Origin of the sequence: Shouchella tritolerans, assembly GCF_025770735.1 — a bacterium.
GTDB classification, from domain to species: Bacteria; Bacillota; Bacilli; order Bacillales; family Bacillaceae_D; genus Shouchella; species Shouchella tritolerans.
The window spans coordinates 403,700-461,370 of record NZ_JAODPB010000003.1 but is presented as its reverse complement, the minus strand read 5'-3'; the positions used below and the strand labels follow the sequence as shown (position 1 = coordinate 461,370).

Genomic DNA, 57,671 nt, shown 5'->3' with positions numbered 1-57,671 from the left:
GAACTCTTCCCTACTACAGAAATGCACACTTTTTCAGTTCGGTGCCCTTGCCCTTCTTCAGGAAGCCAGCAAGTATCTCTTGCTCTTGTTTTCTCTTGAATAGGCATACTGCCACTCCCTTTTCTTTTTATTCCAGGTGCTACAACTGCAACAATAGCCGGATCGCCTACTTGCATGACAATGATCGTCCTTATTTACACAATGCTTTAAAGTGCCTTAATAGGCGCCGGCGCTCGTTCATCTCAAATGGCGTGTTGCATAAAGGCAGGCATTACGGGCCGATTTGAATCTAAACGAAAAAGGCGATCGATTGTACAAACTTTCTTATCCCTTTCGATATAAAATGGCTTTAACTTTGCCAAGCACTCGTATGTCGTCGCCTAGTCAGTCACCCACGAACCACACTTTTTCCAGCGCTTGTGCCTCCTTCTGCTTGAACGAGACCGTTGCTCTCTAACTCGTGATAAGAAAACGAGTGAAAATCAGCATGTTTGCGTACACCTGATGTGTCTTGGCAATGCATGCCAACAAAAGCCCCTGTAAAAAATCCGCCATGGGCGATATAGTCGTCGGAAAGTTTATAGGTGTCAAAAACAATGCCACTATCCTGAAAATGGCTGCCATCAAAAGAATAGGCAAACAAGAATGTATCGTAACGGACGCTCACCTTGAGATGCACAGAGGCCGCCTGTTCTGGCACAACGATTTCGCTGCCTTGCAATGGTTGTGAGACATGAAAATGGTCGCATTGGACAAGATCTAAAATCCGTCCTTTCCGTTCATGCCAAGTTACTTGGAACGAAACCCAATTTTCAGTATCGTAATAGCAAATTAACCCGGCTGCTTGTTGAAAGGTTTCTGGGTAAAATGACACTTCCGTCGCAGCGTCAAAGTAAAAATTTTGCCAGCGGCGGGCGACAAGTGCTTGTGTATGTTTGGAGTGGAGCGACTCCCGCCCAAACAAGCGCAGGATGCCCGCTTCATGGTCAAGCACACCAATTTCCTGGTTAAATGGAATCCGCAATGTTTGGTAGTGATGGTTCAAAACAGGGTGATCGAATTGATCGCACTTGGGATAGTCTTGTGGCCATTGAACTTCTGGCAATTTTGGCCCAGCCACTTCTACTGAGGGCAAAGGGCCATTGACAACATAAGGCCAGTCATCCTTCCACTCCATTTTTTGGATCGCCGTTTCACGGCCAAGTGGGCAAAAACCTCGCTCTTCTAAGAGCTTCTTCCCTTGCCTTCTAATGGGCCGCCCTAATAAGTGGGCCATATACCAGTCGCCATGTTGCGTTTCTACAAGAGAGGCATGGCCAGCTTTTTGTAACGGATGGCGCGGATGTGCCCAGCTCGACAATATCGGGTTTTGTGGATGAACTTCGTAAGGACCGTGTATGTCTTTCGCGCGGGCAATCGTGGCCGCATGCTCATATTTCGTTCCTCCTTCTGCTGTCAGCAAATAATAATAGCCGTTCGCTTGGTAAAGGTGTGGTGCTTCTGTTAAGCCTAATTCCGTGCCCTTAAAAATGAGTTGCGGTTTACCAACCAACCGTTTTTCCAATACACTGTATTCCTGTATGCAAATTCCATAAAAACGATGATTGTACACGCGTTGGTCCCACACCATATTCAGCACATACTTACGCCCGTCTTCATCATGAAATAAGGAAGGATCAAAGCCAGAGCTGTTCAAGTAAATGGGCTCGCTCCACTCTCCATCAATCGTTTCACATGTCACAAGATAGTTATGGCCGTCTTTCCACGTATTGCCTTCTACTACTTTTACATCAGAGTAAACAAGCCAAAATTGCCCATCACAGTAGCTCAAGCATGGGGCCCACACACCCCCGGAATCGGGGTTGCCAATCATGTTTAACTGGCTGACGCGATTAAGGGGCCTACTAATGAGGCGCCAGTTGACTAAATCGCGCGAATGGTGGATTTGTACACCAGGGAACCATTCAAATGTAGAAACTGCCATATAGTAATCATCGCCAACACGGCAAATACTCGGGTCTGGATTAAAGCCTTTTAAAACAGGGTTTCGTATCATCCGTCCGCTCCTTATCCATATTTGTTACCGCTTTCATTTTATCAATCAAAAAGAGCGAAAAACATGTACGTTCCTGCGCATTATTTACCCATACCTGCACAAAAAGGCGGCAAACATCAGCCTGATAGATACCTGATCTCAGAGGAAATTTCGAATTGAAACGGGGTTTACTAGCCAGAAAGCGAGGCAATGGTGGCGCTCTCCGCCTACGATTAAGAGCAGGCATTGTTGTATGCCTGCTCTGATGGTAATCTTGTAACCATCTTCAATAAAAGGACTCATGTTTAGCGCGAAACTGGCTCGGTGCCAAGCCAGTCCAGCGTTTGAATTGGCGGCTAAAGTGGGAGATATCGTAATAACCAAGTTGATCAGCAACCATTTCAATCGTTACGTCTTTTTGCAACAACAATGCTTTTGCTTTATTTAACTGTTTAAAGGACCAATACTTGCGTGGAGACATTTGGTATACTTTTTTAAACAATTGATTACAATATGAAACGCTGATGTTCAGTTTTTTGGCAATTTGTTCAATATTGCTTTTTTCTAACTGTCCGCCCCCTACCAAGTTGCGCTCAATTTGCTCGGCGATTTGATAGGCGAGCGCAACGGTCCGTTCTGAGAGGCGCTTGCCTTCTAACTCTTCGAGTCCAATCGCCAGCATGCCGAGCATTTCAAACATCACTGCTTGCATATTCATTTTTTCGACTAGGCCAAAGTTATCGTGCTCCAGCAATTTAGCAATCCGTTCGAGAAATGGCGCCATTTTTTTGGCAAGGCTGCCGCTAGCCTTAAAAAACAATGGATCGATATGCGTTAAATAAGGTAAGAACAGCTTGTCATCAATATTAAAGTGAATGCATAAGTACGTGAAAGGCTCTGAATTGCCACCTTCGCTGGCATGAAACTCCCCTGGCCTTACAAGCACCAAGTCACCAGCGTGTTGTTCATGGCGCCTCCCATTCGTTGTAAAAATTTGTTGTCCTTTTATGACCCAATTGATTTCATAAATAGCATGCTGATGTTCTGGGTAGACCCATGACCCCTTTACTGTGCGAACATGCACGCCAAACAGTTCAAGTTCCGTTTTCGTATTTGGGTAAACTGATTCGCTAATTAAAAATCGCTTGATTATGTCTTCACTTGTCTGCCCATCACCTTTAAAAATGAGGTCCAAAGCGCTCTCCTCCATTTTTCTCCATTATAGCGACAAACTTGTTTAGGCAAAAGGCGTGGCAATTTTGTTGCGGTAAAGTGTAAAAATTTTCTCTTGCCAAGATAAGTTGCTTTTGCTACACTTAATTTCAACAACTTCAACCGTATATGAATTCTTATTAAGAGGAGCAGAGGGACTGGCCCGATGATGCTTCAGCAACCCCGCCATGAGCGGAAGGTGCTAATTCCAGCAGGACGATGTCCTGGGAAATAAGAGATTGAATTAAACATTCTCCCCTCTTTCTTTCCAGGAAGAGGGGTTTTCTTTTTTCTTTTAAAAAGGCCAAATCCGTTGTTGAACAAGACTCCAAAACCTAGTAGGCATAGCCGTTTACTTAATTTAAGAGGAAGTGAATTTTTGTGATTGAATTTAAACAAGTGACAAAAACATTCCATTCAAGCAACCAGACAGTCACTGCCCTCGACAATGTTAATTTACATGTCGCCAGAGGAGAAATTTATGGTGTGATTGGTTTTAGCGGGGCCGGGAAGAGTACGCTCATTCGAAGCGCCAATTTGCTTGAGCGACCGACATCTGGCGAGGTGCTCATTAATGGCGTTAATTTGGCCACATTAAAAAGCCGAGAACTGCAAAAAGCAAAACGGAATATCGGCATGATCTTTCAACATTTTAACTTGCTCCAGTCCAAAACGGTGTTCGACAATGTTGCCACGCCATTAAAATTGACAAGAACGCCAAAAGCGGAGATTCGCCAAAGAGTCAACGAACTGCTTTCTTTTGTTGGTTTATCTGACAAAGCAGACAACTATCCAGAACAATTGTCTGGAGGGCAAAAACAGCGAATCGGCATCGCCAGGGCACTTGCGACAAACCCAGAAGTGTTGCTATGCGATGAAGCCACTTCTGCTCTTGATCCAGACACGACAAGCTCGATTTTACAACTATTAAAGAAAATAAACATTGAATACAACATTACGATTTTAATGATTACACATGAAATGTCGGTCATTCGTGAGATTTGTGATAAAGTCGCCGTTATGGAAAAAGGGCGCATCATTGAGGAAGGATCGGTGTTATCCATTTTTTCAAACCCACAACATCCAACAACGGAAAAATTCGTGCGCTCCATCATCCCAACTGGCTTGCCTGCCCGTGTCAAAGAAGCGTTGCAGCGGAAAGAGCCGAACCGTCGCATTTATGAGGTGTCTGTCACAGGCGATCATTCCCACTCAGATTTGCTGCGTTCGCTGATCCAGACATTTGGCATTGAAGTTGACATTTTGCATGCAACAATGAACGACATTCAAGGCACATCATTTGGTCGGATTTACTTCGACTTACGTGCCGAACCAGAGACACTTGCAGAAGCGTCCAATTACTTAAAATCGCATCCGCTTCAACCGAAGGAGGTGACAGGCGATGCTCGAGTGGCTGCCTGAGGCAATTCGTCCTAATATTACAAGCGAGCTATTGCTCGAATCTTTATATGAAACCGTCTATATGGTCGGCTGGTCCTTGTTGTTTTCTGGGGTGATCGGCATTTTGCTTGGTGTTACCCTTGTTGTTACTCGGCCAGGGCACATACTCGAAAACAGTTTTGTGTTCCATACGCTCAACCCCATCATTAATGTGCTCCGGTCTGTGCCTTTTATCATTTTGTTGGTGGCGTTGATTCCCCTTACCCGTTTTTTGATAGGCTCTGCAATTGGGACAACAGCTGCGATTGTGCCGCTCGTGTTTTACGCCGGCCCTTACATCGCCCGGTTAATTGAAAACTCGCTGCTTGAAGTGGAACCTGGCATTATTGAAGCCGCTGATGCAATGGGCGCGTCAAAAGCGCAAATTATTTTTCGCTTCATCTTACCCGAAGCGCTGTCTTCTTTGCTTCTCAGCTTAACAACAGCGACGATTGGTCTTGTCGGCGCGACAGCGATGGCAGGTGCGATTGGCGCAGGCGGAATTGGCGACGTAGCGATCACATATGGCTACCAGCGTTTTGACAACGGCACGATGCTAATCACCGTATTGTTGTTAATTGTCATTGTCCAAGGCTTGCAATCTTTAGGAAACATTTCATCGAAACGCGTCCGTAGACGATAAATAGACATACAGATATGGAAGAGGAGAGAAACCACTTATGAAAAAGACAGTTACAACCGCATCGCTTTCCATTTTAGCCGCATTTGCCCTCACTGCTTGCAATGCTGGCGCAGACAGCTTAGACGAAAAGACGGACTACAGCCCCGACAATCCTGTTAGCGTCAAAATTGGCGTTACCGGCACAGACACGCCGCAATGGGACTTCATTGCTGACATTGCTGCTGAAGAAGGCATTGAGATTGAAATTGTTCGTTTTAATGACTACGTCCAGCCAAACCAGGCGCTAGCCGACGGCGAAATCGATGCCAATGCATTCCAAACGATTTCCTATTTTGACCACTTTATCGAAGAACATGACCTTGACTTAACAGCGATCGGTTCCACAGTGCTTGCGCCAATGGGGCTTTATTCGACTAAGTACGACTCGGTTGACGAGATTCCTGATGGTGCTGAGATTACCATCGATAAAGAAGCAACGAACCAAGCGCGCAACTTAATGCTCCTACAAGAAGCAGGCCTGCTCGAACTAGAAGACGACTTTGGCGTTACAAGCGGCGTCGACCAAATTAAAAACAATCCAAAAAACATTAAATTAACGGAAATTGTCGCTGGCAACGCCCCCCGTCTCATGGAAGATGTGGATGCATCCTTAATCAATAATGGCATTGCCGTTGATGCCGGGCTCGTTCCGCCTGAAGATGCGATTGCCTTGGAAAGCGAAACAGCTACGCCATACATTAACATCATAGCGGCACGAAGCGAAGACGCAGACAACCCTGTCCTACAACGCATTGTCGACATTTACCAAAGTGATGAAGTCAAGACGTTTATTGAAGAAGAATACGCAGGCGCCACTATCCCAACCTACATTTCACTGGATGAGTTAAACAGCTATCCACGTTAAGGAGCGAAACCGATGCCGACCTATACTCTTGCAAAGCAAGCGATTGAATCAGTGATTGACAGCCAAGCAGAAATCTTTATTCGCACAAGTCAGCAAATCCATGAAAACCCTGAAATCGGCAATGAGGAAGTGTTTGCCTCTTCCCAATTGACGGAGCTTCTTACATCCGCTGGCTTTAGTGTCAAACTCGATGTGGCTGGCCACAAAACCGGCTTTTTTGCAGAAAAAGGCGACCCAGCTGGACCAACGATTGCTTTTCTGGCCGAATACGATGCCTTGCCTGGCATTGGTCATGCCTGCGGCCATAACATTATCGGCACTACAAGCGTCGCTGCGGCCATTGCCTTAGGAGAACAACTCCATGAAACAGGTGGGCGTGTCGTCGTTCTCGGTACACCGGCTGAAGAAGGGGGCGACAACGGCAGCGCGAAAGGCAGCTTTGTCCGCGAAGGGCTCTTAGCTGGCATCGACGCTGCCCTGATGATCCACCCTAGCGGGGAGACACGGGTATCAGGCCGTTCTCTCGCTGTCGATCCTGTCGATTATGTGTTCCACGGCAAGCCAGCTCATGCTGCCGGTGCACCTGAAAAAGGCATTAACGCCCTTGATGGGGTCATTCAGCTTTTTAATGGCATTAATGCATTGCGTCAGCACGTGACTGATGATGTGCGCATTCACGGCATCATTCCTGACGGAGGCGATGCTGCTAATATTGTCCCTGACTACGCACGGGCACGCTTTTATATTCGCGCCAATACGCGTCCAAAAACAGACATCATCCGCCAAAAAGTCGATGCCATTGCCCAAGGGGCTGCCCTTGCTACAGGGGCAACTCTTGAAATTGTTGAGTTCCAAAACAAAGTCGACGACCTGCTGCCAAACGATGTCTTAAATGAACGATTTGTTTCCATTTTCAAAGAGCTAGGCGAAGACGTCCAGACAGACGAACGTGACGGCCTAGGCTCCACGGATACAGGCAATATTAGCCAAGTCGTGCCTACGATACACCCTTACATTAAAATTGGCCCAGATCATTTAGTCGGCCATACCGTTGCTTTTCGGGAAGCAGCCGCTTCGGCTCAAGGCAATCAAGCGCTCCTTACTGGAGCAAAAGGCCTGGCCCTTATCGGCTTTCAGCTATTAACCGAGCCAGAATTGCTGGCAAAAGCCAAGCAAGAACATGCAGCCCGCAAAAAAGCAGCGGAACTTGCAGTTGTATAACCCCCAAGGGAGTGCCCTAGTTATTGGCACTCCCTTAAGGTTGTCGGCAAAGTCGATAACCGCACTCAGACTGATAGAAAACGCTTGTCAGACGAGGAGTGCTGGCGAGGGAAGATGCGAATAGAACGGGGGTTCATGAGCATATGACCGAGGCAAACGACGACGTATGCGAGCGTTTGTCTACAGTCTGAAGGGAGTGCCCTAGTTATCGGCACTCCCTTTTTTATCGATCTCCAACACGATGACGACTCATTCGTTAGCCCCCCTACCGCCTTTGCCATAGCAGCATTGGAACCGAAAGGAATCTGGTAATCATTAGCAGTTGGTCATTGTTCTAATTCTTCTACAACTTCTTTTAATGTTTCGGATCGGCCAACATTGCCAGGGAAAATAATGTACGTCCCATTTGCAAATTTGCTTTCTTGCCCTGTTTTCCATACAGGAATTCCTGGTTGTATTTGTCCTAGCACTTCAGCGCGCTTAACAGCCAACCCTTTTGTGCCGATGCTACTCGATGTGATGCCGCCTTTTGCGACAATGTATTTAGGCCGTACTTGTAAGTCACGGACAATACTCGTAACGGCATCAGAAATATTTACAGCTAATTTCAATTCTTCCTCCGCCTGATTGTCACCTAAATCAAGGCGTTCTCGCCGCGTATAACAGACGACCGATCGGCCACTGGCAATAGCCACCTCGCATTCACGACGGACTCTAGCAACTTCCCGTTCAAATTGATCGGGATAATGAACAAGATGGACATCGAATTCAATCCCTTCTACAAGTCCACTATCAAGAAGTTGTTGCAACTGTTCTGTCGTTTTTTTCACGTGAGAACCAACAATAACTAGGCCTCCGTTCGTGGCTGCCTCGTCAATAAGGTCGCCTTTCTTTAATAGTGGTTTATCGGATACACCACCAAGCACTTTTGTCAGCGAAGCAGCGCTGCGAACGAGAAAATGCTTTCCTGCTTTTAAGGCTTTGATAAAGGCGGTTACAAAAATTTCAACATCGCCATAATCCACAGCATTAACAACGATTTTTTGGAACCCTTGCGCCTTCATAAGCTGCTCTTTGACATAGTCAGCTTGTTTTTCACGCAAATCTTGTATGCTAATATAGATCGTTTGTTCTTTTGTATGCTCTCCTTCTGTTTTCTCTTCAACCCACTCGCCAAGGTGAGAAGAAAAAAACGGAAATGTCCGGTCTTTTGCAAACTCAGTTTCACCGGCCGGAACGAGCGACTCCCCATCTCGGACATAGTGAACATCGCCGATTGTCAATCGGCCCCCTTCTTTAAAAAACGGCATCAGCACTTCACCGTCAAAACGAATTGCCGACATGCCTTCGATCGTTTGTTTTAACACGTTCGTTTCCAGCGGATAATGGCCACGAAGCGTTGAATCACCACGACTTATGAGCACATACGGAATGCCCTCATCCTCAGAGATGCGTTGCACCCGTTCCGCAATTTCTTCATGGCATGCGGCCGTCTCGCTTTGGGTAAAACTACGCGAGTTCGTCAGCAAAAAGAAGAGTCGGTTGCTTTCACGAAAGGCTGTGCGAATAGATGTTTCACTCCAATCAGTGTATACAGAAACGCCGTGAACGGTTTGGATGCCTGTCGGGTCATCATCAAGAACGATCATTTTATAAGGAGCGTTTTTTAATTCTTGCTGTAATGAATGCTGTACAAGTGTACGATCAATAGAAGGAAGCGTGTTGAAAACCGTTTGTGCATGTAAATGGTTCATTGTTTTCATGCCTCCCTCTCCACTGTCACATTGGCCAATTTTTCATAATGTTGGACAATGCTTGCATGATCGAGCGCCTCTTTCCCATCGGCTTTTAATGCATGGAAAATCTCCAACAGTTGGCTTGACAACGGCAATGGTACAGACAATGCATGGGCCGTATCCATCACATTGGTCAAGTCTTTCAAGTTAATATCAACGCGCCCGCCTGCTTTAAAGTCACGGTTGAGGATCATTGGTACTTTAGCATCAAGCACCGTACTTCCAGCCAGCCCACCACGGATTGCTTCGTACATTTTTTCAATGTCAATGCCCGCCTTGGCTGCCAGTGCCAATGCTTCTGAAACTGCAGCAATGTTCAAATTCACAATAATTTGGTTGGCTAGTTTCGCTGTTGTCCCGCAGCCTGATTTGCCTACAAGAACAACGTCTGTCCCCATCGCAGCTAGAACCGGTTTGGTTGATTCAAATACCGCCTCGTCGCCACCAACCATAATCGCCAGCGTTCCATCAATTGCTTTTGGCTCGCCACCGCTGACAGGTGCATCTAGGAAGAAAACGCCTCTTTCAGAAACTTGTCGTGCCATTTGGCGCGAGTCGACTGGTGAAATAGAGCTCATGTCAACAATCACCATGCCTTCCTTGGCACCTTCCATAACGCCATTTGCTCCAAATATAGCTGAATGGACATGTTCGCCTTTTGGCAACATCGTAATAACGACATCGCTGTTTAGCGCTGTTTCTTTACCAGAACTTGCAGGAAAAGCCCCTTCTTTTGCAAGTATGTCGATTCGCTCTTCCTGGAGGTCATACACTGTCACTTTATAGCCTTTTTTTAGTAGATTGCGCACCATTGGCGCACCCATGATTCCTAAACCAATAAAACCAACGTGTGTTTTCATTTCTACCACACCTTTATCTCTCTTTATTTATAATCCTGGCACGTATGCCGATACAACACTTAACAAATAAATGAAACCAAGCGCTGTCAGTCCCGCTGCAAAACCGCCCATACTCCAAGCAAGTTCCCTAGTCGGTAATGCGGATACTAAGCTAAGGTCAAAGACGACAACAAGCAAGGCAATATAGGCAGCTTTTCGGCTATCGCCCAACCAATATTCCTTCACACGCTTGAAGAGGGAGACTTCTTTCAGAAATATGTTAAATTGTACCCCTCTAACATAAACACACCTCAATTTTTGAAAGCTTCTCTATTTCGATCCACAGGCATTATTTCTTCATCCGCGTCACGGCTAGGCGCGACTTATTTACATTTTCCTTCCCTGATGGTCCACCCAGTGCCGCCACTCGTAAATAAAGGGTATCGATTAATGCCAGTTGAATGACACGGGAAACCATTGCATCGGGCTGCCTATTTGTTTCAGCCGCTTGCGTCAATAGCAAATAATCAGCCATCGAGGCAAGTGTCGTATTTTTGTTCGAGGTAATGACAATGAGGCAAGCACCATTGCTTTTCGCCATATCACAAACATTGATAATATCGATTGTTTCTCCAGAATGGGATATAGCAACAACGACATCCCCTCCATCCATATGACTCGCATAAATCGCTTGATAATGGGGGTCCTTCACTGATAACGCCATCCCCCCTAGCCGCATAAATTTATGGGCGCCGTCCTCTGCAATTGTCCCTGATAAGCCTTGGCCAAAGAAATACAAGCGCTTTGCTGTATGGAGTTTGCCAATTGCTTCCTCCATTTTCTCGAACTCTATTGCATGTTTGGTCATCGTCAAAGCTGCTGTAATTTGTTCACTCATTTTGCCAAATACCGTATCAGCCAGATCCTCGGCCTCAATGTCAGCGCTTTCCTTTAATGCCGGTTTGATTTCAGCTAGTTCCTGAGCAAGTGCGACTTTTAACTCTTGGTAGCTGCTATACCCCAACTTTTTATATAAGCGAACAACACTTGGTTCACTTACTTTGCTTAAAAGCGCCAATTCATTCATGGACAACAAAAATGGCTTTTCATGCTTTTTCAGTTGAGTGATGATTTTTTTCTCTGAACCTGTCAGTGACGCTTCACTTTGTTTAATCCGTTCTTGAAAACGAGCCAAGCAAGAACACCTCCTTCAATCTTAGTAATTTTACTACATAATAAACGCTTACACAACTTATAATTGCTTAAATCCCTCGTTATTATGTAGTTTAATTACAAATCAGGCTTTATTCTGTTCGTTTTGCTACATTCAATTACTATTGTTATTTATTTTTTCTTGGCTAAGGACAATTAAAAACGCCCTTTATCAAGGACGTTTCATGGGATAAACATTTGTCGCTGAATGGGCCATTGTTTACACAGCAAGCTCTGACCGTTTCCCTGCCTTCATGACAAGGCCTTCAAGGCGTTTCCCCATCCACTTTTCAACTTGTTGGGAAAGCGTAATAAGGCCATCCAGGTCGGTGCCTGTGTCAATGCCCATTTCATGGAACATATGGACTAAGTCCTCTGTACAAATGTTTCCTGTTGCTTTTGGCGCAAATGGACAGCCACCAAGTCCCCCAACTGCAGAATCAAAGCGCCTGACGCCCGCTTCATACCCTGCCAGTGCGTTAGCCAACCCGAGCCCGCGCGTGTTATGAAAATGGAGGCCTAATGGCACATCCTCTCCAAATGTACGATAAAACCCATGAACGGTTTCTGCTACTTGGCGAGGGTTTGCCATCCCTGTTGTGTCAGCCAAGACAATTTCCGTCGCCCCAGCTTTAAGAAAAGACTCGCTTACTGAAAAAACGCTCTTCACTTGCACGTCCCCACTAAAAGGACAGCCAAAAGAAGTCGAAATGACCGCGACAACTGGCAATTGGGCGCTTGCCTCGCCTACAACCGGCAGCAAATCACTTAATCCTTCAGCAACTGTTTTGTTGGCATTTTTTTTATTAAAAGCATCACTTGCTGAAATGGTTATATGGAGAACGTCAATGGATGTTTGCAATGCTCGTGTTATTCCTGAGCGAGATAGCGCTAATCCGGCGATGCGGACACCTTCGCGGCTTTGCCATGCGGCCATTACTTCTTCGGCATCTGCCATGGCCGGAACGAGCTTTTTGTTTACAAAGGAAACGGCTTCAATTTTCGAAATGCCAGAACGAGCAGCCCTTTCCATCATCTCTATTTTTTGCTCCACCGACAGCCTTACATTCTCATTTTGCAGCCCATCTCTAGGGCCAACCTCACAAATTTCAACCAAATTTGTCCCCTCCCTCGTAATAATAAAGCACGTAATCCCTGCCTTTGAAAATATGTTCATTCATTGCCGCTTTCGCTCGTTCAGCATCCCTCTCTTCAATCGCTGCCACAATCGTTTTATGGGCAGCAAAGGACTGCTGCAATCCATCTTCGCCAAACCAATAAAAAGATCGGTAAATAAAAGGCAATACAACCACTTTTGCAATTAATTCTTGGATATGCCGGTTGCGGCTCGCACGATAAACTGCATCATGAAATTGTGTGTTGGCAGCAATGACAGCACTGATCCGCTCTTCATGGGGCAAGGATGAAGCCAATATGGCTTGTTCATACTGGCTGTTTGCTTGTTGTATTGCCGCCAAATCTTCTGATTGGTAATGCAGGGCAGCTTGCCCGGCGCCATAGCTTTCAAGCATTGCCCGTAAATCATAAATTTGCCGCAAATCTTCTTTCGAAAACGTGCGGACGAAAAATCCCCGTTTTAGCGGTTGGACAAGCCCATCAAATTCAAGTTGCTTTAACGCGCTGCGAATAGGCGTCCTACTCACATTCCAGTCGATTGTAAGCGCTTCCTCGGTAAGGCGTTCCCCTTGTTTGTAGCGGCCAGTTATGATCGCTTCTTTCATTTGCTCGTATACGTTCATTGCCACACCTCTTACAAATTAGTGTAGCCGATGTTCCCAATGATGGCAACGCTTAAATTGTATACAAAATGATGTCTACTCGAATTTAGCAAGTGTTTTTTTCGAAACAGACCCACTAAAAAAAGACGAATATTAATAGAAAACAATCCGATTTAAAACATATTTTTAACGAATATGGCGGATATTTAACACGTCAAAATGTGCCCATTATTCGTTTTTAAACCAAAATCCTCTTTAAATCCAGTTATCCTGCACTAGGTAAAAAGACTCAATATCTAATTTTTCTAACAAATAAGATAGACTTTTTGTATACAAAGTGATAGATTGTTCTAAAAGAAAACGCTAACAACAGGAGGGAATGTATGTCACACTCAACATCGACCCCTTTACCATTGGAAGGCATTCGCGTGCTTGAATTAGGCTCTTTGATTGCTGGCCCTTTTACGGGCAGATTGCTGGCCGACTTTGGCGCAGAAGTCATTAAAGTCGAATCACCCGATAAACCAGATCCTATGCGAAAATGGGGAAAACATAAAAATGGCATCGGGCTGTGGTGGCCGATCCAATCAAGGAACAAACGATCGATTACATTAAACTTACGAGAACAAGAAGGGCAACAACTCTTTAAGGAGCTTTCCGAAAAATCGGACATTGTTCTAGAAAATTTTCGTCCTGGCACAATGGAGAAGTGGGGACTTTCGTATGAATCACTTTCTGAAGGCAATGAAGGGCTGATTATGGTACGTACATCTGGTTTTGGACAAACAGGGCCATACAAAAAACGTGCCGGCTTTGGCAGCGTTGGCGAAGCAATGGGCGGCATCCGCCACGTAACTGGCTACCAAGATCGGCCTCCATCGCGGATTGGCATATCGATTGGCGATACACTTGCTGCTTTATTTTCGGCAATCGGCTGCTTGGCTGCCTTGCAAGAGCGCAACCGTTCAGGCAAAGGCCAAATCGTCGATACCGCCATTTATGAATCGGTTTTTGCTGTCATGGAAAGTACAGTGCCTGACTACTTGCTCGCAGGGGCGATCCGGGAACGTATGGGCAATACGCTTCCTGGCATCGCTCCTTCTAACATTTATTTGACGAAAGACCGTACCTTCATTGTCATTGGCGCTAATGCAGACGGCGTGTTTCGCCGGCTTTGTGAAGCGATGGGTGAACCGGAGTTGGCAAACCATCCCGATTACTCCAGCCACGAAGCACGCGGGGAAAATATGAAAGCACTTGACGAACGAATTGAAAAGTGGACAACCTCTCTTTTCGCCGAGGAGGCGCTTGCGATTCTCGAACAAAAAGGCGTTCCGTCTGGATTGATTTATTCCGCGAAAGAGATGGTTGAAGACCCTCATTATCAAGCGCGGGAAATGATTGTCCATGTCGATCATCCTACACTTGGGCCTTTTCCAATGCCTGGCGTAGTTCCTAAACTAAGCCGGACGCCAGGGGCGATCAAACACACTGGCTCCATTGCTCCTGGTAGCGATAATGAAGCCATTTATGGACAGTTGCTGAAGCTTGACAATCAGGCTTTATCCGCTTTGCAGAAGCGAAAAATTATATAAAACGGAGGTGCCAAATGGATAAGAACATAAAAGAACCTGTGAAAAAGCCGTGGATTTGGATGGTACTGGGCTTGCTTGTCCTTTTTAACGCGCCCTGGTATTTGCCCAGAGGCAGCGCCGAGCCTTTTATATTCGGGTTCCCCTATTGGGCTGTAATTACTATTATCCTCTCACTAGCACTATGCGGCTATATTAGTTGGTTAATGTTAAGCCAGTGGAATATTGTTGAAGACGTTGAAGAAGAATCAGAAGCAGAAAGAAGGGACAGCCCATGAACTTAACGTTTTCCGGAACAGACGGGATCATTATTTTATGTGCATACGCCGTCATCACGTTATTGATTGGCTGGTGGGCAGGAAGGGGCGAGAAAATAAGCAATACACTCGGCGATTATTATTTAGCCGGCAAAAACCTTGGCCTGATTGCCCTGTTTTTTACGCTGTATGCCACCCAATATAGCGGCAACAATGTTGTCGGCTACGCGCCAACCGCATATCGGGAAGGCTTTTCGTGGCTGCAATCGATTCCTTTTATGACGATCATTATTGGCATGTATTTGTTGATTGCCCCACGCCTTTATGTATTATCAAAACGTTTCCAATTTATTACGCCTGCCGATTGGATCACACACCGGTTCCGTTCCAAAAGCGTAACGCTTCTTGCTGTTGCCTTAATGCTCTGGGCGCTTTGCAATTATTTGCTTGAGCAGCTTGTCGCCATCGGCCATGCGGTTGCCGGCCTAACTGGCGGTGCCATTCCGTATGAATATGCAGTGATTGGTTTTATTCTTGTCATGCTTGCTTATGAATGGATGGGCGGCATGAAGGCAGTTGCCTATACCGACGTCCTACAAGGCCTGTCTTTATTAGTCGGCATCATTATCCTGCTAGTTGGCGCTCTCACATTGACAGGAGGAAACTTTGCGGGGATGACACAAGATTTAGCAAACACCGTTCCAGAGAAAATAGGCGTCCCTGATACGATCACATCGATCAACTGGCTAAGCATGATTGTGCTTATCGGGTTTGGCGCCATCATTTATCCCCATGCGATTCAGCGGATTTACTCTTCCAAAAGCGAACGGACGTTAAAACAGTCGCTGGCAAGAATGGCTTGGTTGCCACCAGTAACAACTGGGTTTGTGTTTATCGTCGGCATTATTTGCCTTTCCCTGTATCCGAATCTCGATGTTGCTCAGTCAGAACAGCTGATTGGGATGCTTGCCAATGATGTAGCAGCATTAAATAGCGTCTATTATTGGGCAATGGTGATTTTCTTCGGAGCGATCGTATCAGCAATCGTCTCAACCGCTGATTCGGCCTTGCTCAGCTTTTCTTCAATTGTTTCAAAAGACATCTACGGCGAATACATAAACCGGGAAGCAACGGAAGCGCAGAAAGTAAAAGTAGGCAAAGTGGTCGGTGTAGTAGCTGTTGCCTTGCTGCTATGGATTGCTTGGAACCCTCCAGGAACGCTGTACCAAATATTCGTCTTGAAATTCGAGTTGCTCGTCCAAGTATTCCCAGCATTTGGGCTTGGCCTCTACTGGAAAAAGCTTGCCCCTAAACCTGTTTTTATCGGCATGCTAGCTGGGGCGCTCCTCGCCGGGCTGATGACACTCACAGGCAACAACACCTTTTATGGCATTCACGGCGGCGTGCTTGGACTCGCTTTAAATGTCTCCATTTGTGTGATCGGTTCACTGATCGCACCGGCTTCTCATAAGGAACAAGAGAAAGCAATCGAACGAACGGAATTAAAAGTCGCTGACTTCCGTGACAAAAAAGCGACAGTCGGATAATTCCTATTCCACTGCATCACGGTTGTAAAAATCGAGCATCACATAGACCGCGGCCTCAAAACACTCTTTTGGGGCCAGTGCTTTTACATGAATTTCGTTTGTTTCTTCGATTAGACTATAATCGACGTACCACATGAACCCTTTGCTGCTTTTCAAAAAGAAATTCACTTGGATTAGCTCGCTTTCATCACGGGTATAATGAGAAATCATCATGGAGATGTTGTCCAGCGAAAAACCATGGTTGCGAAAATCATCTAAAAAAATATTAAAGTTCTCAGGATAGATTTGATCACGGATAATGGCATCGATTTCCTCGCTTTTCGCTTGCGAAAATAGATCAAACCCTTGGGAGCTCAGCCTAAAATTCTCTGGCAAGTCAACATCCTCGTCTGCTAATCCAAAGAAATCAGCCATGCGCTCCCATAACGGATCCGAATGTTTGCACAGCTCAAAACGATGCTCCATGCCCTTAAACGTTTGGACAATCATTTCATCCCCTTCAATTTGATGAAAAATCAACACATGGTTTCCATGGACACAGCGTGTTTTTTTCTGTGATTTAATTAGCAAGTGGATAAAACTTTCCAGCCCTTTGACAAGATTGCTAGAACGTGTTTCGTCCCAATAGCCACGGTTGTTTAAAAGGGTTTCCGCCTGGTTTGAAAACGTAACAAGCTGCTCCTCCGTTTCTGCCAATTGCAATTCATTTAAAATATCCGCAGCCGCTTTCTCATACCCACATAACACTAACGCAGCGACAAATTCCTCTGTCGAAAGGGCGATTTGCTTGTCCTGTATCATACATTCCACCTCAATTTTTTAATTAAAATTTATATAGCTTGTCTAAATGCAGCGCCAAAAACTGTTTTGATTGTCTTTTTGAGCCGAGGCGAGTTATGGGAGAACAGAATGCTAAATGTCTTTAAAAACACCATCCATCGTTATTTTCAAGATGATTAGATGGAGTAAAGGGGAAGTAATCTTCCCTCCAACACCTCCATTTTAACTACGAGCAATTGCGCTTTACGTTTCCCTTTTTTTACAAGCCAAACATATTAATGATCCCAACTAATACAAGAAAATACCAGATACCCAGAAGCAGCGTTATCGGCCTCTGAACATAGAAAGGAAAACGGGATAATAGATTTTGAATTTCGGCATTCAATCCGCAGAAATAGATAGCTATATAGCGAAAACCCTCACTCCATACCGTTTTCGACTTGTCAAACGCATTCGCTGCATAAAACGTCAACACATAACTCGGCATAATGAGGGATAAAAAACTAAACGAACAATTAACCATAAGAAAAACTGCTAAAATTCCTGACGGAAAAGGAAGGCCTCCATCAAAATCTGCATACCAAGTTACGAGCGTAAAAAACAGCAGGGCAGGAGCAAGAAACCATAAACTTTTAAGAAACCCTTTAAAAGTAAATACGTTCTCTCTTTCTTCCGGCTCTATTTCTACTGACTTTTTTGTATGGAAGCCATCAATAAAGGCGAGCAAAAAAATGCCTGGTTGAACAAACATGAAAATTAAAATCCAAGATACAAACGGGTCGCGCCAATACAAAACATTGGTCAGCAAAATGAATGTCATAATAAGAAAACACAGTTGACCTTTAGCCAACGTTTTTAAACTCTTGCGGATGGAAAACATCTAGTACGCTCCTGGTTTAGAAAACTATTCTCCGTTTGGGAGATCGCCAATTCACAATTATGTTTTTTCATTGCAGACCAAATAATAATTAAGGCATCTTAAAAGTCTGCCACGATTAAAGCACTGTTACGAAGGAAGGAGAAGTCTTTCACTTAAGGAAAACCTTTAAAAACAGACCGATTCCCTCTTTCTCCCCCTCAATCTCTTACCAACCAAACAACGATCCAATAGATATATAAGCAAAGATATACCATATACACAGAAGAAGTGTAATCGGCCTTTGAATGTAAAAAGGGAAACGGGACAATAGATTTTGTATCTCCGCATTTAATCCAGAGAAATAAATAGCTATATAGCGAAAACCCTCGCTCCACGCAGTGTTTGCTTTGTCATACGCATTCGCTATATAAAACAGAACCACGTAACTTGGCACAAACAACGATAAAAAATTAAAAAATCCATTTACCAGCAAAAACCCTAATATTAATGCAGAAGGAAAGGGCACAACAGCCTCACGGTCAAGATGCCCCATCGTTAATGTCATAAATATTAAAACAGGAGCGAGCAACCATAAACTTTTGAGAAACCCTTTTAAGGAAAACACACTCCCTCTTTCCTCCGGTTCAACTTCAACTGTCTTTTTTGTACGAAAACCATCGACAAAGGCAAGCAAGAAAATGCCCGGCTGGATTAACATTAGAATTAAAATCCAAGATGCTAGTGGATCACGCCAATACAATACATTAATTAGTAAAATTAATGTCATAATAAGGAAAACCAACTGCCCCTTGGCCAACGTTTTTAGACTTTTTCGAATGGAAAACATTACAATCTCCTATTATTTGGAATGAACTATTTAAACCAGCTGGTAACAAATTTTTTGGCACTATTAACGGTATCGCCGATATTGTCTGCCACCTTTGAGGCCGTCTCCTTTATTTTATCAACACCCTTGTCTATTTGTCTTCCTACCTTCTCTCCCAAATCCTTCACTTTTTCATCCAAAGCGATCGACCCGATAATTCCAACTGTCGCCCCTACTGCCCCGCCAATGACTGTGCCTGGTCCTGGCAGGATCATGGAACCGATTGCTGCTCCTCCTGCCGTTAGCCCAGCAACACCAGCATCCATCGCGAACCCAGCCGCTACTCTGCCAGTTTTTTCCGCGGCACTTTTCTCTTTATTTTCATCCTTAAATGCTTCCATTACATTGCTTCCAGCTGACACAATCGTACCTACATAAGGCACGCGCTTAAACGTATTGACAAATGTCTTTTTGGCTTCTTTGGCTGTTGCTTTTAGGTCCGGTCTAGCAACGTATTGTTTCGCTTTCGTTTCGTTGATTGCCACGCCGGAGGCATTTTTTCGAAACAACCGAGTAAATGTTACAGAGGATTGGCTCGGATCTACATTGACTAGTTTTCTCAAAATGTTGGTCGGTTGGTTATTGAGCCTGCCAAGTTCCTTGAACAACTTAATCGGTGAATTTTTATTGCCGAATTTGCGCATGATCGAGTTTAGGCCTGCTGCTAACTTTGAATTGTAGACGCCGTTTTTCTTTACCCAGTCTTGATGGTTTTTAACGCGGAAAATGCCGTTGCCAGCTTTTTCAAACTTTAATTTTCCCGAGGCAATAACGGCAAGAGCGCCAATGCCTTTGGCAACATCCATCCCTTTATAGAAGGTGCCTGCTGTACTAAACCAATCGGCGATTGCCCCCATCAGTGTTGGGTCTTCAATGGAAGCAAGCTCCATTGCTTCTGACCACATATTGTAATAGACGTCGTTTTCTTTAAAATAACGGTCAATTTCTTCTTGTACAGCTGGGGAAGCAATTGGCCCTCCTGTCGTCCAGTTAATGACCTTTTCAGTTGACTGCATTAATTCTGTTAACGTCGCTTCGGCTTCGTTGGCGAGGTTGATGTTTTCTGCATCTAGTTCTTCAAGACGATCGGCTGTGTCTTGGGCATGTTGTTTTAACGTATCTGCCCATGCTTGCACGCCGTCCATCGTGAATGTGCCTGTATAGACTAAGTCTTGGATAGAGGCGCACGCACTGTTAATTGCCTCTGTGCTCGCTTCGGCATTTTGTTTGATGCGGTTAATGCCATTTGGGATTGTTTCTGTTAAAAAATCTTGGCGAAGCAACGCGTTGCTTGCTTCGAAGTTTAAAATATTGTTTTTCATTTTCCCGAGTTGCTCGATGTACTGTTCAAGATAGGTAACGAAAAAGCGGAGCGCCGGCAAGTGCAGCTGTGAAAAATGATTTTTAATCGCTTCTCCCCCTTCTCCTTGGAGCGAATGGAGATTATGGATTTTGCGAATACTTGATTCCACCGCTTCTAGCTGGGCAATGTCTTCTTTTTTCGCATCAACTAGCTTATCAATGCCATTGATTACTTCCTGGACATCTAATACTTTCATCTCTTAGGCTCCCCTTACCCTTGGTTTGCCAAGGCCCTGTCCGTCTCACCGTACACTTTAATAAGGCGCTGGCTTTCCTGTTCCATTTTGTTTAGTGCTTCCATGTACGCTTGTATTTGCGCTTTATAACTGTCCTCTATTTGATTGACTTTCTCAAGAAACTCGAGTAACGATGTCGCCAGTTCGATATTCGCCTCTGTTGGCGTAAAGCCATTTGCAGCATTGGCGACATTTTCAAATACTTCGAGCGCTTCGGCTTCGTTCACTTTAATTTCTGCCATCGTTTTCCTTCACCTCATTGTTTTTGCAAGCGCTTGAACATCGACACTTGTGCTTGTTTTGCATCAATTAATCGGTAGCTGTTTTCGATACTGCTTTGCAAGTCGCTTATTTTTGTTTCAATCGATGAAATGATGTCCTCAAGATGGTCTTGGGAGTGTTGATAAGACGTTTCCAAATAAAATCGTTTGCCGTCATGGTCGTTGGCCTCATTTCCACGCCAAGCATCATAGCTTAATTCTGGATCTTGGAGATATGTCTTGTCTTGGTGAAGAATGTTCTGCTCTTCTATTAATGTGCTCTTTGCTTCCTGGAGCCGCTTCACATCTTGTTGGGCAGATGCAATATCTCCCCGAAGCGAACTCACTTCCTGCTGGAGTCGTTGAATGCTCATTGAATAATCCATTCGTATCCGTCACCTTCTACCATTTTCCATATACAACTAGCATAAAAGACTCTGGCAGGATGTTCAATATACCAATAGCCCTAACCACGCCTAACAAAAGCAAAAATTTGAACGAAAAAGATTCTTATTACCTAGTTCTATCGTTCAAATCACACATTTTATCTAAAATGAAGGCCAACTAGCTCCAAACGTTTATGGTGATCCCCTCTTCTACTAGCTTGTTTATTCCTGGTAAACTACTACTAGTACCGTTTTAGTAGACTGGGGGAATCAACGTGAACGAATTTCCACAATCGATCCAATTTTGTTATCGATGGCGTACGTACCAAAAAAAGATCTTAGCGGACATGGATGCCCTTCTCCAAAACCAACGCGTCCATCTCGTTGCGCCGCCAGGCTCTGGCAAAACCGTTTTAGGGCTTGAACTAATGGTGCGCTTAAACAAACCTACGTTTATATTGGCTCCGACAGTGGCGATTCGCAACCAATGGGCGGAGCGATTTCTAGAGCTGTTCTGGCAAGGCGATGAAACGCCGGATTGGATCAGTACAGACATCCGCCAACCTGCTTTTGTGACGATTGCCACCTATCAAGGACTGCACAGCCTTTGCAGTCTGGAAGAGGATGGAGGTTTTGATGGGGACGACGTAGACATTGCCACTGAACAACAAACGGAATCACTAGGGGGAAAAGAGAGGAAGGAGGCATACAAGCGCTTGCTAAACATGGGCTTTCAAACGTTGATTGTCGATGAAGCCCATCATTTGCGTGCCGCTTGGTGGAAAAGCACGATCGATTTTCGGCGCTCTCTTGTCAAGCCAACGATTGTCGCACTAACTGCCACTCCACCTTACGACGTTTCCCAAAAAGAATGGAAAAACTATATTGATCTGTGCGGGCCAATTGATGCAGAAATTCACGTAGCCGAATTGGTCAAAGAAGGGGACCTCTGCCCTCATCAAGATTATATTTATGCGACAACGCCAACGGCGAAAGAAGCCGCGCCTCTCCTTGCGTTTCACAACGAAATGAAGTCATTTATGCAGCAGCTTAAAACCGATAAAGCGTTTATTTCGTTTGTAGAACAGCACCGTTACATCACTGATCCAGCAAACCAAGCCCAAGAAATGCTCGCCAATCAGGCTTACTTCTCAAGTTTGCTTATTTTTTTGCATGCATGCAGTAGCGAAGCGTGGAAACAGCCGGCAAAATTGGCTGGCTTGTATGAAAAAAACATCCCCCCTTTTGAAGAGGAGTGGGCGGAAGAGCTTTTAAACCATGTGCTGTTTAAAGATGCCGAAATTGATGAAAAGCAGTCGCCATTAAAGGAAATTCGACAACATTTACAGCGAATTGGCGCGATCGAGCGTAGAAAAGTCACGCTTCGTTCTACGAAAACGTTTGACCGTTCTCTCGTCAATAGTCTATCCAAGCTTGATGCCATGACAGACATTGTTTCTTTTGAAGCAAGCAAGTTAGAAGACAAGCTCCGCCTTGTCATTCTCGCTGATTACATCCGCCTTATTGATTTGCCTAAACACCCAGGTGACGAGCAACCATTAACGCGATTAGGGGTCATCCCGATTTTTGAGCAGCTCCGTCGGCACATCGATCCGAAAATAAAACTAGCGGTCCTGACTGGCTCGACTGTTATTATCCCGGCTTCAGCTAAGAAACGAGCCGAAAAAGAGGCCAAAAAAATAGGGTTGGAGCTCAAACTGCAACCGTTGGCCCACGATCTGAATTACTTATTGATAAGCGTTGATGACAACACACGCGCCAAAATGGTGAGCATCATCACCGCTGTTTTTACAACTGGCGACATTCACGTCCTAATCGGGACAACGGCGCTGCTAGGAGAGGGCTGGGACGCCCCTAGCATCAATACGCTTATTATGGCATCCTATGTCGGCTCATTCATGTTGTCTAATCAAATGCGCGGCCGGGCGCTGCGAATTGAACGAGGCAACCCGAATAAAACTGCTAATATTTGGCATATGGTTTGCATAGACACGAAACAGTATGATGGTGGTCATGATTGCCTCTCGCTCCAACGTCGCTTTAAGTCGCTAATCGGCCTTGGCACAGAGCACGATATAATTGAGTCAGGCATCAACCGCCTTGCTTTTCCTAAGCCACGGTATCGCCGCCGTTTATTGAAAGAGTCAAATGAAAAGACATTTGCCTGGGCAGCAAATCGGCAAGTACTTGCCGACCGTTGGAGAAAAGCGGTTGCAATGGAGGGAAGGCCAACTGAAGAAATAAGCGCCGATCCTCGTTCTGTTCCTCGACCACTTTGGTTTGGAACAACATTAAAGGCGATGATTGTGATTGGCTTTCTTACTTTATGGCAAGGCATAACCGTAGAACGGCCTTCCAATTATAGCAGCCAAGCGGAGCAGATGTTTTACTTACTTTATCCGATTGTGCTGAGCGCCATTTTTGCAGCTCCATTTTTTTGGAAAGCGATTCGGATTTGGTGGCGCAATTCGACGATTGAAAAAAGCATGGAGAGTGTTGGGGAGGCCCTTTATAAAGCACTGCATCAAGCGGGTATTGTCGAGACTCCGTGGGAAAAAGGTGCTATCTCCACCAAAGAAGTAGGACACGGCACCCTCGAATGCTGGCTAAAAATCGGGACAACGTATGAGAAAACAGTCTTTTTAAAAGCGCTCCAAGAGGTGATTGATCCGATTGAAGATCCTCGTTATCTTCTATACCGGCAGTCAAAGGCCCATTTCCGCACGCGCAAAGACTATTTTGCCGTCCCAACCGAACTAGGGCGCAAAAAAGCCACTGCTGAAATGTTCCACCGTGAATGGAAAAAACATCTTGGCAAAGCAGAACTTGTTTACACCCGTAGTTTTGGAGGCAGGCAATTCCTGTTGCAAGGACGGGTAAAAGCGATGTCAGCTGTATTTGTGCCTCGCTCTGAACGAATTAGCGCTTGGCGGTAAGCAAACGGAGCCCGTGCCACATGGAGCAGGACGGGATCTTTTAGTAGAACAGCAATAAGCACGTTTATTGCCCAGTTACATATCGGTCGATGACATCTAAAACAACACGAAGCTCCTCAATCGGCATTTGTCCAGGAGCAGAGCTATCATTGGCGATCGCAAACGTAAGTGCTGAACCACAAGCGCCGCCTGCCATTCTTGACAATGTGCCTAGACGGCCCATGGCCATGGTGATGACTGGAATTGTCAGTGTGGAGGCGGCTTTTTGCGTTGCCTGCATCAAAGTGAGCACATCGGCCATTGTCTGGGGCATTACTGCGACCTTGCCTACATCGGCTCCATATGCTTCCGCTTCTTGCAATTTTGCCAATATGTCCGTCTCAGAGGGCGTGCGCTGAAAATGATGATAGGATAGAATCAATTGAGTACCTGTTTCATTAGCAACGGCTTTAAGTCGCGCCTTTTCGGCTTCCGGGCTGCTAAGCTCTACATCAACTACGTCGACAAGCCCTAGCTTCATTACTTGCTCATAGAGCCCTGTCACTTCCTGTTCGCTAATTGAGATCGGTTCGCCCCCTTCGCGGACGGATCTGCGTGTAAACAAAATCGGGATCCCTTGGCTGTGCGCCTTTAAAAGGGCAGCAGTCTCTAGGACGTCCTCGGTCTCACCAATGTGTTTATAAAAATCGACTCGCCACTCTAGAAGATCTGGCTTTTTAGCAGCGACAGCGTCGATTTCTTCTACCAGCGCTGCTTTTGTTTTTCCGATTAGTGGCGCACAAATCAATGGCCTTTGTGGCGTAGGCCCGTCTGTTTTTTGAATCGGTTTGCCCATGCAAACACCCCTTTATCCCATTTGGTGAATCGGCAAGAGACTTGTTCCAGCTCACAATGCCTTTATTTTTGCGCTTTAAAGGAGCACTGTCAACCTTTTTTCTTATCTCTTTTATGGCGCCAAACAGGAAAACGCTGTGCTTGCAACGAACTCACCTGTAGCTCCAAACAGAAAGGCGCTGATGATGTTGAGTGACATGCTCGTCCCGTTATATAGCCTGCCTGACGAAACATTCGTTTCAAAGGAAATCACCATTAGACGCGCACTCGCCCCAGAGAAAACAATAGTGCTTAAATGGGTCAAATCCCATTTTAGCCAAGGCTGGGCCGATGAATGCGATGTTGCTTTTAGCCGCGCTCCCGTTTCTTGCTACCTCGCTGTAAGCGGCGAGGAGCTCCTCGGCTTTGCCTGCTATGATGCAACGCTTAAAAATTTTTTTGGGCCTACTGGCGTAAAAGAGGACGCCCGTGGCCAAGGAATCGGAAAGGCGCTATTGCTCCGCTCTTTCCATGCCATGCGTGAATCCGGATACGGCTATGGCATCATCGGCAGCGCTGGACCAGTGGATTTTTACGAAAAAGCGCTTGGCGCGATCGCTATTCCGAACTCAAAGCCAGGGATTTACAAAGGCATGCTTAGGCAGAAGTGAGAAGGGCTTCGCGAAGCGCCTTCACGACGGATAGCAGCGGTAAAGCGAAATGGAAATGAGACTAGTCACGTCGCTGTTAGCGACAGTAAAAAACCGCCCTCCCATCCAAAGGCGGTTTTTTCTGTCGGCACATCATCGCTTCCTCGTTGTTTGCCTATAGCTGGCAATCGATTTCTCTCAGTTTCAAGTTTGCAAGCCTGTAACAATGGCTTTAGCGACTGCGACTGTCCGTTTTGCTTGCTGTTTGACAGCCTGTTCGACGTCTTCTATTTGATTGCCGTCTTGGTCAATTGTCACGCTCGTGCCGTAAGGATTGCCGCCTGAAGTGAAAGCACTTTGGTCCGTATAACCAGGCGCAACAACAATTGCACCCCAATGGTACATCGTTGTATACACAGACAAAATCGTTGCTTCTTGACCGCCGTGTGAATTAGAGGCAGAGGACATGGCGCTTACTACCTTGTTAGCGAGTTTGCCTTGTGCCCACAAGCCGCCGAGCGTATCAAAAAATTGTTTAGCTTGTGCTGGAAGAACGCCAAAGCGTGAAGGCACGCTAAAGATATAGGAATCAGCCCATTCCATGTCATCTGGTGTTACTTCTGGCACATCTTTTGTCGCTTCCACATGGGCACGCCAGGCTGGATTGGAGTCAATCGCTGCATCTGGAGCAAGTTCAGGAAACTTCAATAAGCGCACTTCTGCCTCTTCTTTTTCAGCTGCCTCTTTTGCCCATTTTGCCAATTGATAGTTTGTACCGGTTGAACTGTAATAGATGACCGCTGTTTTTACATTTGCCATTTTCAAACCTCCTTTTTCTTTATTATATACCCATTTATCTCGAATTTAATATACTTATTTTCATTATATGATAAAATAAATGAAACAGTAGGAAAGGCAGACTTTTATGCGCAACAAGGCAATTCTTTCATGGACAGCGACGATTTTGTGGATGGCTACGATTTTTCTTCTCTCCCATCAGCCCGCAACCGATTCTTCACAGTTAAGTTTGGGTGTACTTGACTTTTTGTTGCAGTCACTATCGGCGATTTTGCCACAGGTAGAAATGCATGCCGATATTCTCCACACAGTTGTCCGCAAAGGTGCCCATTTTGGCGCTTACTTTATTCTTGGTATCCTCATGCTAAATGGTCTTCGCCAAGTTGGCAGCAAGGGGGCGGGAGCGGCGGTCTTGGCGCTCTGTATATGCTTTTTGTATGCCATCACCGACGAAATCCACCAACTCTTTATCCCAGGACGCAGCGGCCAATTTACCGATGTGCTTATTGACACAGCTGGGGCGGCGGCAGGCATAGGCATATTCTCGCTCATCCTCCACTTTTTTTGGAAAAAAACGTGAAATAGAGCGAGCTGCCTCCCACAGCTCGCTTCAGACTGTAGACAAACGCTCACATACGTCGTCGTTTGCCTCACTCATATGCTCATGAACCCACGTTCTATTCGCATCTTCCCTCGCCTGCACTCCTCGTCTGACAAGCGTTTTCTATCAGCCTGAGGGCGGTTATCGACTTTGTCGACAACCTCGAGCGAGCTGCCTCCCACAGCTCGCTTTGTTTAATTAAAACTTCCGCAATGGATCGTATGGAGCTAAATCAATAGTTGGCTCCTCGCCAACTGCCAAAGCGGCGGCTAACGTCCCCACATAGGGCCCCATTGTCAGACCCGATGCTCCAAGCCCTGTTGCGATCACTAGCCCTTTTAATGCTTTTACTTTGCCAAGAAGGGGCTTTAAGTCTTTGCTGGCTGGGCGAAAGCCAATTCGGACTTCACGTAGCGAACCTTCGCTAAGTCCAGGGGCGACAAGGAGTCCTTCATCGAGTACTTCATAGACGCCGCCTGCCGTTAGGCGGTAATCAAACCCTGATCCAGTTTCTCTCGTTGCCCCAATCACGACTCGGGCATCATCAAAACAGACTAGATAATGGCTCGTTTGCGGAAGGACGACTGGCCATTTCGACGTATCATACCCTTCCATGCCAATGTGTGCAATTTGTCCTCTTTGCGGCTCGACTTCTATGGTAATTCCAATAGACTCTGCCAATTGTTTCGCCCATGCCCCTGATGCGGCAATGACCGTATCCCCTTCATATACGGTCCCCTCTATTTCCACGCCGCAAATGGTTTTTTCCCGGTATAGAAGGCGCGCTTCACCCTCAACTACTTGTGCACCATGCTTTTTGGCAGCTCGGCACAAGGCGTCGCGTAGCAACCGTCCGTCAAGGCGGGCGGCTCCTTCGACATAAACGGCTTCTAGCCCTTCTCTTAGCGGCGGGAATAACGTCTTCGCCTCACTATAAGACAACCGTTTAATTTCGCCTACTTCTGGGGTATCTTGTTTCCTTTGACGGGCCCGTGCTTCCATTGCGACAAGCTCGCTTTCCTCTTCATTGACACCTAGCGCTCCGACAAAAGCAAAACCAACATGCTCCTCACCATCTTCTTTCAGCCTTTCAATCAGCTCTGGATAGTAAAGTGCTCCGTTGCGAGCGAGCCTGTACCAATCAGGATCGTCTGTTTTCGAGATCCATGGACAAACAATGCCAGCGCCTGCGGCCGTTGCTTCTCCTTTAAAACGTTTATCGACCAAAATAACGTCTTCCCCTTTTCGGGCTAGATGATAAGCTGCGCTTGCTCCTACTATCCCAGCTCCAACGACGATCGTTGTCATTTGCCTCCCCCTTGCTCCTATCGCTTTTTTATTAGTCTATCATTTCAGTTTCAGCGATGTAAGATAAAGAAGAAAACAAATACAGTTTTTGCTATGAAGTCACTTGCCAATCGCCGATCAAGCGGATGACGATAGCAGGAATAATGAGCAGCACCAAAATGGCGCCATAAACACCGATTGTGTAGCTGATCGTATAATCAAGACCGAATCCTCGGTTCACAACGGCAGTGATTAAGTGAAGGACCATGTTCGTAAAACAAAAGGCGTAACTGCGGATCATCCAGTTGCGATGCTGAATGATCCGTTTCTTTTTAATCTGGACGAGGGCGATCACTGTTATAAGCAACCAGATGATATTAATCGTATTAAAGCCAATGCTGACGATTTTGCCTCCTGTTGCGTATGGCGCCATGTAGCCAGACGTGAGGACAACAATAAGGACAGACACGAAATAAAGGTAACCGTTTAAGCGGTGGAACTTGCGGCTTTTGGCAAAGACACGCTTTGAAAAGTTGAGCAGCCCTGCCGCCATCGCAACACAGGCAAATGCCACATGAATGTACATTACGTTTAGCCAGACCGGTACATTTAGCTCTCGTGTAAGCCCAGTTTTGTGACTTAAAAAATTTTCTGCTTCTGGATCAATCATGTAATTGTATACGACCGCATAAACGATAAAGGCAATACTGATGCAGACGAGTAGCCGAAAGAACATTTTCCGTTTATTCATATATAATAAACCCTCATTTTCGTTATAAAATCCGTTTCCCAGTCAATTTTGACGCAGGCAGCACACCAGCCTTAGCGGTACCTACCATTTTGTTCCCGTCAACACTGACTTCAAATTTTAAATTTAAGCGCATCGGTTTCGTAATTGGCAGTGACCAAGTCAACTTATTGTCTTGAATGGCGGGATTGACGAATTCGACCGTTTCCTCTCCTTGTATTGCTTTGCCACGGATCGTCGTCTGGTCTGTCGAGATCGAAAGTCTAACATCCAGTTTGCCAACTGGCGTTGTGATTTCTGTGGCCCAATCGCCATCGAAGACAGACGCTTGTCTAGATTGGTGATGCATGGCGCTATCTGTATGTTCACCTTTATTCGCTGTACCGATGTCATCGTTCTCTGCCTGCGCAGTATCCTTACGTGGGACAAGCCCTACGTCGCGCCAAACCGTTCCCCTCCGCTCAAATTCAAATAGTTGCTCAACCGCATGGGCGATGCGAGGGCCAAGTTCTCGTTCCACAAGATAGAGGGCGACATCAAGTCCCGAAGTGACACCACCGCCGCTTACGAAATTGCCATCATCGACGACACGTGCTGGGACAGGTGTCGCGCCAGTAGCAGCAAGCGCATCCATGCCTAGATGATGTGTAACAGTATACCTGCCTTCCAGCAAGCCACCCATCGCTAACAACAGGGAGCCGCCGCACACTGCAGCGATGACAATATCTTTCTGGTTGAGTGCATGCTCAACCATTCCGGTCAATTCTGTATTCATAGCCCGGCCTAATATCGCCGGGATTGAATCAGGTCCATCGCCATCAACAGCGCCGGCTGCGCCAGGGACGAGAATGATTCCTGGACGTGTCGGGTCCAGTTTTTCCTTTGCTTCGAGTAGGACGTCGTTGACGCCGCTCTTCACAGATCTTGCTCCTTCAGCGGTCACAAATTCTACGCTGAGATTGTCTTTGACATTCATTGAAGCTGCGTGAAAAACTTCATAAGGGGCAATTGCATCCAAAAGGTCGAATCCATCGAATAGAACAATTTGTATCGATAACATCATCGTGCCTCCTCAACATCCATTTAAGTTAACAAACTGGGCTCCTTGCACTGAAAACGATGGGAACTGCTTCGATACAAATCATAACAACGAATACTCTCAAATGACGTTAGAAAAAGGTCACAAAACGATCAACAACTGATCACAAAATAGGCGTCTGCATTGGCTTTGACCAAAAAAATGATAAACTAAAGTGCAAAGGTGGGAAGTTTATGAATGCAAAGACCATACTCGTTGTCGACGATGACCAAAGTATTGCCGATTTATTAAGGGATTTCTTGGAAAACGATCATTTTCATGTGTTAACCGCATCCAATACAGAGGAAGCATTGACGGCTTTCCAGCAAAGCGCTGTCGATTGTCTGATCCTTGATATCATGATGCCTGGAGAAAATGGATTTGAGTTTTGTCGCCGGATTCGCGCAAAAAGTGACGTTCCGATCTTGTTCTTGAGTGCACGCAGCGCTGATGTCGACAAAATTCGCGGCCTGACACTCGGAGGCGACGATTATATTGTAAAAACAGCTTCGCCTGGAGAGATTGTTGCCAGAGTGAAAGCCGTCCTACGACGCTCTGCTTCAACTCAGCCACCAACTGAAACGATCTTGGATTTTGGCCGCCTTACGTTAAATCTGACAACTCGAGAACTTGCCGTGGACGGGAAAAACGTTATGCTCACACCAAAGGAATATGAACTGTTGCGATTATTTTTAGAACACCCAAGGCATGTTTTTTCCTATGACCAACTTCTCGATAAGCTGTGGGATGGCGTGGGCGATAAACATACCGTTCGCGTTCATCTAAGCCGCCTTCGCGAAAAAATAGAAGCTGACCCGAATGACCCTCAATATGTTGTGAACGTATGGGGAATTGGGTATCGCTTCGAGGGAGGATAACATGCCCACATTGCGGGTCCGTACATTTACAGTACTCTGTTTTTTCTTCATTCTATCATTGCCGTGGATTTTTTATGTGACAGCACACTTCATGGAAACAAAAACGTTCCGCTTCTCTACACCTGATGAAAACTTACAAAGGCATGTTACAGAGACGATTCAGTCGATCGAAACAAATGCAGACAACTGGACAGACGTCAATTGGCAACGCCAACTAGAAACCCAACTGCAGCAAGCTAATCTGGAAGTCGCGATTCTGTCCACGTCTGACCAGGAAATGTATCGCTCTAATCCAGAAAGCAGCAATTGGTTTTCGTCAACAGAACAATTCTCGCTCATCGAGGACGGCGAGTCACTTGGCAAAGTGGTCATTTACGTGCCAAACTCACGAACCGGTCCAACCATTTCGGCCATAGTTGGATTTTTGCTCGCGATTATCATTGTTGGCATCGCCTTGCGAAAGTTCTTTCTTCGACCGCTCGAAAGAATGGGTTGGGTCGCTCGAAAAATTGCCGACGGAGATTTTGATGCACAATTGCCAATGTGCAGGATAACAGAGATTGCCGATGTAGGCGCTGGATTTGAAGCGATGATGAAGGGACTGCGGACATCCCAGCACAAACAAATCGCACTGGAAGAAGAACGACGCTTCATGATTGCAGCGATTGCCCACGATTTGCGAACGCCGCTATTCGCGTTACGGGGATATTTAGATGGGCTGGAACAAGGCATTGCTAAGTCTCCAGACAAAATAACAAAATATGTGACGGTTTGTAAGGAAAAGTCAAGGCAATTGGACAGACTAGTAGAGGAGTTGTTTACCTTTACAAAGATGGAGTATATGGAACAGCAAAAAAATGTTCATCCAACCGACTTAAAAGGTCTTCTGCAACAGACGATTGACAGCTTCCGTCCACTCGCGGAACAAAAACACATCTCGATCTCAACAGATTTTGAAGATAGCTGCATGCTTCCTGGCGACAGCCACTTACTAGAACGTGCCTTGAACAACCTGTTCGATAATGCCATTCGGCATACGCCCACAAGGGGCAATGTGTTTGTCCGCTGTTATAGAGAAGACGCTAAAGTCAAGTTTTCTCTCAAGGATACAGGGCCAGGCTTTTCGTCTGAGGAATTAAAGCGTGTGTTTGAACCTCTCTTTCGTGGCGAAGGGTCGAGAAACCGTGCCACAGGAGGAAGTGGGTTAGGATTAACGATTTCCCAACGAATTATAAGACAACATGGGGGCGAACTGGCCGCCGAAAACGACCCAGACGGCGGGGCGCTCATCAGTGGTTGGCTGCCTGTAGGGGATTAACAAGAAAAGAGGAACACTTCGTTTGCAAAGCGTTCCTAAAAGCGGTTGCGCTACCGTTTTCCGTTACAAACGTGGGCCATTTCTATTTATGTGCTCGCTCTACTGTTTTCTTGCAACAACAAAGAGGCGCGGGCGCTTCGGCGCGTTGCTTTGTACCATTGGAAACAAAAAATAAATAGAAGAAACAAGTCAATCGCGTCACCGCCATAATACATGAGCATCGCCCCTGTCTGTGCTTGTTCCGGAGCGACACCTACGGGCGGATTGGCGTAAATCCATTTCGATAAAATGCCGTGTCCGGCGAGCGCGATGACTAGTACAATCGCCCTGTACAAAAAAGGTTTGCGATGTGACACAGGGTCGATGTAGATCATGGAAATCGTGAACATATAGCCTGCCAAAAAAACGTGAATGTGGATCAGAAAGTAGAGAAACGGATGGGCATGCATGAATGCAAACAAGCCCGTTGTATAAAGAAGCCATAAAGCGCCAATGTTTAATAACGATGCTACAATGGGATCGGCAATCGCTTGCGGTATCTTGCTGCGTAATAATTGGCTAACGCCTTTTGCCATTGGCACAGGCAATGTTCGCACTAACAGCGTCACTGGCGCTGCCAATGCCATCAACAAAGGAGCAAGCATTCCTAACAACAAGTGTCCTACCATATGGAAAGCAAAATCAGTATGTGCCTTTTCCGCTATTGGCCCCGCCACCGCTAGATAGGCGGCGAAACAGCCGGCGATCCACATGAGCGTCCGGTAAAGAGGCCATGGCTTTACTGTCCTATAGGACAATAAAGCAGCAATAATATAGAGAACGAACGCACTGGCAAACGGCAATATAAGTAATAATTGGGCCAAAAACCATTCTAACTCGTTTGCCATACCTGGGTGGTTCATGGCTGCCGCCTTTGGCCTGTTCTGTACACAAGAACGGCACCGCAGATCACTAACAGAATGGCAATCGCATTCCAGACAATATCATAGATATACACATTTTCCACGTAGCGAATTTGGTGAATTTGCATCCACTTATGTTGAATCGTGCCATCATACAATTGGAAGGCCCCTGAGCCAAGTAGAATTCCGCCAAGCCATCTTTTGCCCCACCAACCGCGGCGGGATTTCAGATCGGCCAGCAAGAACATCCCGGAAACGCTCGCAAACCAGCCAAATGCATGAAAAAGTCCGTCTGAAATGATCCCTATCGTTCTAGTCGACTTGTCGTAAAAATGATGCCATTGCAGTAATTGATGGAACAAGACTTCATCTAAAAAAGCTGCTATACCGACGCCAACTAAAATGCCGGACCAAAGATTGCGTTTTAAGTACAAGTGCCTCAGTTCTTGCTTCATCGGCTTTGGCATTCTCACAACCTCCTTCTTCGTTCGCTATTACTAGTCTTTCCATCTAGCAATTCATTCAAACACATCGTATAAGAAAAGGTGAAAATCTCTCAGATCAGGCAGCAAAAGCCGGAACTTAATAGCCGGCCAATAGCGTTTTTAGAAGTCTCTTTGTGATAATATAGTGAATGACTATTCATCATAAAAGAGGTGGCGCAAGGATGCGTATGAAGAAAACGATGGAGCAACACTCTGTAAATGGCGTGTCCATGGCAAACGGGACCGTTTCATTTCGTTCGGTCACTTTAAATGTATATAGCTTTGCTATTGATGGGATGATCATTGACGCTGGTGCTTCCGCACTAAAAAAAGGCTTTCTCCCTTTCTGGAAACAACAGCCGATTGATGCTCTATATTGTACACATCTCCATGAGGACCATACAGGCTGCGCCCCTTGGTTTGAGCAGCAACTGCATGTTCCGATTTACTTGCACGAATCTTCTCTTGCCGCTGCAAGGAAGACTGGCGACTATCCTCTTTACCGAAAACTGTTTTGGGGCAAGCGCAAGCCGTTTCACCCAACTGCCATTCCAGCAACGTTCCAAACGAGGCACTCGAACTGGGTCAGCATTTTTACACCTGGACACGCCACTGACCACGTTGCCTTCCTAAACGAATCGACTGGGCAACTGTTTTCAGGCGACCTCTATGTGCAAACAAAAACAAAACTTATTATGGACAGTGAATCGGTTCCACAAATTATCGCCTCGCTCAATAAATTGTTGCAGTACGATTTCGAAGACGTTTTTTGCAGTCATGCTGGCTATTTGAAACAGGGCCGAAAAAAGCTGGCGCAAAAACGAGACTACTTAGAAGCATTAAGCAACCAAGTCCACACTCTTTACGAAAGCGGGCTACCAGTTAAGGAAATCCAAAAACGCCTTTTCCCCCGCACGTACCCTATTACCCGTTTTTCAAAAGGCGAATGGGATTCCGCTCACTTGATCAGGTCGGCCTTAGAACACGCCGTACGCAATCAATAGCCGCAAAAAGCAAGCAGCCTCTTTAAGTGAGGCTGCTTGCCCGTTACTTGTCCGCTTTTTTAGGCAGCTTAGCGATACACTGCCGTCTTTCAGGAAAAGAAAAAGCTGAGTGCGAACACAATGACAAAACCCGTCAAACCGATAATCGTCTCCATAACTGTCCACGATTTCAATGTATCTTTTTCTGACATACCTAGCAACTGGTTCACAAGCCAAAAACCTGAGTCGTTTACGTGGGAAAGGACAGTGGCGCCGCAAGCGATGGCAATCGCAATCAATGCGAGAGAAGGCTGCGAGAGCGCTGCCATATCTACAATAGGCGAAACCAGTCCCGCTGCCGTAATCATTGCAACAGTCGCTGATCCTTGAGCGACACGAACAAATGTAGCGATGAGAAAAGCCAGCAGCACAAGCGGAAAGCCAGAATTCGCCATTAAATTACCCATCGCTTCACCAACGCCGCTTTGAATCAAAATTTCTTTAAAAACGCCGCCTGCTCCTGTAATTAAAATAACAATGCCTGCTGGTTCCAATGCTTTCGTTGTAATCGTTTGCATATGTTCTTTAGAAACACCACGGCGCTTTCCAAGAAAGTACATCGCAAGCAATGTTGCAATGATTAAAGCGACAAACGGATGGCCGATAAACATAAGCGCTGTTTTTAAAGAGCCATCTTTCAACACTTGTCCTCCCGCTGTGTTTAATAAGATCAATGCAAGTGGGGACAAAATGATCAAGCAAATTAAGCCAAAGTGTGGCAATTGTTTGCCCGCCGCTTCTTGTTTAGCGGCTTCAGCAATATGATCAGGCACCGGGACATAGACTTTATTGCCGATATATCGGCCAAATATAGGACCAGCTACAATCATTGCTGGCAAGCCAGCAATGACGCCAAACAGCATCATCCAGCCTAAGTCGACGCCAAGAACAGAAGCGACCGCAATTGGCCCTGGCGTTGGCGGAATAAAACTGTGGGCAACGGCAAGCCCGGCAAGAAGTGGGATTGCATAATAGAGTACTGACCGGTTCGTACGCATCGCCAAACTATGAATGATCGGGATTAAAATGACGATCGCTACATCCAAAAAAACAGGAATCGCAACAAGGAAACCAGTCAATCCGAGCGCCCACACAGCACGCTTATCTCCAAATGTGTCCACTAATGTAAACGCTAGGCGTTCAGCGCCGCCTGAGATGCGGAGAATTTCGCCAAACATGGCGCCAAGGCCAACGACAACCGCTATAAACCCTAGCGTGCCACCCATCCCTTTTTCAATCGTCTCAAGGAGATTAAGCGGATCCATGCCAGTGAACAGGCCGATAAAAATACTTGCGAGCAATAACGCTATAAATGCTTGCATTTTTGAGCGCATAATCAAATAAAGCAAAATCGCGATTCCAATGATTGTGATGACGATCAACCAAGTTCCGGACATAATAACCTCCAAATTTCAGCTATGATGTTTAGCAGCTTACCATTCTGCAACGCTGTTGTCTTGATGCCTCCAGATAGGGTTTCGCCAATTGTGGCCTGTTTCACTCATCTTGCGGACATGATCCTCATTAATTTCAATGCCAAGCCCAGGTTTGTTCGGAATGTCGACATAGCCATCCTTATAGTGGAAGACGCTGCCATCAATGAGATAATCGAGAAGGTCAGACCCTTCATTGTAATGGATGCCTAAGCTTTGTTCTTGGATAAACGCATTGTGGCAAGTTGCATCCACTTGCAGGCAAGCCGCAAGGGCAATGGGTCCAAGTGGGCAATGGGGCGCTGCCGCCACATCAAACGCTTCAGCCATTGAGAGAATTTTTTTGCATTCAGTAATGCCGCCAGCATGGGACAAGTCTGGCTGGATAATATCGACATAGCCGTCAACAAGCACTTGTTTAAAATCCCATTTCGAAAACATCCGCTCTCCTGTTGCGATTGGAATAGCTGTGTTTCTGGCAATTTCCCGTAATGCCTCATTGTTTTCCGGCAGCACGGGCTCTTCAATAAACATCGGCTTAAATGGTTCTAACTCTTTGGCAAGAATCTTGGCCATTGGCTTATGGACGCGTCCATGAAAATCGACACCTATCCCGATATACGGGCCAACAGCTTCGCGAATCGCAGCCACATTGGCAAGGACGCGGTCAATTTTTTCAAAGGAATCTATATATTGCATTTCATCGGTTGCATTCATTTTCACAGCAGTAAAACCTTTGTCAACTACTTGTTTCGCTGCAGCTCCAACTTCATTAGGACGATCTCCGCCAATCCATGAGTATACTCTTATCTTCTCTCGTGCTTTGCCGCCAAGCAACTGGTGAACAGGCACATTATGGTACTTCCCTAAAATATCCCACAATGCTTGGTCAATACCGGAAATAGCGCTCATTAATATTGGCCCACCACGATAAAAACCGCCGCGGTACAGAACATTCCAATGGTCTTCAATTTGAAAAGGATCTTTGCCAATCAGGTATTCCATCAGCTCATGCACAGCGGCCTCTACAGTAGCAGCACGCCCCTCAACTACAGGTTCGCCCCAACCAGTCATTCCTTCGTCCGTCTCTATTTTCAAAAACAGCCACCGTGGCTGGACTTTGAATAGTTCATAGCTTTTAATTTTCAATATTTGTTCTCCCCTCTTTCTGATCTTTCATTGCTTGCTCAAGTGCCGCTACATAGTTTTTCGCTTTTTCCGTAAGCTCGCGAAGATAGGCAGGCGTCACTTCGGCCTTGCCGTCTACTAAAGAACTGCCAATGCCAAATCCGACAGCTCCTGCTTGTTTAAAAGCACCAATGTTCTGGTCATTGACTCCGCCTGTTGGCAAAAGCGGAATATGGGACAACGGTCCGCGAATGTCCTTGATGTAACCGGGGCCCGCGCTTGCCGGAAAAACTTTGACAATATCGGCTCCAAGCTCGTAAGCGCTTAAAATTTCTGTCGGCGTAAAGGCACCTGGTATGCTGACTTTGCCATAGCGTTTCGTCATTTCAATCGTTGCCGCTTTTACAGTCGGGGAAAGGATAAAATCAGCCCCCGCTTGGATCGCTGAAAATGCCGCTTCCGGATCTAAGACCGTTCCAGCGCCAATTTTCATTTCGCGGCCCAGTTCCCTTGACAACATACGAAGCGATTCGAATGCGTCAGGGGAATTAAGGGCGACTTCAACTAAGCGAATGCCTCCCTCCTTAAGAGCGCTTCCAATTTTCACTGCGTCCTCTGGCGGCACACCACGGATAATCGCAATCAGTTGGTGCTTATAAATGGCTTGTAACGTTTCCATATTTTCCTCCTAACGATTCACGTCTTCTCCATCTTGTTGGAAAGCATGCAATGTTTGCCGAGAGGGCAATCCTTCAATATCGCCGTGCACTTGGGTAACAAAAGCGCCTATCGCACAACCGCGCCCGACTGCCTCTTCAATCGCGAGCCCATCTAGCAAACCAGATAAAACGCCTGCGGCAAATCCGTCGCCAGCGCCAATTGGGTCAACGACTTCCTTTACTGGGAATGGAGCAATATAGCCTACCTGTTTTGCACTCTTGTAATAAGCGCCTTTTTCGCCTAGTTTAACGACTGCAAGGCGAGCACCAAGATGTAAACAGCGATCGGCAATTTCCTCGCTATTGTTTGTGCCGAATAAGTACTGGCCTTCCCCAGAGCCTGGCAAAACGATATCAGCCATGCCAATCAGACGCTCCAACAAACGCTTCTGTTTCTCTTCTGTCAGCAATTTTTTCCGTATATTTGGGTCAAACACGATTTTGACATGATGCTTCTTGGCCATTTCTATTAATACGAATGTTGTCTGCTCGCATGATTTGCTCAATAATGGCGTAATCCCTGTTATATAAAGAAACTTCGCTTTCTTAACGTAGTCCTCATCAATATCAGCAGGCTCTAGACGGCTCGCTGCAGAACCCTTTCGGTAGTAAAGGATATTTGCCGTCTTCGCAGTCGTTTGTTCTTTCAAAAAAAGTCCCGTTGGAGCCTGTTCATCCATGGCTACATACGTTGTATCGACGCCTTCGCCACGGACAGATTGGATGATTTTCGCTCCTAACTCGTCTGCGCCGACTCGACTAATCCAGCCTGTTTTATGACCAAGTTTCGCTAATCCGATCAACGTGTTCGTCTCTGCGCCGGCCACACGCGCTGAAAAATTAGAAGCGTATCGAAGCTGTCCGTCCTCTTTAGGAGCAAACAACACCATTGTTTCTCCTATGCTTACTACATCCATTCAAACACCTCTTCATGTACTGGCTTCCTTTAAAAAGCGTATCCGAGCTTTTGTGAAATTCCGTTTGCTGTGTCGATCACGTTTTTCACGATCTGGCTTTTTTGCCTTTGCATCCGCTCTTTTGGGCCTGCTACGCTAATCGCCGCTTGCATTACTTTTGATGCGTCAAATATGGGCGCCGCCACGCAGTACAGCCCTTCCTCATTTTCTTCATCATCAATCGCATAACCTAGCTGTTCATATTCTTGCAAACGCGCCAGCAGCGTCTCTTTATCGGTGATTGTGTGTGGGGTGATCGGCTTAAGCGATACATGTTCTAAATAATCGACACGTTGCTCCTCCGGCATGAATGTCAAAAAAGCCTTGCCAAGCCCCGTGCAATAAAGAGGCTTTCGGCCGCCTAAATACGCTGACGTCCGAATCGAGCGATTGCTGTCGATTTTCGCCACGTATACAAGTTCCTGGTTGGCAAGTAGCGCCATAAACACCGTCTCCTCTACTGCTGCAGCTAATCGTTGCAGCGATTCGGCGCTTAACGAAGCAAGATCAAGTGATTCACGAGCGGCATTACCAATCGGAATCAGTTTTGGACCAAGAGCAAACTTTTTGGCTTGGTTTACAGAAAGATAATTTTCGCAATAAAGCGTATTTACTAAAGCAGACGTGCTACTTTGCGGCAACCCAAGGGTTTCGCTAATTTCTTTAATACTTAGCCCATTGACATGGGTGCTTAACAATTCAAAAATACGCAAAACCCTTTCCGCTGATTTTACCGACAATCTATATCCGCCTCCTAAAATCACATATGTGATCCAAGATCTCTTATGTGATTTAAAGTTACTCTAACATAACTAATTGGTTTTTTGCAACAAAAATGTTAAAGCGGTTTCAACGCGTTCGCTGTTTAGCTCGTTTCTGTCATTCACCATTCACCTTATGTGTATTTCTTGAACGGCAGCCTAAAAGGGAAACGACAGATTTGGAGCGATTTCCCTCTTCCCATTTGAAATGAACATGCTGTTTTTCCACCTGATATCACGCAATAAATCTGGCAATGATGCGCGCCGTTCCACCTTTTTTCACTGTCCATACACTAAAAAAAAAGGAGGGAAGCCATGTATGTATATGTCGCAATTGGAGATTCGCTTGTAACAGGGGTTGGCTCAACCAACGGATTTGTCGTACCTTATCGGAACATGGCAAGCCGCCGATTAGGACAGCCGATCCAACTAATTAAACTGGCTAGAAACGGGCTAACCTGTGAACAGATCTCCAGTTTGACTTTTAGGCATTCTAAAAAAATCGAACGTGCCAATATCATAACGATTACAGCTGGAGGGAACAATTTTTTAACCGCCTTACGGCAAACGAGTAGAACAGGCTCGGTCGATCATCTCCCTAAAATTGCAGCTGGCGTTTACGCCTGTTTACATCACCTTATCCGCCAGATCACTTACGTAAAACAACATGATCGCAAACCATACATCGTCCGTGTGTTTACCCTTTACAATCCGCTATCAAAAATTCCAGTTATTCAGTCGCATCTCTTTCGTTTTAATCAGCGCTTATATACGTTGGAACGCTATCCACATGTGCGCATCGTTGACATTAGCTTTCTTTCAGACGGAGTTCATTATCTGGCAAAAGATGGGATCCATCCAAATAACCGTGGCTATGAGAGGATAGCTGAGGCTGTTTATCAGACAGGGTTCTATCCTTTGTAGAGAACCACTCTGTTTACATGAAAAAAGCCAGCTAACTAGAAAAGATAGCTGGCATTGCAGATTTAAGCCGAAAAAGCCCATCCCATGCATAGGACAGGGGTTGTCTTCAGACAACAGATTCACCGCCAGTGGACTCCCACTTGGCGGCTTTTATTTCGATCCTGCAGACTTAAATCCTTTCTTTTATTTGTACGTTTGATTTTATCTTTACATTTGAAGAAAACACTTTTCGATCAATGATTAACTCTTCTCCCACTACATTAAAGGAGTCATTTAAACGGATGTCCTCCGATGAAGCAGCAATATATACTTCCATTTTTCCAGGCTCCACTATTTGTTTCAAATCATTGTTATGAAAAGCCAACTGTCTCATATCAACGGTAAATGTAATTTCTTTTGATTCATGAATATTTAGGTTAACCTTGGCGAATCCTACAAGCTGTTTAGTAGGTCGTGCAATCCTACTAAAGCAGTCTCGTATGTAGAGTTGTACAACTTCGTCCCCCTGATAAGGACCCACATTTTTTACGTTGAACGTAACTTGAAGCTGCCCGTCCGTCGCTACTTCTTCATTTAGTGACAGGTCGCTGTACTCAAAAAATGTATAACTTAATCCATGTCCCAAAGGATACAAAGGCTTATTTTTATCATGGTCAATGTACTCTGCCCACTCGTCAATCTCTATATAAAAAGGAGATCTGCTAGCGTACATTGGAATTTGTCCTTTATCCTTAACGATTGTAACTGGCAGCTTGCCACTTGGATTGGTTTTGCCTGTTAACACATTAACAATAGCTTGCGCCCCCGCCTGCGCAGGCAACCAAGCGTACAGCACTGCCTTGCTTCTTTCGTTAATTGATGGGTTTGATAAAGGCCTTCCATCCACTATAACGGAAATGACTGGTTTATCAAGTTGAAAGACCTCTTCCATCATCTCTAACTGTGGTTTTTCAACATCGATATGAATGTTATCCTTGTTCTCTCCCGCCGTTGCGTCAGGGGCTCTCATACTTTCTCTTCCGCCAAGAATCGCGATAACCACGTCAGCTTGTTGCACCGCTTTCTTAACCTTGTCAATGCCGCCTTCAATAGGCCTATTGATTTCGCAGCCTTTTTCATAAATGATGTTCTCTTGCCCACATTCCTCTTCCAGTATCTCTTTAACCGTTCTGCAATTAGGATAAAAGAGCTGGCTAAATTCATCCATGTTTTTGTAAACCTTATTGGATGTCGATCTTCTTTTCTTGAGCATTGCAATAATCATTTCCTTCTGTTCTGGAGAAGGACGCTCATCAAAAACAATTCCCTGTGATTTTAGCATACCTCGATGTTCCGTAATGACGGTGTCATACGCCATTTTAATGAAATTGTCATCTTCAGAACGATCAAAGTCACTGGTTGTTGTATCTGCTGTTCCTACTGCCGAATAGCCCCCAAAGAAATTCACACTATTATTAGCAGACGGCCCTATGACCGCTATTTTTAGACCTTTCTTTAATGGCAAAGTTGCCTCATCATTTTTGACAAGCACGATCGACTTCTCAGCAATTTCCTGTGATAGTGCTTGATATTCTTTCTTCTTAATCTCTTCGTGAAAGTCACCTGTTTTAAATGGGCGCTCAAACAACCCTAAAGTGAATTTAGTCTCTAACACCCTGCGAACAGCTCGGTCAATATATTCTATGTCCAGTTCTCCTGACTCTACTGCTTCTTCAAGGTACTGATAACAGATATGATTCGGTTGCTCTACATCCATTCCAGCTTGAAGCGCCATGACCGCCGTTTCTTTTCGGCTCTCTGCAACGCGGTAACGTGAATGAGCGTGACTAACACTGCCATAATCTGCTACAACTAAACCTGAGAATCCAAGCTTATTTCGTAAAATGTCGGTTAATAACCATTTGGACGTAGACACCGCCTGCTCATTCAAGATTCCATAGCTATTCATTATTCCCATTACGTCTGCTTCATGGATAGCAGCCTCAAAAGGAAAACAGTACGTATCAAGCAGCTTTCTTTCTCCTATTTGCTGCTCTCCCCCGTTTCTGCCTCCTTCAGCATTTCCGTATCCAACAAAATGTTTGGCCGTGGCCATCATTTCTTTGTTTCCTTGTACCCCTTTGACAAATGCTGTTCCCATTTGAGCAACGAGATAAGGATCTTCGCCGTACGTTTCGCCAATCCTTCCCCACCTCGGATCACGGCCCAAGTCAAAAAGAGGCGAATGAACCGTATTGATGCCAAAAGCGAGTAGTTGTTTCTTGACTACTTCTCCCATTTTTTTCGCTAATGCCGGCTCCCACGTGGATGCTACACTCATCGATTGAGGAAATGTGGTGGCGCCCGGTATTTGTGCGCCGGCTATGCCTTCATTATGAATAAGCACAGGGATTCCTAATCGTGTTTCATTGACAAAAAAAGATTGCAATTTTTCTAATGTTTCCATATCCTTCTTATGATCTCCTGTTTGAGAACTGTTTAAGAAGCTTAGCGTGCCCACCCCATGCTGATAATTCTCGCTCACATGGTGGATCGGATCGCCTTGCCCGTGATTGACTAGGCCAAATAGTTGGGCTACCTTTTCCTTTAGTGTCATTCTTCCTAATAGATCTTCTACTCTTTCTGCTACGCTTTTGCTTGGATCTTTGTAAAGCATGATTAAACCTCCAAGATTTAGAAATGTAATAGATTTTAAGACAATGGAACTTACTTACAAAGTCTAACTGTCCACTTCATTCTTCTTTTTAATTTCGCAACCGTTTTATTTTCAATTTCGATCATATGTAATTAATCCTTTAGAAAACGAAAATCTTTTTAATGCGTTTTCATAAAAGCTTATTAAAAGAACGATTACGCTTATAACTTATAGCATTATGATAACACTTCATGTTTTTTCTTTATGGAAACCTCGTTCTTTTTTTAGTAATATGGAAGTAATTATTTGTTATCAGGTACAATAAGGAGTAGGTGGTCTTGAACTCACAATCTCAGATTATCAAGAGTAAATGCGAACTGATTACAAGCACCTTTGACTTGGCTACTTTTTTTGTTCCGAATGAAGCTGACATGTCTTATAAATATTTGCATAATCGAATATTAAATCCGTTATATAACAATGAAAAAAAGAGCTCATTAAATATCTTACAGTTTGACTCCAGTAAATCCTATTCTGCACCTATCATTAGAAAAACAGCTTTTTTCGAAAAATTTATTACTATTAGTGTAATGGACAACGACCAATTTCTCGGCAACCTCATTATTGGACCGTCCATTACAAATACGATTACAGATGAGAACATTAATGGACTAATAAACGATGCACGAGCTTTTTTTAAGCGAGAAGAAATCTTCAATTATTACAATTCCGTCCCTGCCTTCCCCTTAGATAAGCTCATAAGTATAAGTGTGATGATCAACTACCTATTAAATGGAGTATTGATTGCCACAGACACTGTTTTAATTAACCATAAAGAAGTGATCACACCGGCTAAAAACAACGCACAATTGCTGATAGATGATTTCAGAAACGCCAATCCCCAACCTTTTCAGGATCGTTTATTTGAGAAACAAATTCTCTCTATTGTAAAAGAAGGAAGAGTCGACGCTTTAGAAAACTCCGTTTTTGTAAAAGAGGAGGGGAATGCAAGCGCTTTCTCAAAGACGAGCTATCTTCGCTCTTTAAAGACACATATTGTGGCGTTGATTACACTTGTTGCCAGAGCTGCTATTGACGGTGGATTAAATGCTCAAATTGCTTTCCAGTTAAATGAACGTTACATACAACAATTGGATCGAATAAATAATGTTGATGAAGTCAAAAAAATGACAAAGGAAATGCTATTCACCTTTACAACCGAAGTAAAGCAAGTACAACATGAAAGATATTCAAAAACAATTAGTATGTGCATAGACTATGTTGTACGCCATTTGTACACAGAAATCGCTCATGAAGACATTGCCGAGTATGTTCATTTAAGCCCGAAGTACTTATCCGTATTATTCAAAAAAGAGGTTGGCATGTCACTAACGGATTACATCCGGCTTAAGCGAATTGAAGAAGCTAAAAAGCTGCTTCAACATAGTCAAACGCCTATCCCAGAAATATGCTCCTCTTTAAACTTCTATGATCAAAGCTACTTTACAAAAGTATTTAAGAAGCTAGTTGGTGTAACGCCAAAACAATATCGGGAAAAACACCACCTTCAAAAAGAGTAAAATAGAGTAACGTCAAGAAAAGGGTCTAAACGTCTCGAAATGAACGATTGGACCCTTTCACTCTGGATTTCTGCCTAGTATCTATTATTTTGCAATTACATTCAGATCGCCAGAATGACCGTTTCTTCGTTCCTCTAACACTTCCTGAATCTCAGTCATCCGCTCTTTATCAAGTTCGTAAAATTTCATGGCAATGAGCGATAGACCCCACGAAATAATTAATATCCCAAAGTTAAGGAACATTGCCATCCAAAATAGGCTTTCAGAATAAGGTGTGTCCACATCTGGAAAAGCGGTTTTAAACCCAATAAATGCAAGTAATAAACCTACTACGGTTTGTTGTAACGAAGAAACCGTCTTATCAATAAATATATAGAGGGAGGATACCAATCCTGGTGCATAACGATTCGTTTTATACGTATTGTAATCAACTATATCGGCTAGCATTGGCTGCACAAACGAAGAGCTCATAAAGCGAACAGCTCCACTAACAATAAACAAGAATATGAAAGCAATCGTCATGAATCCCATATTATCCATTCGAATTTGTGTCGGATCGCCTATCCATAGTAATAGGAATAATAGACTATAACCAATGATACAAGCCCATGTTGAGAGAACATACCCTTTTTTGGAACCAAATCTCATAGCGTAACGAATTCCAAAAAACAGAACCAATAGATTAGGAAGCGTAGCCATTGATTGTGTTACACCTAACATCGCATAATTTCCAATCACAATCCCAAACAGCATGACATTTACAACCGCATTACCAGAAACTTGCAAACTTAATTTATCTGTAGCCATCGTTAGGACAAATAATTGTAAGGGGCGGTTACCTTTTAACATCGGCCACAGATCTTTAACCTTAACCTGTGCTGTATTTTTTCCAACTCCAAAATTTTCAGTACGGTCCTTCGAGCGAATAGCTATTATTGCAAGCCCATAACCAACCGCCGCAACAATAAGAGTGAAAATTGTCATTTCATGGAATAATTCTACATCGCTATAAGTGTATTTTCCTGTTAAATACATTGTCAAAAATACCGTTGCAACAGCATAAAAAAGCATCGTATAAATCGTGCTAAACCCGCCGACAGCAGGGCGTTGTTGTGGGTCATTTGTTAAAATGTTATTTCCAATATTACCTGCAATTCCAGAGAACGTATACCCAATAATGAATATGACATATAAAAGGATAAAGTAAACGAGTTTGAATCCATCAGCTATTAAATGATTTGTGTAAAACAGGAGTACAGTTGATAGGCCCATTGTTAAGTAGGAAAGAGCAAATAAAATTCTCACTTTACCAAATTTACCCTTTGTTTTGTCAACAATTAAAGCAATGAGCGGATCGGTAATTCCATCAAAAATGCGTGAACCCGTAATGACGTAGGAAGCAACAACGGTTCCCAGTCCTACAATCCCTGCTGCATAGTAGGATACTAGTGTCATTAGAAACATAAAACCATTATGTCCAATACTTTGTAAAGGATATACGGCTAACTGCCAACTTTTCGCACGTCGGAACTTCTTCTCTCTTTCCGCCTTTTCCAATGCTCTTTGTTCTTTTTTCATCCTTCTCGCTTCTTTTTTATCCATATTTCCTTCTCCTTTAAAATTGATTTTAACGTAATGCGCCTCCTTTTGGTAAACGCTTTCATAAAACGCTTACAAGTAACCCCATGTCGATAGGGGCCTACAACTCCTCTCCATTCCGTTTAACACTGTGGCAATGGCCCTTCATTCATAAGAAAGTAGTACATAAATGTTCAGTTGCTATGGAGTAGCATACCAACGCTCTAACGTATTGTATGGTGTCTTCGTTCGTTTTTTGGTGTAATTAGACGATATACAAAAGAAAAAAATGATCAATGTGGCTCTACACAGACCCTACTTTTTTGTTACTTCATACTCTTCCATTTACTATTCGTTTTCTCATCCAACCGCCCCTTAGATTTACATTTTGTAACTTTATTATCCAACGGCTGCTAAGTCCGTTATAGTAATGAAGTCATTTTTTTAGTAGGTTTTGCTCAAATAACGACCAATTCACAGTAAAAAAGCCCAACCGCCCCTATATTGGAGAAGTTAGGCTTTATCGTTGCTTCAAACAATAGTTTGATACAGATTGTCTTTCCCTGTTACTCGTTTAACCAGATGGAAGAACATATCGCCCACTTCTCTCCCGCTTCATCCAATCCTGGCCATTTGCAGTACAAACGAATTTCTTTGAAGGGAAAACGGTTAACCTTGTCGTGATCCATGTTCTTCTTGTTTAGCCGGCTTTAAAAACATGGCTAAAGCCAAGGCACCAGCCGAAAAGAAGATAGCAGTAAAAAACGCGTCATTGATTCCTGCCAACATCGCTTGATCCATCACCTGCTCATTTACGTTCGATGCTTCTTTTAAATACTTGGCATGATATTCGGTGCGAATTGACATGATGGTGACTAAAAGAGCGGTGCCAGTCGCTCCAGAGACTTGCTGCATCGTATTATTCATCGCTGTACCGTGTGGATATAACGGTTTAGGCAACTGGTTAAACCCAGTAGTCGATACAGGCATCATCACCATTGAAATGCCTAACATCCTAATGGCATTGAGGAAGATAAGGTGACTATACGTTGTCTCAAACGTTAGTTGGCTAAAATAGTAGCTTGTGATTGTAATGATAGACAAGCCTATGAGAGCCAGAACCCTTCCACCAAATTTATCAAATAATCTCCCGACAATCGGAGAAGATACAGCTAAAATAATCGCTCCTGGTATCATCATTAACCCGGCATTTAAAGAGGGAATACCTCTAAGATCAATAAAATAGATAGGAATCATAATCATCGATGAGAACAATGTCATCGCTACAATCATAGAAATCGTGATCGACAATGAATACATTGGATATTTAAAAATAGCAAAGTTCAACATTGGCGTTTTTTGTTTTTGTTGTCTTAAAATAAAGAGTGTCAATGAGAGGGCGCCAACGAGAATCATTCCGTATACAGTTGGATGGCTCCACCCACTGTTGCCAGCAGAACTAAATCCGTATAAAATTCCGCCAAAACCAATACTAGAAAAGATTAATGACAAAACGTCCAGTCGCGTGTCCTTTTTTTCTTTTTTGTCCTTTATTATGAAAAAACCAGCCAATAGGATCAGGATGGCCACAGGTGCAATCATGAAGAATAGCATTCTCCAATCAAAGTACTGTACCATCCAGCCTGACAGTAATGGCCCAATCGCAGGCGCCCCCATCATGACGAAGCCAGTAACTCCCATAGCCGTTCCTCGCTTTTCGATTGGAAAGCTTACAAGCATGACATTCGTTAAAAGTGGGGACATAACTGCCGCCCCAGAGGCTTGAATCATTCTGCCAACCAATAGAACAGAAAAAAGTTGAGCTGTTCCTGCTACAAGCGTGCCCGTAATAAATAAACCAATGGCAACTAAAAACAAACGCCTGATAGAATATTTTTGAATCAAATAAGCAGTAACAGGAATAAGAATCCCATTCACCAGCATATAGCCTGTTGTCAGCCATTGTGCTGTGGCCGCATTCACATGGAAATCCTCCATGATGGCGGGAATGGCAATGCCTAGTAGTGTATTATTTAACAAAGCAATAAAAGCTCCTACCAATAACACCGCTATCATTTTATATGGTGGACGTCCTGTTATCATTGATTGACTCATGAATCCACCTCCTGTTTTTACATCTATTACCTCTACTTTTCGTAACAGCTATTGACCAAGTTTACGCATTGTTCTTTACTTACTATCTAAACCGTTTCTTTTTATCCCCCCTAAGAAAGATAAACTCTTCTTCGGATACCGTGTTTGTGTTTTTCGATCAACCGCGATTAAGCCAAATGTTTGTTCATAACCTAATTGCCACTCAAAATTATCCAAGAGGGACCAGTATGTATATCCAATAACCGGAATCCCTTCCTCTATACATTGGTAAACGCCAGTTAGCGCCCTTTCAATAAATTCGATTCTTTCGTGGTCGTCGGTCGTGGAAACCCCATTTTCTGTCACGACTATTGGCTTGTGCCAGTGTTCTGAAACAAACCGCAAAACATTGGCCAACGCTTCAGGGTAATACTCGTAACCCATTTTTGTTAATCTTGTATGCTCATCAGGTGAAACCACTCCGTTTGGACCGTGAACCTTTCTAGAGTAATTCTGAACTCCTAAAAAATCATCTTCCTGAATATAGGGCAAGTAATTCAGGAAGTCTTCATACTGTTCATTCTTTGCGTGTTCCTCTCCGCCAGGCAACGCCTGATGATCATAAAGGGAGAACGTTATACCGACCTTTATACTAGGGCGTAACTCTTTTATGACTTGTCTTGCTCTCTGGTGACACGTCATAATAATTTGTTCACCATTTTCCGATCTTGCCGTTAAAAATGTATGAATTTGCCTTGGGTCAACGGCAAAAGCTTCTCCTAAAAATCGGTAGTAATTCTCCATTTTATGTTTCATGTCAACATTTAAGCCAACCTGGACCTCTCCATCTCCTAGTTTGTTCTCTGCTTTATTACGTTTCATCATTCTTTTCATAATCTTTTTAATTTGCTTCCCCATATTTGCTTCATTAATCGTACATATATAGGGAATAAGATCACCCAATTCAGAAATTATGAAACGACAATAGTTCTCGAAGTAATGAATGGTCTGTTCACTTTCCCAGCCGCCTTCAGAGATAAGCCATTTAGGGGAGGAAAAGTGATGCAAAGTCACAATCGGCGTTATTTGTTGTTGATGGCAGAAGCGAAGGACTTCTTTATAATGCTCGACTTCTTTTTCATCAAAAAAACCTTTTTCCGGTTCAATTCGCGCCCATTCTATAGAAAACCTGTAAGCATTGCCTCCTGCTTCTGCTAACAACAAAATGTCCTCTTTAAATTTTCGATAATGATTAACGGCGTCTAATGAAGGCTCTTTATAAAGGGAATCGGGAGCATGCTCCATGACCCAAAAATCACTGTTTTTATTATTGCCTTCAACTTGGTGTGCAGCTGTGGCAGCACCGATCATAAAATCGCTTGGGAATGTCTTCATTATGAACCCTCTCTTGTAAAACGACCTCTAACATGTAGTTAGAGGTAGCCTTTATGTTTTGTCGAATTACTGTATTTGCTTAAACTCGTTTTCAATCTTTTTGAGGATGCCCTTTGGAAGCATCGTTTCCGGCGCAAATGCAATCAATTGGTTAAAACTCAGGTCTTTGGCTCGCTTAAGCATTGGGTTATTTATCAATTCAGGCAAATGCCTTTGAAACACTTCTCTTGTTGGAGGGGCCTCTAATAATTCCTCAATAGTCATGTCAAAACTATAGAACAACTGCTGCTTTTCCGGATTAAATTCTTTATAATCTGTTTCCCCTTTCCTGCAAGTAACCGTTACATAAGCCTCTGTTAGCCCTTCTCCTGAAGCTGTAACTGTAAAGGAACCATCCACACCTGTACTCCTTACAATGGCAAGTGCCCTACCTTTGTACAGCTTTCTTTCATTGCCTGTAAATAACTCTGTCGATAAAGGATCAGCAGAACCTAAGGCGATTAGCTCTCCTTCCCCTTCCACATGAATTTTCACGTTATTGTCTGCATATGGAACGACTCTCCCTGCTTCATCGATTGCGGAAATCGATAGATACGCCAAATCACCATAATTGGACTTCATTTGTGTTCGATCTGTTTCTAGCTGAAGACTAGTTGGAGTGTTTGTTGTTTCTAATTGATCTCTCCCAGCTTCTTTACCTTTTATGTACGCAACCACTTCTAACGTACCTGGCTCATAAACAATCTCAAAAGAAGTTTTGTATTCTTTCCTCCAACCGGACTGTTTTTTCCCATAGGATCGCCCATTCACAAGTAACTCCACTTCTTCTGCACCTGAATAGACATCCACTCTTGTCTTTTGATTCTCACATTCTAAAAAGGTATAGCTTCGTTCAACAGGCTCCCAGCCCCAAGGTTTAAAATAAATCTTTTCACCATATAGCTTTGGTGGCAGCACAGTGAGATATGGTTGCTTCCTCACTCCCCATACAATATCCCGATAGTAAGATTGAGGGCGTTTCTCCCCACATACATCAATATCTCCCGCATGGGCGTAAAACCATGGAAACTCTCCTCCAGCTGCCATACTAGGACTCCCAACATTCACTCTCCCAAGCCCAGCTTCTCCTAAATAGTCTATGGCCGTCCATACAAAATCTCCAATAACGTTCGAATTGTTAATTGTTTCTTCCCAATTTTCGAATAAGTTTTGCGGATAAGTTTCTGATCCATATATAACCCGATTTGGAAATCTTCCAGCGTCATATTTATACCGTTTCACTTTATAGTTATAACCTGCAGTATCTAATGGTTCGAAGTACTTTTCCGTGACTTCACCCCATACATCGTTGTCAGGATCGACGTTGTTTCCTAGCATATTCAAGATGACATTGCCATCCACTACGGTTGTCATACTTGCATACTCTGACATCAGTGAGCAAGCTGAAGCTGTAACCGCTCTGCTTGAGTCTAATTCTTTTATTTTGTCAGCCAAGCGTTTACTCCAAACATAACCATCAGAAGAGCCGTTCCTCTCTTCAACTTCATTTCCAATTGACCACATAATGATAGAAGGATGATTAAAATCACGCTTCACAAATGTCTCTAAATCTTCTTCCCAATACTTTTCAAAAAACAGATGATAATCAAAACTTTTTCTGCCTGCAACCCATGCATCAAATGCTTCATTAATAACCAGCATTCCTAATCGATCGCAGGCATCTAATAAAGCCGGTGCATGAGGGTTATGTGCCAACCTTATTGCATTAAAACCAGACGCCTTTAATAGCTCTACTTTCCGTTCTTCAGACCGGTCGTAGCTGGCACTGCCTAAAGGCCCGTGATCATGGTGAATACAACCACCTTTCAGCTTCAATTTTGCCCCATTTAATTTAAAGCCTTCCTGAGCATCAAAAGAGAGCTCACGAATGCCAGTAAAAGTTGAATGACTCTCATCCTCCATTCCATTACGGATAATGCGAATCTTAATATAATATAAGTAGGGATTGTCAAGTTCCCAAGGTTGGAAGGGGGATAAAGCGAGATTACTCGTTACTTGTTGCTCCGCCGTTTTTTCCAAGGTAATCTCTTGCTCATCCTTCCATACTACTTCTTCATCCGAAGACAAAACTTCAATCTTATAAATCACCTTTTCACGGGACTCCAACTTATTTGTGATAACCGTCTGTACTTGGAGCTTGGCTACACTGTCTTTTATCGACTTTGTGACCGCTTGACAGTTCCATGGTTTAATATGAATTTGCTCACCAACATGAAGCCAAACATGCCGGTATATTCCAGTGCCTGCATACCATCTAGAGCTAGGCTTCTGGCTATTCTCCACATGGACAAGAAGGATATTTTTTTCTCCTATCGTAATGTGCTCTGTTATATCTACTAAAAAACTCGTATACCCATTCACGTGCTTAGCGACTACATCATTATTCACATAAACGGTGGAAATTCCCATAACTCCTTCAAATTCCAGAACAAGCGTTTTATTCTCCCATTCTTTGTCTATAATTAGTTCTTTCTTATAATACAGACTTGCCCCTTCTGTAAAACCTTCTTCATAACCAGAAGGATGGTCCTGCTTTCGTTTCTTTTCAACTGCAATGTCATGGGGTAAATGTATAGCCTTCCAGTCACGGCTCATTTGAATTAATATTGAATTTCCTAATGTACTCTCTAAATAATGCCACTCTTTATTGAGTAACCATTTTTCCATACTAGCCCCCCTTTTTAATCAGCATTCATCACCATTCCTTTTATTAGAGACTTGCATCGGTCAAATACACTTGCCCATATATAAAAATAAAGAGACCCCTATTTTACACAAGTTAGCAAACTGTTCTCTAAGTCTTCCCTTTTTAAGATAACGCTTTCAAAATAATCATACACCTACCTGAACAGGTAAGTATGGTAATTTGTTTTTAATTTCTGTACTATACTCCTTTCTTCGGATAAATTTTACAAGGGAGAGTCACTAAATTACTGAACCCTATTTTACAACTGGCGTTACAGACCAGATAAATGAACAAGTGAACTGCATTTTATTTTCGTTTCCCGCTAAATTACAAGGTAATATACCCTCGTTTAATCGCAACAGAAACCGCCTCAGATCTGGAATCAACATTTAATTTATTGTAGATGTTCGTTAAATGCGCTTTTACTGTTCGTTCAGCAATTCCCATATCAAATGCAATTTCTTTATTACGATAACCTTTTGATACAGCTCTTATGATAAATAATTCTTTATCGGTTAATATGCACTGCTTATCGTTTGCATTTGTACATTCTGGCTCGCTTTTTTGTTTCCCATTTAAAATTTTCATCATAATTTCTGGTTTTATTAATGTATCTCCTCTTAGTGCAGACTCGATGGTACGGAATAAATCATCCCTACCTGTATCTTTCAGTAAATAGCCTTTTGCCCCTGATTGGATACCTTTGATCATTAATTCATCTTCGTTGTAAGTGGTAAGAATAATGACGGGGATATCGATTTGGTTTTGATTCAGATATTGAATCGTTTCTAGCCCGCTCATAACAGGCATATTTAAATCGAGGAGAATAACATCTACTTTATGATTCTCAAGAAACTCAATTGCTTCTTGGCCATTCCCTGCCTCACCAATTACTTTATAAGATTCATTTGTTTCTAAAATGAGCTTAAGCCCTTCCCTTACAACCAAATGGTCATCCACAATCAAGATATTCCTTTTCACGTCGACTCACCTTCCTAACCAAATATATGTAATACAATGGTACCATTTCATTGCCCTTGATCCATAGCTTTACCCGTTATGAACGTGTAGTTCGAATGACCTCCACTCTGCCCTTATCATTACTCTTCCTACTAAAGAATACAAGCCCGCCATAGAACAGCAGAAAAAAAGATGACTACTGAATAGACAGTAAATCACCTTTTATAGTAGGACGATGGGTCGTCTGTCCTCCATTAAGAATATACGTTCATTGGCAAAAACAGTAACGATTGACCTGGCGCGGAGTCAGTTAGATTTTGTTCAAGATCAAATGATTCAACTGGCTCAATTCGCGTAAACGTTTGCAGAAATGCAGTTAAGGCAATGTTTAATTCTAATCTTGCAAGGGGTGCTCCTAGACAAAAATGTGGTCCGTTGCCAAATGTGAGATGTTTTTTATTGTTTGGTCGGTGTATATTAAATTCAAACGGGTTTTCAAACATGTCTTCATCCATATTCGCTGCACTCATCCACGCAATTACGACATCCCCTTTTTTCAACTCAACCCCTAAAAGATTGTTGTCCTTTTTTACGAAACGCTCTCTTTTCGATACATGAAATCGATAACGAAGCATTTCTTCCACAGCCTTAGGAACAAGATCCAAATCGTTTCGTAATTGTTCGTATAAGGCTGTTTCTTCATACAATAAGGAATAAAACATACTTGAAATCATATGGCCTGTTGTTTCAATTCCAGCTCCTAGCAAAAGCATCGTCGTTCGGACGATTTCATCATCTGAAAATGTTTCACCATCCACTTCCACTTTTATTAAATCGGAAATAATGTCATTCGATGGATTGTCGTGCTTTTGAACGACAAGAGGATAAAGGTATTGGAAATATTCTTTTGCAGCTGTCCGCTTTTTTTCATCTATTTCCTTTTCTTCTCCTTTTGTATAAGGCTGAAATAGGACATCCACCCACTTTTTATACATAAGGCAATCCTTTGAGGGGACTCCGATTAAATCAGCCATTACCATTGTCGGAAAGAGGGCAGAAAATTCTTGAACAATATCGACTGTAGGTTTTCCCTTCATATCCTTTACAAGTTTATTGGCAATTTGCCGAATTCGCGGTTCCCAGTTTTTTAAAGTACGAGGGGTAAATGCCGCCGATAATAGAGAACGGGCTTTTTGATGTTTAGGTGGATCAATGCCCGCAATATTTATTTTTTCGGGAATCTCGCCTTCTTTGTTATTTGCCCCTACAGCTATTGTTGATCGCTCTCCTTCACTCGAGAAATATTCATGTTTGCTTAAAACCTGTTTGACATCTTTATACGTAAACACATTCCATGTATCTGTTCCTGAATGGTAATAAAGAGGGTCGTTGATTAGCATGTTTTTGTACCAGGTGATAGGAAAAAACGCTTCGGCTCTAGATTGAAAGTTTGTTATTTCTTGTAAATCTATGATTTCCTTCTTCATCCTCTCTCCCTCCTTGAATGTTTCCTCTTCCTTATTCGTATGTCATTTATCACGTTTAAAAGGCTGGTCTGATACGCGGACGGAATCAGTTGGGCACTCTTCGAGAGCATCATCCATCTCATCCCACCATTCCTCCGGTACTTTACATGTACCTTGATTATTATCTAGTTTGACAAATGCAAAGCCTTCATCATTCAAATCATAGATATTAGGCGCAGCTGCTTCACAAGCACCGCAAGCAATACATGTATCTTGATTTATCAACGTATACTTTGCCGCCATATGAACCTCCAACTATTTTGTTGTTTTTTAAACCCAATGATTATTCACAGATATTTAGCTGAGAAAGCCCTTGCTATTGGGCGTGAAATGAATTTAAGCAAGAACCAATCAGGAATGAACGATAAACTTAATGAGAGCTCCAACCGCCATCTACAATTAACTCTTCACCTGTGATAAATTTCGACTCGTCAGAAGCTAAATATAAGTAAGCATAGGCAATATCGTTTCCTTCCCCTGCATGTGGAGGCAATGGAATCTTATTCGTAAATGCTTGACCAAGTTGTTCTTGAGAAGTGACACCATGTTTTTTAGCTGCACCTGTAAAAATCGCTCCTGGATAGACAGAATTGACACGAATATGGTCTTTAGCGAAATTGAATGCTGCATGCTTTGTCAAAGAGCGAACGCCCCCTTTAGCTGCACTGTATGCGGCAGCGCCATTGTCGCAGCCCCCCACTATTGCTGATAAAGAAACGCAGTTCACAATTGAACCTTTATTATTTTTCTGCATATAAGGGATGGCCGTTTTCATGCCTAACCATACAGACGTCAGATTTAGTGATATGGCTTTATTCCAGCCATCCAGATCCTCTTCTAGCAACCCTTTATGAAATGAGACACCGGCATTGTTAATTAATATATCGATTTTTCCAAAAGACTGATGTGCCTGTTCACATACTTGCTTCCACTGCTCCTCTGAAGTTACATCTAACTCTAGTGCAAGCATGTCTTCCTGTTGATTGGAAAATTCCTCTTTTAATGTTGCAGCTGCAATGTCCGTAGCAACAACTTTTGCTCCCTCTTTTGCAAATAACGTTGCCGCAGCCAAGCCCATGCCGCTAGCTGCACCTGTAATAACCGCTACTTTGTTGTCTAACCGTCCCATGTAAATCCCCCTTTATGTTTAAAGTATTAGAGGCATTCAGGTTTCTTCACCTGATTGCCCTCTTATACTCAACTAGCAAGCAAAATTGATTCGACATTCGTCCAACAATAAAAAATGCTTAAAAAGAAACAGGAAGGGAAGATAGGCTTTGAGCAGCTAGCTTAAATTTCCAGCTTACATTTTCCCTTGGAATGCTAAGTCGCAGGTTTGGCATGCGCTTTAGTAGCGTCGTAAACGCAATATCTCCTTCCACACGTGCAAGTGGTGCACCTAAACACATATGAATCCCTTGCCCAAATGCGAGATGACGTTTGATTTTCCGCGTGATATCCAATTCCTCTGAGTGTGAAAAATAATTTTCGTCGCGATTCGCTGATTTCAATATCGGAAAAATCATATCGCCTTTCTTGATCAGTTGCCCACCAAGCTCAAGATCCTTTAAAGCATAACGTGGGCCAGCGGTTGTAGAGGGACCATTAAAACGCAACAATTCTTCAACAGCAGATGGGATTAAACGAAGGTCCGCTTTCAGCATTTCCAGTTGTTCTGGGTGATCGAGCAACATTAACGTACCGATAGATATCAATGTTGAAGTCGTTTCATGCCCTGCAAAAATTAATAACTGAATCATTGAAATGAGTTCTGTCTCGTCCAGCCGATCCCCTTGCTCTTCAATGGAAATCAATTGGCTGATTAAATCATCAGAAGGCTGCTCGCGTTTATGTGCGATAAGCTGCTTAATGTAGTCACTGAAATCTTTCAGGCTTTCTGCCGTCTTTGGGTCAGCCGTTCCCACTCCAAGACCATCTGCGACCCCATCAGACCACTCGTGTATTTTTCCGTGGTCTGTTTTTGGTACACCAATCATGTCAGATATCACATTGATTGGTAAGGGATTGGCGTAATCTTTAACAAGATCCATTTCTCCTTGGTCTTGAACCTGGTCAAGCAATTCATTCGCTAATTTTTGGACCCGTGGGCGTAAGCTTTCCATGTATCTCGGAGTGAACGCTTTGGCAACTAATGTCCGCAGCCGCCTATGATCAGGCTCGTCAATGGCGTTCAAGGAATTCGATAGAAACAGATCAGAGCCAGACGTCTTTGTGTTACCTGTTAAAGAGTCTTTAATGTTACTGTCCTTATCAATCGACTTAGGGTCCACGCAAAAATGCTCTTGATCTTTTAGTACCTTCAACGCCTCTTCAAAATGGGTAACAGCCCATGCTTGATTTTCAGATTGCCCCATTGGAAATGGCAGTTGTACAATTGATCCTACTTCTCTCGTTTGCGCAAATACCGAAAACGGGTTCTCTTCGCTCTTTCCACTTAACACTTTTAATAAT

Annotated in this window: 52 protein-coding genes and 1 riboswitch (2 of these 53 running past the window's edge); of the genes, 15 read left to right on the top strand and 37 right to left on the bottom strand. The window is 44.0% G+C overall.

What is annotated here, in order from left to right; translation table 11 throughout:
• The 3 genes from N6H06_RS12570 to N6H06_RS12560 form a co-directional block, all read right to left on the bottom strand.
• Nucleotides 1-176, bottom strand: partial view of an alpha-glucuronidase gene (locus N6H06_RS12570; protein ID WP_263706934.1) — the start only. 1,906 nt of this gene lie to the left of the window's left edge; only the first 176 of its 2,082 coding nucleotides appear in the window; its start codon is at nucleotides 174-176; its stop codon lies beyond the left edge, outside the window.
• A 212-nt stretch (nucleotides 177-388) separates the two neighbouring features.
• Entirely contained in the window at nucleotides 389-2,056 is a 1,668-nt protein-coding gene (locus tag N6H06_RS12565; protein WP_263706932.1) for a glycoside hydrolase family 43 protein, read from the bottom strand.
• Between the two features lie 265 nt (nucleotides 2,057-2,321).
• Nucleotides 2,322-3,230 (bottom strand): AraC family transcriptional regulator, encoded by a 909-nt coding sequence (locus N6H06_RS12560; protein ID WP_249413916.1) that lies wholly within the window; start codon nucleotides 3,228-3,230, stop codon nucleotides 2,322-2,324.
• A 151-nt stretch (nucleotides 3,231-3,381) separates the two neighbouring features.
• A riboswitch (SAM riboswitch) is annotated at nucleotides 3,382-3,485 on the top strand.
• Between the two features lie 143 nt (nucleotides 3,486-3,628).
• On the opposite strand from N6H06_RS12560, the gene N6H06_RS12555 reads away from it, so the two are divergent.
• The 4 genes from N6H06_RS12555 to N6H06_RS12540 are packed head-to-tail and all read left to right on the top strand — an operon-like array spanning nucleotide 3,629 to nucleotide 7,455.
• Complete coding sequence (locus tag N6H06_RS12555) at nucleotides 3,629-4,669, top strand: methionine ABC transporter ATP-binding protein (protein ID WP_062748378.1); 1,041 nt, start codon at nucleotides 3,629-3,631, stop codon at nucleotides 4,667-4,669.
• Nucleotides 4,650-5,330: a methionine ABC transporter permease gene (locus N6H06_RS12550; protein WP_062748380.1), complete on the top strand. Its 681-nt coding sequence runs from the start codon at nucleotides 4,650-4,652 to the stop codon at nucleotides 5,328-5,330. The genes N6H06_RS12555 and N6H06_RS12550 overlap by 20 nt, the downstream gene beginning before the upstream one ends.
• 37 nt (nucleotides 5,331-5,367) lie before the next feature.
• Nucleotides 5,368-6,234 (top strand): MetQ/NlpA family ABC transporter substrate-binding protein, encoded by an 867-nt coding sequence (locus N6H06_RS12545; RefSeq protein ID WP_062748382.1) that lies wholly within the window; start codon nucleotides 5,368-5,370, stop codon nucleotides 6,232-6,234.
• Nucleotides 6,235-6,246: 12 nt separating this feature from the next.
• On the top strand, nucleotides 6,247-7,455 hold the full coding sequence (locus N6H06_RS12540; RefSeq protein WP_062748384.1) for a M20 family metallopeptidase: 1,209 nt from the start codon (nucleotides 6,247-6,249) through the stop codon (nucleotides 7,453-7,455).
• A 326-nt stretch (nucleotides 7,456-7,781) separates the two neighbouring features.
• Here N6H06_RS12540 and N6H06_RS12535 read toward each other — a convergent pair whose 3' ends face one another.
• From N6H06_RS12535 to N6H06_RS12510, 6 genes are all read right to left on the bottom strand, one after another.
• Complete coding sequence (locus N6H06_RS12535) at nucleotides 7,782-9,209, bottom strand: four-carbon acid sugar kinase family protein (RefSeq protein ID WP_263706925.1); 1,428 nt, start codon at nucleotides 9,207-9,209, stop codon at nucleotides 7,782-7,784.
• A gap of 5 nt (nucleotides 9,210-9,214) precedes the next feature.
• The gene (garR, locus tag N6H06_RS12530; RefSeq protein ID WP_062748388.1) at nucleotides 9,215-10,111 is read right to left on the bottom strand and encodes a 2-hydroxy-3-oxopropionate reductase; all 897 of its coding nucleotides are present in this window, start codon (nucleotides 10,109-10,111) and stop codon (nucleotides 9,215-9,217) included.
• 27 nt (nucleotides 10,112-10,138) lie between these two features.
• Entirely contained in the window at nucleotides 10,139-10,321 is a 183-nt protein-coding gene (locus N6H06_RS12525) for a hypothetical protein (RefSeq protein WP_062748390.1), read from the bottom strand.
• A 118-nt stretch (nucleotides 10,322-10,439) separates the two neighbouring features.
• Nucleotides 10,440-11,285: a MurR/RpiR family transcriptional regulator gene (locus N6H06_RS12520; RefSeq protein WP_062748392.1), complete on the bottom strand. Its 846-nt coding sequence runs from the start codon at nucleotides 11,283-11,285 to the stop codon at nucleotides 10,440-10,442.
• Nucleotides 11,286-11,522: 237 nt separating this feature from the next.
• Nucleotides 11,523-12,419, bottom strand: coding sequence for a hydroxymethylglutaryl-CoA lyase (locus tag N6H06_RS12515; RefSeq protein WP_249413915.1), 897 nt, complete (start codon nucleotides 12,417-12,419; stop codon nucleotides 11,523-11,525).
• Nucleotides 12,412-13,062, bottom strand: a complete 651-nt coding sequence (locus N6H06_RS12510; protein ID WP_263706920.1) for a GntR family transcriptional regulator — start codon at nucleotides 13,060-13,062, stop codon at nucleotides 12,412-12,414. The genes N6H06_RS12515 and N6H06_RS12510 overlap by 8 nt, the downstream gene beginning before the upstream one ends.
• Nucleotides 13,063-13,424: 362 nt before the next feature.
• Here N6H06_RS12510 and N6H06_RS12505 point away from each other — a divergent pair, with 362 nt between their 5' ends.
• The 3 genes from N6H06_RS12505 to N6H06_RS12495 are packed head-to-tail and all read left to right on the top strand — an operon-like array spanning nucleotide 13,425 to nucleotide 16,437.
• Entirely contained in the window at nucleotides 13,425-14,636 is a 1,212-nt protein-coding gene (locus N6H06_RS12505; RefSeq protein WP_263706918.1) for a CaiB/BaiF CoA transferase family protein, read from the top strand.
• Between the two features lie 14 nt (nucleotides 14,637-14,650).
• Nucleotides 14,651-14,911: a hypothetical protein gene (locus N6H06_RS12500; RefSeq protein WP_062748400.1), complete on the top strand. Its 261-nt coding sequence runs from the start codon at nucleotides 14,651-14,653 to the stop codon at nucleotides 14,909-14,911.
• Complete coding sequence (locus N6H06_RS12495) at nucleotides 14,908-16,437, top strand: sodium:solute symporter family protein (protein ID WP_213029196.1); 1,530 nt, start codon at nucleotides 14,908-14,910, stop codon at nucleotides 16,435-16,437. The genes N6H06_RS12500 and N6H06_RS12495 overlap by 4 nt, the downstream gene beginning before the upstream one ends.
• Before the next feature lie 3 nt (nucleotides 16,438-16,440).
• On the opposite strand, the gene N6H06_RS12490 is transcribed toward N6H06_RS12495, so the two are convergent.
• From N6H06_RS12490 to N6H06_RS12465, 6 genes are all read right to left on the bottom strand, one after another.
• A complete protein-coding gene (locus tag N6H06_RS12490; RefSeq protein ID WP_062748404.1) occupies nucleotides 16,441-17,238 on the bottom strand; it encodes a hypothetical protein in 798 nt (265 codons plus the stop codon).
• Nucleotides 17,239-17,476: 238 nt separating this feature from the next.
• Entirely contained in the window at nucleotides 17,477-18,097 is a 621-nt protein-coding gene (locus N6H06_RS12485) for a hypothetical protein (protein WP_263706913.1), read from the bottom strand.
• A 205-nt stretch (nucleotides 18,098-18,302) separates the two neighbouring features.
• Nucleotides 18,303-18,923: a hypothetical protein gene (locus N6H06_RS12480; protein ID WP_263706911.1), complete on the bottom strand. Its 621-nt coding sequence runs from the start codon at nucleotides 18,921-18,923 to the stop codon at nucleotides 18,303-18,305.
• A gap of 26 nt (nucleotides 18,924-18,949) precedes the next feature.
• Nucleotides 18,950-20,521 (bottom strand): T7SS effector LXG polymorphic toxin, encoded by a 1,572-nt coding sequence (locus N6H06_RS12475; protein ID WP_062748409.1) that lies wholly within the window; start codon nucleotides 20,519-20,521, stop codon nucleotides 18,950-18,952.
• Nucleotides 20,522-20,535: 14 nt separating this feature from the next.
• Nucleotides 20,536-20,802 (bottom strand): YwqI/YxiC family protein, encoded by a 267-nt coding sequence (locus N6H06_RS12470; RefSeq protein ID WP_062748411.1) that lies wholly within the window; start codon nucleotides 20,800-20,802, stop codon nucleotides 20,536-20,538.
• A gap of 14 nt (nucleotides 20,803-20,816) precedes the next feature.
• Complete coding sequence (locus N6H06_RS12465) at nucleotides 20,817-21,206, bottom strand: DUF5082 domain-containing protein (RefSeq protein ID WP_062748413.1); 390 nt, start codon at nucleotides 21,204-21,206, stop codon at nucleotides 20,817-20,819.
• Nucleotides 21,207-21,481: 275 nt separating this feature from the next.
• Here N6H06_RS12465 and N6H06_RS12460 point away from each other — a divergent pair, with 275 nt between their 5' ends.
• Nucleotides 21,482-24,163 (top strand): DEAD/DEAH box helicase family protein, encoded by a 2,682-nt coding sequence (locus tag N6H06_RS12460; protein WP_263706908.1) that lies wholly within the window; start codon nucleotides 21,482-21,484, stop codon nucleotides 24,161-24,163.
• A gap of 64 nt (nucleotides 24,164-24,227) precedes the next feature.
• Here the strand turns inward: N6H06_RS12460 and aroD are convergent, their stop codons facing one another.
• The gene (aroD, locus tag N6H06_RS12455) at nucleotides 24,228-24,998 is read right to left on the bottom strand and encodes a type I 3-dehydroquinate dehydratase (RefSeq protein WP_062748416.1); all 771 of its coding nucleotides are present in this window, start codon (nucleotides 24,996-24,998) and stop codon (nucleotides 24,228-24,230) included.
• Nucleotides 24,999-25,134: 136 nt separating this feature from the next.
• Here aroD and N6H06_RS12450 point away from each other — a divergent pair, with 136 nt between their 5' ends.
• Entirely contained in the window at nucleotides 25,135-25,647 is a 513-nt protein-coding gene (locus N6H06_RS12450) for a GNAT family N-acetyltransferase (protein ID WP_263706906.1), read from the top strand.
• Nucleotides 25,648-25,830: 183 nt separating this feature from the next.
• Here N6H06_RS12450 and wrbA read toward each other — a convergent pair whose 3' ends face one another.
• The gene (gene wrbA / locus N6H06_RS12445; RefSeq protein WP_062748418.1) at nucleotides 25,831-26,445 is read right to left on the bottom strand and encodes an NAD(P)H:quinone oxidoreductase type IV; all 615 of its coding nucleotides are present in this window, start codon (nucleotides 26,443-26,445) and stop codon (nucleotides 25,831-25,833) included.
• Between the two features lie 106 nt (nucleotides 26,446-26,551).
• On the opposite strand from wrbA, the gene N6H06_RS12440 reads away from it, so the two are divergent.
• A complete protein-coding gene (locus tag N6H06_RS12440; protein WP_263706902.1) occupies nucleotides 26,552-27,004 on the top strand; it encodes a VanZ family protein in 453 nt (150 codons plus the stop codon).
• A 219-nt stretch (nucleotides 27,005-27,223) separates the two neighbouring features.
• Here the strand turns inward: N6H06_RS12440 and N6H06_RS12435 are convergent, their stop codons facing one another.
• From N6H06_RS12435 to N6H06_RS12425, 3 genes are all read right to left on the bottom strand, one after another.
• Nucleotides 27,224-28,333 carry an NAD(P)/FAD-dependent oxidoreductase gene (locus N6H06_RS12435; protein WP_263706900.1) on the bottom strand — a complete coding sequence of 370 codons (1,110 nt, stop codon included), beginning with the start codon at nucleotides 28,331-28,333 and terminating at the stop codon, nucleotides 27,224-27,226.
• Nucleotides 28,334-28,424: 91 nt separating this feature from the next.
• Nucleotides 28,425-29,063 (bottom strand): DUF2306 domain-containing protein, encoded by a 639-nt coding sequence (locus tag N6H06_RS12430; protein WP_062748424.1) that lies wholly within the window; start codon nucleotides 29,061-29,063, stop codon nucleotides 28,425-28,427.
• 22 nt (nucleotides 29,064-29,085) lie between these two features.
• Entirely contained in the window at nucleotides 29,086-30,120 is a 1,035-nt protein-coding gene (locus tag N6H06_RS12425) for a DJ-1/PfpI family protein (protein ID WP_213029326.1), read from the bottom strand.
• Between the two features lie 212 nt (nucleotides 30,121-30,332).
• On the opposite strand from N6H06_RS12425, the gene N6H06_RS12420 reads away from it, so the two are divergent.
• The gene (locus N6H06_RS12420; protein WP_062748428.1) at nucleotides 30,333-31,016 is read left to right on the top strand and encodes a response regulator transcription factor; all 684 of its coding nucleotides are present in this window, start codon (nucleotides 30,333-30,335) and stop codon (nucleotides 31,014-31,016) included.
• Between the two features lies 1 nt (nucleotide 31,017).
• On the top strand, nucleotides 31,018-32,334 hold the full coding sequence (locus N6H06_RS12415) for a sensor histidine kinase (RefSeq protein WP_062748430.1): 1,317 nt from the start codon (nucleotides 31,018-31,020) through the stop codon (nucleotides 32,332-32,334).
• A gap of 86 nt (nucleotides 32,335-32,420) precedes the next feature.
• Here N6H06_RS12415 and N6H06_RS12410 read toward each other — a convergent pair whose 3' ends face one another.
• Both N6H06_RS12410 and N6H06_RS12405 read right to left on the bottom strand, forming a co-directional pair.
• Nucleotides 32,421-33,236, bottom strand: coding sequence for a cytochrome c oxidase assembly protein (locus N6H06_RS12410; RefSeq protein ID WP_062748431.1), 816 nt, complete (start codon nucleotides 33,234-33,236; stop codon nucleotides 32,421-32,423).
• A complete protein-coding gene (locus tag N6H06_RS12405; RefSeq protein WP_062748433.1) occupies nucleotides 33,233-33,703 on the bottom strand; it encodes a DUF2243 domain-containing protein in 471 nt (156 codons plus the stop codon). The genes N6H06_RS12410 and N6H06_RS12405 overlap by 4 nt, the downstream gene beginning before the upstream one ends.
• 200 nt (nucleotides 33,704-33,903) lie before the next feature.
• On the opposite strand from N6H06_RS12405, the gene N6H06_RS12400 reads away from it, so the two are divergent.
• Complete coding sequence (locus N6H06_RS12400) at nucleotides 33,904-34,725, top strand: MBL fold metallo-hydrolase (RefSeq protein WP_062748435.1); 822 nt, start codon at nucleotides 33,904-33,906, stop codon at nucleotides 34,723-34,725.
• A gap of 89 nt (nucleotides 34,726-34,814) precedes the next feature.
• Here the strand turns inward: N6H06_RS12400 and N6H06_RS12395 are convergent, their stop codons facing one another.
• Genes N6H06_RS12395 through N6H06_RS12375 form a run of 5 tightly spaced genes read right to left on the bottom strand, consistent with a single transcriptional unit; the run spans nucleotide 34,815 to nucleotide 39,740 of the window.
• Nucleotides 34,815-36,161: a GntP family permease gene (locus tag N6H06_RS12395; protein ID WP_062748437.1), complete on the bottom strand. Its 1,347-nt coding sequence runs from the start codon at nucleotides 36,159-36,161 to the stop codon at nucleotides 34,815-34,817.
• A gap of 36 nt (nucleotides 36,162-36,197) precedes the next feature.
• Nucleotides 36,198-37,346: a galactonate dehydratase gene (gene dgoD, locus N6H06_RS12390; protein WP_213029190.1), complete on the bottom strand. Its 1,149-nt coding sequence runs from the start codon at nucleotides 37,344-37,346 to the stop codon at nucleotides 36,198-36,200.
• Nucleotides 37,336-38,004: a bifunctional 4-hydroxy-2-oxoglutarate aldolase/2-dehydro-3-deoxy-phosphogluconate aldolase gene (locus tag N6H06_RS12385; RefSeq protein WP_062748441.1), complete on the bottom strand. Its 669-nt coding sequence runs from the start codon at nucleotides 38,002-38,004 to the stop codon at nucleotides 37,336-37,338. The genes dgoD and N6H06_RS12385 overlap by 11 nt, the downstream gene beginning before the upstream one ends.
• A 9-nt stretch (nucleotides 38,005-38,013) precedes the next feature.
• Nucleotides 38,014-38,961 (bottom strand): sugar kinase, encoded by a 948-nt coding sequence (locus N6H06_RS12380; protein ID WP_263706888.1) that lies wholly within the window; start codon nucleotides 38,959-38,961, stop codon nucleotides 38,014-38,016.
• Between the two features lie 29 nt (nucleotides 38,962-38,990).
• Nucleotides 38,991-39,740, bottom strand: a complete 750-nt coding sequence (locus tag N6H06_RS12375; protein WP_062748445.1) for an IclR family transcriptional regulator — start codon at nucleotides 39,738-39,740, stop codon at nucleotides 38,991-38,993.
• A gap of 336 nt (nucleotides 39,741-40,076) precedes the next feature.
• Between N6H06_RS12375 and N6H06_RS12370 the strand changes: the two genes are divergently transcribed.
• A complete protein-coding gene (locus N6H06_RS12370) occupies nucleotides 40,077-40,685 on the top strand; it encodes a GDSL-type esterase/lipase family protein (protein ID WP_062748451.1) in 609 nt (202 codons plus the stop codon).
• A gap of 169 nt (nucleotides 40,686-40,854) precedes the next feature.
• On the opposite strand, the gene N6H06_RS12365 is transcribed toward N6H06_RS12370, so the two are convergent.
• The gene (locus N6H06_RS12365; protein WP_263706885.1) at nucleotides 40,855-43,341 is read right to left on the bottom strand and encodes a glycoside hydrolase family 3 N-terminal domain-containing protein; all 2,487 of its coding nucleotides are present in this window, start codon (nucleotides 43,339-43,341) and stop codon (nucleotides 40,855-40,857) included.
• Between the two features lie 317 nt (nucleotides 43,342-43,658).
• Between N6H06_RS12365 and N6H06_RS12360 the strand changes: the two genes are divergently transcribed.
• Nucleotides 43,659-44,900 (top strand): helix-turn-helix domain-containing protein, encoded by a 1,242-nt coding sequence (locus N6H06_RS12360; RefSeq protein WP_263706882.1) that lies wholly within the window; start codon nucleotides 43,659-43,661, stop codon nucleotides 44,898-44,900.
• 84 nt (nucleotides 44,901-44,984) lie between these two features.
• Here the strand turns inward: N6H06_RS12360 and N6H06_RS12355 are convergent, their stop codons facing one another.
• The 9 genes from N6H06_RS12355 to N6H06_RS12315 all read right to left on the bottom strand — a co-directional run.
• Nucleotides 44,985-46,502, bottom strand: coding sequence for an MFS transporter (locus N6H06_RS12355; protein WP_062748457.1), 1,518 nt, complete (start codon nucleotides 46,500-46,502; stop codon nucleotides 44,985-44,987).
• A gap of 645 nt (nucleotides 46,503-47,147) precedes the next feature.
• Nucleotides 47,148-48,593, bottom strand: a complete 1,446-nt coding sequence (locus tag N6H06_RS12350) for an MDR family MFS transporter (protein WP_263706880.1) — start codon at nucleotides 48,591-48,593, stop codon at nucleotides 47,148-47,150.
• A 75-nt stretch (nucleotides 48,594-48,668) separates the two neighbouring features.
• Nucleotides 48,669-49,967, bottom strand: a complete 1,299-nt coding sequence (locus N6H06_RS12345; RefSeq protein ID WP_263706878.1) for a glycoside hydrolase family 1 protein — start codon at nucleotides 49,965-49,967, stop codon at nucleotides 48,669-48,671.
• 66 nt (nucleotides 49,968-50,033) lie between these two features.
• Complete coding sequence (locus N6H06_RS12340; protein ID WP_263706876.1) at nucleotides 50,034-52,694, bottom strand: glycoside hydrolase family 2 TIM barrel-domain containing protein; 2,661 nt, start codon at nucleotides 52,692-52,694, stop codon at nucleotides 50,034-50,036.
• A gap of 346 nt (nucleotides 52,695-53,040) precedes the next feature.
• A complete protein-coding gene (locus N6H06_RS12335) occupies nucleotides 53,041-53,694 on the bottom strand; it encodes a response regulator (protein ID WP_062748463.1) in 654 nt (217 codons plus the stop codon).
• Nucleotides 53,695-53,927: 233 nt separating this feature from the next.
• Nucleotides 53,928-55,160, bottom strand: coding sequence for a cytochrome P450 (locus N6H06_RS12330; protein ID WP_213029183.1), 1,233 nt, complete (start codon nucleotides 55,158-55,160; stop codon nucleotides 53,928-53,930).
• A gap of 42 nt (nucleotides 55,161-55,202) precedes the next feature.
• Nucleotides 55,203-55,442 (bottom strand): ferredoxin, encoded by a 240-nt coding sequence (locus tag N6H06_RS12325; protein WP_062748467.1) that lies wholly within the window; start codon nucleotides 55,440-55,442, stop codon nucleotides 55,203-55,205.
• A 127-nt stretch (nucleotides 55,443-55,569) separates the two neighbouring features.
• The gene (locus tag N6H06_RS12320; protein WP_062748469.1) at nucleotides 55,570-56,328 is read right to left on the bottom strand and encodes an SDR family NAD(P)-dependent oxidoreductase; all 759 of its coding nucleotides are present in this window, start codon (nucleotides 56,326-56,328) and stop codon (nucleotides 55,570-55,572) included.
• 118 nt (nucleotides 56,329-56,446) lie between these two features.
• Nucleotides 56,447-57,671: the 3' portion of a cytochrome P450 family protein gene (locus N6H06_RS12315; protein WP_263706870.1), read on the bottom strand. It continues 35 nt past the right edge of the window; the window shows 1,225 of its 1,260 coding nt (coding positions 36-1,260); its start codon lies off the right edge, out of view; it ends in the stop codon at nucleotides 56,447-56,449.

Excerpts from the sequence above, each read along its gene's own strand:
- N6H06_RS12565 (WP_263706932.1), bottom strand. The coding sequence starts at position 2,056 with ATGATACGAAACCCTGTTTTAAAAGGCTTTAATCCAGACCCGAGTATT.
- N6H06_RS12550 (WP_062748380.1), top strand. The coding sequence starts at position 4,650 with ATGCTCGAGTGGCTGCCTGAGGCAATTCGTCCTAATATTACAAGCGAG.
- N6H06_RS12545 (WP_062748382.1), top strand. The coding sequence starts at position 5,368 with ATGAAAAAGACAGTTACAACCGCATCGCTTTCCATTTTAGCCGCATTT.
- N6H06_RS12540 (WP_062748384.1), top strand. The coding sequence starts at position 6,247 with ATGCCGACCTATACTCTTGCAAAGCAAGCGATTGAATCAGTGATTGAC.
- N6H06_RS12535 (WP_263706925.1), bottom strand. The coding sequence starts at position 9,209 with ATGAACCATTTACATGCACAAACGGTTTTCAACACGCTTCCTTCTATT.
- garR (WP_062748388.1), bottom strand. The coding sequence starts at position 10,111 with ATGAAAACACACGTTGGTTTTATTGGTTTAGGAATCATGGGTGCGCCA.
- N6H06_RS12510 (WP_263706920.1), bottom strand. The coding sequence starts at position 13,062 with ATGAACGTATACGAGCAAATGAAAGAAGCGATCATAACTGGCCGCTAC.
- N6H06_RS12505 (WP_263706918.1), top strand. The coding sequence starts at position 13,425 with ATGTCACACTCAACATCGACCCCTTTACCATTGGAAGGCATTCGCGTG.
- N6H06_RS12500 (WP_062748400.1), top strand. The coding sequence starts at position 14,651 with ATGGATAAGAACATAAAAGAACCTGTGAAAAAGCCGTGGATTTGGATG.
- N6H06_RS12495 (WP_213029196.1), top strand. The coding sequence starts at position 14,908 with ATGAACTTAACGTTTTCCGGAACAGACGGGATCATTATTTTATGTGCA.
- N6H06_RS12490 (WP_062748404.1), bottom strand. The coding sequence starts at position 17,238 with ATGATACAGGACAAGCAAATCGCCCTTTCGACAGAGGAATTTGTCGCT.
- N6H06_RS12485 (WP_263706913.1), bottom strand. The coding sequence starts at position 18,097 with ATGTTTTCCATCCGCAAGAGTTTAAAAACGTTGGCTAAAGGTCAACTG.
- N6H06_RS12480 (WP_263706911.1), bottom strand. The coding sequence starts at position 18,923 with ATGTTTTCCATTCGAAAAAGTCTAAAAACGTTGGCCAAGGGGCAGTTG.
- N6H06_RS12475 (WP_062748409.1), bottom strand. The coding sequence starts at position 20,521 with ATGAAAGTATTAGATGTCCAGGAAGTAATCAATGGCATTGATAAGCTA.
- N6H06_RS12470 (WP_062748411.1), bottom strand. The coding sequence starts at position 20,802 with ATGGCAGAAATTAAAGTGAACGAAGCCGAAGCGCTCGAAGTATTTGAA.
- N6H06_RS12465 (WP_062748413.1), bottom strand. The coding sequence starts at position 21,206 with ATGGATTATTCAATGAGCATTCAACGACTCCAGCAGGAAGTGAGTTCG.
- aroD (WP_062748416.1), bottom strand. The coding sequence starts at position 24,998 with ATGGGCAAACCGATTCAAAAAACAGACGGGCCTACGCCACAAAGGCCA.
- wrbA (WP_062748418.1), bottom strand. The coding sequence starts at position 26,445 with ATGGCAAATGTAAAAACAGCGGTCATCTATTACAGTTCAACCGGTACA.
- N6H06_RS12440 (WP_263706902.1), top strand. The coding sequence starts at position 26,552 with ATGCGCAACAAGGCAATTCTTTCATGGACAGCGACGATTTTGTGGATG.
- N6H06_RS12435 (WP_263706900.1), bottom strand. The coding sequence starts at position 28,333 with ATGACAACGATCGTCGTTGGAGCTGGGATAGTAGGAGCAAGCGCAGCT.
- N6H06_RS12430 (WP_062748424.1), bottom strand. The coding sequence starts at position 29,063 with ATGAATAAACGGAAAATGTTCTTTCGGCTACTCGTCTGCATCAGTATT.
- N6H06_RS12425 (WP_213029326.1), bottom strand. The coding sequence starts at position 30,120 with ATGTTATCGATACAAATTGTTCTATTCGATGGATTCGACCTTTTGGAT.
- N6H06_RS12420 (WP_062748428.1), top strand. The coding sequence starts at position 30,333 with ATGAATGCAAAGACCATACTCGTTGTCGACGATGACCAAAGTATTGCC.
- N6H06_RS12415 (WP_062748430.1), top strand. The coding sequence starts at position 31,018 with ATGCCCACATTGCGGGTCCGTACATTTACAGTACTCTGTTTTTTCTTC.
- N6H06_RS12410 (WP_062748431.1), bottom strand. The coding sequence starts at position 33,236 with ATGAACCACCCAGGTATGGCAAACGAGTTAGAATGGTTTTTGGCCCAA.
- N6H06_RS12405 (WP_062748433.1), bottom strand. The coding sequence starts at position 33,703 with ATGCCAAAGCCGATGAAGCAAGAACTGAGGCACTTGTACTTAAAACGC.
- N6H06_RS12400 (WP_062748435.1), top strand. The coding sequence starts at position 33,904 with ATGCGTATGAAGAAAACGATGGAGCAACACTCTGTAAATGGCGTGTCC.
- N6H06_RS12395 (WP_062748437.1), bottom strand. The coding sequence starts at position 36,161 with ATGTCCGGAACTTGGTTGATCGTCATCACAATCATTGGAATCGCGATT.
- N6H06_RS12385 (WP_062748441.1), bottom strand. The coding sequence starts at position 38,004 with ATGGAAACGTTACAAGCCATTTATAAGCACCAACTGATTGCGATTATC.
- N6H06_RS12380 (WP_263706888.1), bottom strand. The coding sequence starts at position 38,961 with ATGGATGTAGTAAGCATAGGAGAAACAATGGTGTTGTTTGCTCCTAAA.
- N6H06_RS12370 (WP_062748451.1), top strand. The coding sequence starts at position 40,077 with ATGTATGTATATGTCGCAATTGGAGATTCGCTTGTAACAGGGGTTGGC.
- N6H06_RS12365 (WP_263706885.1), bottom strand. The coding sequence starts at position 43,341 with ATGCTTTACAAAGATCCAAGCAAAAGCGTAGCAGAAAGAGTAGAAGAT.
- N6H06_RS12355 (WP_062748457.1), bottom strand. The coding sequence starts at position 46,502 with ATGGATAAAAAAGAAGCGAGAAGGATGAAAAAAGAACAAAGAGCATTG.
- N6H06_RS12350 (WP_263706880.1), bottom strand. The coding sequence starts at position 48,593 with ATGAGTCAATCAATGATAACAGGACGTCCACCATATAAAATGATAGCG.
- N6H06_RS12345 (WP_263706878.1), bottom strand. The coding sequence starts at position 49,967 with ATGAAGACATTCCCAAGCGATTTTATGATCGGTGCTGCCACAGCTGCA.
- N6H06_RS12340 (WP_263706876.1), bottom strand. The coding sequence starts at position 52,694 with ATGGAAAAATGGTTACTCAATAAAGAGTGGCATTATTTAGAGAGTACA.
- N6H06_RS12330 (WP_213029183.1), bottom strand. The coding sequence starts at position 55,160 with ATGAAGAAGGAAATCATAGATTTACAAGAAATAACAAACTTTCAATCT.
- N6H06_RS12325 (WP_062748467.1), bottom strand. The coding sequence starts at position 55,442 with ATGGCGGCAAAGTATACGTTGATAAATCAAGATACATGTATTGCTTGC.
- N6H06_RS12320 (WP_062748469.1), bottom strand. The coding sequence starts at position 56,328 with ATGGGACGGTTAGACAACAAAGTAGCGGTTATTACAGGTGCAGCTAGC.